The organism is Paenalicyclobacillus ferrooxydans, assembly GCF_001399675.1.
Lineage (GTDB): Bacteria > Bacillota > Bacilli > Alicyclobacillales > Alicyclobacillaceae > Alicyclobacillus_B > Alicyclobacillus_B ferrooxydans.
The window spans coordinates 1-57671 of the sequence record NZ_LJCO01000052.1; the positions used below are offsets into that span (position 1 = coordinate 1).

51 protein-coding genes and 1 riboswitch (1 of these 52 running past the window's edge) are annotated in these 57671 nt (G+C 53.2%); of the genes, 22 read left to right on the forward strand and 29 right to left on the reverse strand.

The features are described from left to right. Positions 1-252: 252 nt before the first annotated feature. The 5 genes from AN477_RS12715 to AN477_RS12735 form a co-directional block, all read right to left on the reverse strand. Positions 253-1992: a glycoside hydrolase family 13 protein gene (locus AN477_RS12715; protein ID WP_054969543.1), complete on the reverse strand. Its 1740-nt coding sequence runs from the start codon at positions 1990-1992 to the stop codon at positions 253-255. Between the two features lie 134 nt (positions 1993-2126). Beyond that, positions 2127-3158 (reverse strand): LacI family DNA-binding transcriptional regulator, encoded by a 1032-nt coding sequence (locus AN477_RS12720; RefSeq protein WP_054969544.1) that lies wholly within the window; start codon positions 3156-3158, stop codon positions 2127-2129. A 39-nt stretch (positions 3159-3197) separates the two neighbouring features. Beyond that, positions 3198-4091, reverse strand: coding sequence for a sugar ABC transporter permease (locus AN477_RS12725; RefSeq protein WP_054969545.1), 894 nt, complete (start codon positions 4089-4091; stop codon positions 3198-3200). 3 nt (positions 4092-4094) lie between these two features. Further along, the gene (locus AN477_RS12730; RefSeq protein ID WP_083486251.1) at positions 4095-5054 is read right to left on the reverse strand and encodes a carbohydrate ABC transporter permease; all 960 of its coding nucleotides are present in this window, start codon (positions 5052-5054) and stop codon (positions 4095-4097) included. 79 nt (positions 5055-5133) lie between these two features. Then, entirely contained in the window at positions 5134-6405 is a 1272-nt protein-coding gene (locus tag AN477_RS12735) for a sugar ABC transporter substrate-binding protein (protein WP_054969546.1), read from the reverse strand. A 630-nt stretch (positions 6406-7035) separates the two neighbouring features. Between AN477_RS12735 and iadA the strand changes: the two genes are divergently transcribed. Next, entirely contained in the window at positions 7036-8376 is a 1341-nt protein-coding gene (gene iadA, locus AN477_RS12740) for a beta-aspartyl-peptidase (protein ID WP_054969547.1), read from the forward strand. Positions 8377-8426: 50 nt separating this feature from the next. Here iadA and AN477_RS12745 read toward each other — a convergent pair whose 3' ends face one another. Then, entirely contained in the window at positions 8427-9392 is a 966-nt protein-coding gene (locus tag AN477_RS12745) for a 2-hydroxyacid dehydrogenase (RefSeq protein WP_054969548.1), read from the reverse strand. A 175-nt stretch (positions 9393-9567) separates the two neighbouring features. Here AN477_RS12745 and rnz point away from each other — a divergent pair, with 175 nt between their 5' ends. Next, positions 9568-10500: a ribonuclease Z gene (gene rnz, locus AN477_RS12750; protein ID WP_054969549.1), complete on the forward strand. Its 933-nt coding sequence runs from the start codon at positions 9568-9570 to the stop codon at positions 10498-10500. 55 nt (positions 10501-10555) lie between these two features. Here the strand turns inward: rnz and AN477_RS12755 are convergent, their stop codons facing one another. Both AN477_RS12755 and AN477_RS12760 read right to left on the reverse strand, forming a co-directional pair. Further along, the gene (locus tag AN477_RS12755) at positions 10556-12613 is read right to left on the reverse strand and encodes a prolyl oligopeptidase family serine peptidase (protein WP_054969550.1); all 2058 of its coding nucleotides are present in this window, start codon (positions 12611-12613) and stop codon (positions 10556-10558) included. Positions 12614-12645: 32 nt separating this feature from the next. Next, positions 12646-13272, reverse strand: coding sequence for a TetR/AcrR family transcriptional regulator (locus AN477_RS12760; RefSeq protein WP_054969551.1), 627 nt, complete (start codon positions 13270-13272; stop codon positions 12646-12648). A 191-nt stretch (positions 13273-13463) separates the two neighbouring features. Between AN477_RS12760 and sigK the strand changes: the two genes are divergently transcribed. Next, on the forward strand, positions 13464-14192 hold the full coding sequence (gene sigK / locus AN477_RS12765; protein ID WP_054969552.1) for an RNA polymerase sporulation sigma factor SigK: 729 nt from the start codon (positions 13464-13466) through the stop codon (positions 14190-14192). A gap of 154 nt (positions 14193-14346) precedes the next feature. On the opposite strand, the gene AN477_RS12770 is transcribed toward sigK, so the two are convergent. The 4 genes from AN477_RS12770 to AN477_RS12785 form a co-directional block, all read right to left on the reverse strand. Then, complete coding sequence (locus AN477_RS12770; protein ID WP_054969553.1) at positions 14347-15126, reverse strand: sulfite exporter TauE/SafE family protein; 780 nt, start codon at positions 15124-15126, stop codon at positions 14347-14349. Positions 15127-15200: 74 nt separating this feature from the next. Further along, positions 15201-15506 (reverse strand): rhodanese-like domain-containing protein, encoded by a 306-nt coding sequence (locus tag AN477_RS12775; protein WP_054969554.1) that lies wholly within the window; start codon positions 15504-15506, stop codon positions 15201-15203. 216 nt (positions 15507-15722) lie between these two features. Then, positions 15723-17231, reverse strand: a complete 1509-nt coding sequence (locus AN477_RS12780; protein WP_054969555.1) for a hypothetical protein — start codon at positions 17229-17231, stop codon at positions 15723-15725. Next, the gene (locus AN477_RS12785) at positions 17185-17760 is read right to left on the reverse strand and encodes an RNA polymerase sigma factor (RefSeq protein WP_054969556.1); all 576 of its coding nucleotides are present in this window, start codon (positions 17758-17760) and stop codon (positions 17185-17187) included. The genes AN477_RS12780 and AN477_RS12785 overlap by 47 nt, the downstream gene beginning before the upstream one ends. Positions 17761-17959: 199 nt before the next feature. Here AN477_RS12785 and AN477_RS12790 point away from each other — a divergent pair, with 199 nt between their 5' ends. Beyond that, on the forward strand, positions 17960-20590 hold the full coding sequence (locus AN477_RS12790) for a YfhO family protein (protein WP_054969557.1): 2631 nt from the start codon (positions 17960-17962) through the stop codon (positions 20588-20590). Positions 20591-20654: 64 nt separating this feature from the next. On the opposite strand, the gene AN477_RS12795 is transcribed toward AN477_RS12790, so the two are convergent. The 3 genes from AN477_RS12795 to AN477_RS12805 form a co-directional block, all read right to left on the reverse strand. After that, positions 20655-21923, reverse strand: coding sequence for a S1C family serine protease (locus AN477_RS12795; RefSeq protein ID WP_054969558.1), 1269 nt, complete (start codon positions 21921-21923; stop codon positions 20655-20657). A gap of 76 nt (positions 21924-21999) precedes the next feature. Then, entirely contained in the window at positions 22000-23961 is a 1962-nt protein-coding gene (locus tag AN477_RS12800; protein ID WP_054969559.1) for a dynamin family protein, read from the reverse strand. 32 nt (positions 23962-23993) lie between these two features. After that, a complete protein-coding gene (locus AN477_RS12805) occupies positions 23994-25520 on the reverse strand; it encodes a dynamin family protein (protein ID WP_083486255.1) in 1527 nt (508 codons plus the stop codon). Positions 25521-25748: 228 nt separating this feature from the next. Here AN477_RS12805 and AN477_RS12810 point away from each other — a divergent pair, with 228 nt between their 5' ends. From AN477_RS12810 to AN477_RS12825, 4 genes are all read left to right on the forward strand, one after another. Continuing rightward, positions 25749-26837: a M42 family metallopeptidase gene (locus AN477_RS12810; protein ID WP_054969561.1), complete on the forward strand. Its 1089-nt coding sequence runs from the start codon at positions 25749-25751 to the stop codon at positions 26835-26837. Between the two features lie 100 nt (positions 26838-26937). Then, entirely contained in the window at positions 26938-27267 is a 330-nt protein-coding gene (locus tag AN477_RS12815) for a hypothetical protein (RefSeq protein WP_054969562.1), read from the forward strand. 102 nt (positions 27268-27369) lie between these two features. Continuing rightward, positions 27370-28467 carry a tetraprenyl-beta-curcumene synthase family protein gene (locus AN477_RS12820; protein ID WP_054969563.1) on the forward strand — a complete coding sequence of 366 codons (1098 nt, stop codon included), beginning with the start codon at positions 27370-27372 and terminating at the stop codon, positions 28465-28467. 15 nt (positions 28468-28482) lie between these two features. Continuing rightward, positions 28483-28905 (forward strand): DUF2269 family protein, encoded by a 423-nt coding sequence (locus AN477_RS12825; protein WP_054969564.1) that lies wholly within the window; start codon positions 28483-28485, stop codon positions 28903-28905. A 110-nt stretch (positions 28906-29015) separates the two neighbouring features. On the opposite strand, the gene folB is transcribed toward AN477_RS12825, so the two are convergent. Then, the gene (gene folB / locus AN477_RS12830) at positions 29016-29393 is read right to left on the reverse strand and encodes a dihydroneopterin aldolase (protein WP_342668558.1); all 378 of its coding nucleotides are present in this window, start codon (positions 29391-29393) and stop codon (positions 29016-29018) included. 190 nt (positions 29394-29583) lie between these two features. On the opposite strand from folB, the gene AN477_RS12835 reads away from it, so the two are divergent. After that, on the forward strand, positions 29584-30039 hold the full coding sequence (locus tag AN477_RS12835) for an OsmC family protein (protein ID WP_054969565.1): 456 nt from the start codon (positions 29584-29586) through the stop codon (positions 30037-30039). Positions 30040-30234: 195 nt separating this feature from the next. Here AN477_RS12835 and AN477_RS12840 read toward each other — a convergent pair whose 3' ends face one another. From AN477_RS12840 to AN477_RS12855, 4 genes are all read right to left on the reverse strand, one after another. Further along, entirely contained in the window at positions 30235-31548 is a 1314-nt protein-coding gene (locus AN477_RS12840; RefSeq protein ID WP_054969566.1) for an MFS transporter, read from the reverse strand. Between the two features lie 77 nt (positions 31549-31625). Further along, positions 31626-32486: a YihY/virulence factor BrkB family protein gene (locus AN477_RS12845; protein WP_169787888.1), complete on the reverse strand. Its 861-nt coding sequence runs from the start codon at positions 32484-32486 to the stop codon at positions 31626-31628. A 29-nt stretch (positions 32487-32515) separates the two neighbouring features. Beyond that, on the reverse strand, positions 32516-33535 hold the full coding sequence (locus AN477_RS12850) for an RluA family pseudouridine synthase (protein ID WP_054969568.1): 1020 nt from the start codon (positions 33533-33535) through the stop codon (positions 32516-32518). Positions 33536-33664: 129 nt separating this feature from the next. Beyond that, the gene (locus tag AN477_RS12855) at positions 33665-33907 is read right to left on the reverse strand and encodes a NifU family protein (protein WP_054969569.1); all 243 of its coding nucleotides are present in this window, start codon (positions 33905-33907) and stop codon (positions 33665-33667) included. A gap of 190 nt (positions 33908-34097) precedes the next feature. Here AN477_RS12855 and AN477_RS12860 point away from each other — a divergent pair, with 190 nt between their 5' ends. Together AN477_RS12860 and AN477_RS12865 are read left to right on the forward strand one after the other, a co-directional pair. Next, a complete protein-coding gene (locus tag AN477_RS12860) occupies positions 34098-34754 on the forward strand; it encodes a hypothetical protein (protein WP_157061949.1) in 657 nt (218 codons plus the stop codon). 61 nt (positions 34755-34815) lie between these two features. Beyond that, entirely contained in the window at positions 34816-35013 is a 198-nt protein-coding gene (locus AN477_RS12865) for a DUF378 domain-containing protein (protein ID WP_054969571.1), read from the forward strand. 194 nt (positions 35014-35207) lie between these two features. On the opposite strand, the gene AN477_RS12870 is transcribed toward AN477_RS12865, so the two are convergent. The 3 genes from AN477_RS12870 to AN477_RS12880 form a co-directional block, all read right to left on the reverse strand. Continuing rightward, a complete protein-coding gene (locus AN477_RS12870; protein WP_083486264.1) occupies positions 35208-35846 on the reverse strand; it encodes a GNAT family N-acetyltransferase in 639 nt (212 codons plus the stop codon). Between the two features lie 230 nt (positions 35847-36076). Further along, a complete protein-coding gene (locus AN477_RS12875) occupies positions 36077-36556 on the reverse strand; it encodes a hypothetical protein (protein WP_054969573.1) in 480 nt (159 codons plus the stop codon). A gap of 87 nt (positions 36557-36643) precedes the next feature. After that, positions 36644-38989: an ATP-dependent helicase gene (locus AN477_RS12880; protein ID WP_245631816.1), complete on the reverse strand. Its 2346-nt coding sequence runs from the start codon at positions 38987-38989 to the stop codon at positions 36644-36646. Between the two features lie 204 nt (positions 38990-39193). Here AN477_RS12880 and folE point away from each other — a divergent pair, with 204 nt between their 5' ends. Next, entirely contained in the window at positions 39194-39811 is a 618-nt protein-coding gene (folE, locus tag AN477_RS12885) for a GTP cyclohydrolase I FolE (protein WP_054969574.1), read from the forward strand. Between the two features lie 258 nt (positions 39812-40069). Here the strand turns inward: folE and AN477_RS12890 are convergent, their stop codons facing one another. After that, the gene (locus AN477_RS12890) at positions 40070-41908 is read right to left on the reverse strand and encodes an AMP-dependent synthetase/ligase (protein WP_054969575.1); all 1839 of its coding nucleotides are present in this window, start codon (positions 41906-41908) and stop codon (positions 40070-40072) included. A 293-nt stretch (positions 41909-42201) separates the two neighbouring features. Between AN477_RS12890 and AN477_RS12895 the strand changes: the two genes are divergently transcribed. Genes AN477_RS12895 through AN477_RS12905 form a run of 3 tightly spaced genes read left to right on the forward strand, consistent with a single transcriptional unit; the run spans position 42202 to position 43948 of the window. Continuing rightward, positions 42202-42735: a DJ-1/PfpI family protein gene (locus tag AN477_RS12895; RefSeq protein ID WP_054969576.1), complete on the forward strand. Its 534-nt coding sequence runs from the start codon at positions 42202-42204 to the stop codon at positions 42733-42735. Between the two features lie 8 nt (positions 42736-42743). Further along, entirely contained in the window at positions 42744-43385 is a 642-nt protein-coding gene (locus tag AN477_RS12900) for a peptidylprolyl isomerase (RefSeq protein ID WP_054969612.1), read from the forward strand. A 50-nt stretch (positions 43386-43435) separates the two neighbouring features. After that, positions 43436-43948: a hypothetical protein gene (locus AN477_RS12905; RefSeq protein ID WP_054969577.1), complete on the forward strand. Its 513-nt coding sequence runs from the start codon at positions 43436-43438 to the stop codon at positions 43946-43948. Between the two features lie 543 nt (positions 43949-44491). Here AN477_RS12905 and AN477_RS12915 read toward each other — a convergent pair. Genes AN477_RS12915 through AN477_RS12925 form a run of 3 tightly spaced genes read right to left on the reverse strand, consistent with a single transcriptional unit; the run spans position 44492 to position 48455 of the window. Continuing rightward, positions 44492-45802, reverse strand: a complete 1311-nt coding sequence (locus AN477_RS12915) for a homoserine dehydrogenase (protein WP_054969579.1) — start codon at positions 45800-45802, stop codon at positions 44492-44494. A 4-nt stretch (positions 45803-45806) separates the two neighbouring features. Beyond that, on the reverse strand, positions 45807-47120 hold the full coding sequence (gene metX, locus AN477_RS12920; RefSeq protein ID WP_083486266.1) for a homoserine O-acetyltransferase MetX: 1314 nt from the start codon (positions 47118-47120) through the stop codon (positions 45807-45809). A gap of 48 nt (positions 47121-47168) precedes the next feature. After that, positions 47169-48455, reverse strand: a complete 1287-nt coding sequence (locus AN477_RS12925) for a homocysteine synthase (protein WP_054969613.1) — start codon at positions 48453-48455, stop codon at positions 47169-47171. A gap of 205 nt (positions 48456-48660) precedes the next feature. Continuing rightward, positions 48661-48813: riboswitch (SAM riboswitch) on the reverse strand. 340 nt (positions 48814-49153) lie between these two features. Between AN477_RS12925 and AN477_RS12930 the strand changes: the two genes are divergently transcribed. From AN477_RS12930 to AN477_RS12955, 7 genes are all read left to right on the forward strand, one after another. Continuing rightward, complete coding sequence (locus AN477_RS12930; protein WP_054969581.1) at positions 49154-49888, forward strand: phosphocholine cytidylyltransferase family protein; 735 nt, start codon at positions 49154-49156, stop codon at positions 49886-49888. 56 nt (positions 49889-49944) lie between these two features. Continuing rightward, the gene (locus AN477_RS12935; RefSeq protein ID WP_245631818.1) at positions 49945-50730 is read left to right on the forward strand and encodes a CDP-alcohol phosphatidyltransferase family protein; all 786 of its coding nucleotides are present in this window, start codon (positions 49945-49947) and stop codon (positions 50728-50730) included. A gap of 13 nt (positions 50731-50743) precedes the next feature. Further along, positions 50744-51931: a glycosyltransferase gene (locus AN477_RS12940; RefSeq protein WP_054969583.1), complete on the forward strand. Its 1188-nt coding sequence runs from the start codon at positions 50744-50746 to the stop codon at positions 51929-51931. Between the two features lie 210 nt (positions 51932-52141). Then, complete coding sequence (locus tag AN477_RS12945) at positions 52142-52615, forward strand: C40 family peptidase (RefSeq protein WP_054969584.1); 474 nt, start codon at positions 52142-52144, stop codon at positions 52613-52615. A gap of 168 nt (positions 52616-52783) precedes the next feature. After that, positions 52784-52924, forward strand: a complete 141-nt coding sequence (locus tag AN477_RS24525) for a hypothetical protein (protein ID WP_157061951.1) — start codon at positions 52784-52786, stop codon at positions 52922-52924. Positions 52925-53206: 282 nt separating this feature from the next. Next, entirely contained in the window at positions 53207-53755 is a 549-nt protein-coding gene (locus AN477_RS12950; protein WP_054969585.1) for a sigma-70 family RNA polymerase sigma factor, read from the forward strand. Continuing rightward, positions 53727-55181, forward strand: coding sequence for a hypothetical protein (locus tag AN477_RS12955; RefSeq protein ID WP_054969586.1), 1455 nt, complete (start codon positions 53727-53729; stop codon positions 55179-55181). The genes AN477_RS12950 and AN477_RS12955 overlap by 29 nt, the downstream gene beginning before the upstream one ends. Before the next feature lie 91 nt (positions 55182-55272). Here the strand turns inward: AN477_RS12955 and AN477_RS12960 are convergent, their stop codons facing one another. After that, positions 55273-56829, reverse strand: coding sequence for an acetate--CoA ligase (locus AN477_RS12960; RefSeq protein ID WP_054969587.1), 1557 nt, complete (start codon positions 56827-56829; stop codon positions 55273-55275). 113 nt (positions 56830-56942) lie between these two features. Next, positions 56943-57671, reverse strand: the 3' portion of a protein-coding gene (locus tag AN477_RS12965) for an acyl-CoA dehydrogenase family protein (RefSeq protein WP_054969588.1). Its footprint extends 468 nt past the window's final position; the window shows 729 of its 1197 coding nt (coding positions 469-1197); its start codon lies beyond the right edge, outside the window — the gene reads right to left on this strand; its stop codon occupies positions 56943-56945.

Sequence of the window (57671 nt, forward strand, 5' to 3'; positions counted from 1 at the left end):
ACCGAGGACTGGTTAGCTTAGTCGAACGATATGACGGAATTCGTTCCACAACGTGAACCGCCGTATACCGAACGGTACGTACGGTGGTGTGGGAAGACGGGGGTTAGTCACCCCCTCTTACCCGATTCCCCCCCCTATGATCGTCGTGTAAATGATACTCGTGTAAATGATACCCATGTCAACAAGGGAACCGACGCACTCGTGGATACCATCCTGGCCAAAACGCACTCCACGACCACGGTCTCTGTCAAACTAGCTTCGCCAGACGACGACCGTCCCAGGAGCCAGCTTGCCTTTAGCGACAGCGTCCTGCTTTGACGAGAACAGCACTTCCCCGACGTCGTCGAGACGCCATCCCGTACGACCGGTATTAAACGCCGCGTGGATAGTCGGTGCGCCTTCCAGCACGCGAACGTATTCAAGCCCCTGCTTGTCGGCACGCAGAACTCGCAGTTCACCTTCGCCGAGCGCAGGCTCGTTCTTTTTCAACGCAGCAAGCACTTTCATCGCTTCCCTCAAGTCGTGGTTCTGTGCTTCCTCATCCCAGACCATGCCGCGGCGGCAGTCAGGGTCTGCCCCACCTTCCATACCAATTTCGTCCCCGTAGTACACCATCGGAATACCCGGGTAGATAAATTGGAATGCCATCGCCTGCAAGACTCGAGCCACATCTCCTTCGGCGAGCGTCAGCACACGCTCCGTATCATGACTGCCGAGGAGGTTGAACATCGCTTTTGTGGCTTGCGTCGGGTACATGAACAAGCACTCCGTGATGCGCTCTGAAAACTCGCTCGCCGAGATTTGGCGCCGAATAAAGAAGGCGTGTACCGCTTCGCGGAAGACGTAGTTCATCACGCTGTCAAACTCGTCACCTCGAAGCCAGGGAAGGCTGTTGTGCCATACTTCCCCGACAATGAGTGCATCTGATTTGGCAGTTTTGACTGTATCCCGGAAGTGTTTCCAGAACACGTGGTCAATTTCGTTTGCTACGTCTAGACGCCAGCCATCAATATCGAATTCCTTAATCCAGTACTCAGCAACCTGAAGGAGATACGCCTCAACTTCCGGGTGCGCAACATGCAGTTTTGGCATATATTTCAGCTTCGTTGCGAATGACTCATAATTCACGTTCTCGGTATCAACCTCTTCGCCATCGATAAAGAACCAATTCCAATAAGCCGAGCCTTTGCCATTTTTCACGGCATCCTGAAAAGGGGCAAAGTAGAACCCGGAGTGGTTAAAAACGGCATCGAGGACAATCCGAATGCCTCGCTGATGAGCAGACTGAACCAGGTTTCGAAGGTCTTCCTTCGTACCAAACTGCGGGTCTATCTCCATATAGTCCTGTGTATCGTATTTGTGGTTTGATCCCGCTTTGAAGATCGGCGTCAAGTAAATGAGGGTTACCCCTTGATCTGCCAGGTAGTCAAGGCGGCTCGTAATGCCCGGCAGGTCACCGCCAAACATGGCAAACGGGGTCGGCTTGCTGTCCCATGGCACGCTGTCTTCCGGTGTCAATTCAGGGTTGCCGTTTGCAAATCGCTCAGGAAAAATCTGATAACACACAGCGTGCTCTGCCCATGCCGGCGTTTCAAAGATATCTCTTTGACAGAGATAAGCCAGCTGAAAAACACCAGCTGTTCGAGCATCTTCTGAGACACCTGTCTCTCCGTACCACAGAGACTTCGCCTCCTGCGTGTCTCCATTACCCTCTGCTGAAGACCGGCGTGCCTTCAACAGCACCTGAAAAGCGTACTTCAGGCGGTGCGTTGGAATAGTCACGTCTGCAGAGAAATATTCCAGATTCGCGGCACTGCCAGCGCGATCCATCGTAAGGTGCTCGGTTGGCATGTCTACGTATCTATCTCCAAAGTGGACGACAACGGCCTCTGCTGTGCCCCGTTCGACGGCAACCACGACTCTGGCAACGGTATCTGACAACGCATAGGCATAAGGTTCATACGGCTGATGGAACATCCAAACTTGCTTCATATGTGTCTTCCTCCCAATGGTTGAACTCGAAAGCGTTTCTATTCCGTCTCTTCGTGTGAGACAAAACAGGGTGCGGCCATGTATCCGCACCCTGCGTATCCATACTTCTTGGATGCTCCTTGTGCCGAAGCATTCTAAACAGACAAGACGTTCGTCGGAAACTTCTTCGCTCCGCACGAGTTCCGGACTACCAATTCGGTCGGTACGAGACGTTCTGTTGGCAAAGATGCGGGTTTTTGAATCCGCTCCACCAACAGCTCACAAGCGGCAACGCCTAAGTCATGCATATTGACCCGTACACTCGTCAGCGCAGGATTGGCCAGTTCAGCCAACCGGATATCATTGAACCCGACGATGGCCATGTCATCCGGCAACTGATAACCCAGTTCTCCGGCTGCACGCATCGCACCAAACGCCAACACATCATCAGAGGCGAGCACCGCTGTCGGACGCGCCGAGGCGGCAAGCAGTCGCATCATACCGAGATATCCGCCGTGTTCAACCAGGTAGCTGAAGACCTCGAGTCGTTCATCAGGTTCCATTCCATGGTCAAGCAGGGCTTGTCTGTATCCCTTCAGTCGGTCGGCCGTTACGACGTAAGCAGTATCCCCCCCGAGAAACCCAATCTTTCGGTGCCCGATGCGGATAAGGTGATTCGTTGCCTCGTAGGCCGCTTTCACATTGTCGTTATTGACGCATGAGATAGGCTGATCCGCTGGGGGACGACCCAGCAAGACCGCCGGGAACCGCTGATCGATGACGGTCTGAATCGCAGGGTCCTTGGTACGGCTTCGAAGCAGCAGAATCCCGTCAACGCGCCGTCCGCGAATCATGCGATCCAAAACCTTCATCTCATCACTCGCTGAAGTGGACAGCACGATGTCATATCCCTGACTGCGTGCGACTTCGGCCACCCCGCTCATCATCTCGCTAAAGAACGGGTTTTGGAAAAACTCCGTTCCTGGCGGAATCAAAACACCGATGGCCCCGGCCACATTGGTTACCAGACTGCGTGCGAAGGCGTTCGGATGGTAGTCTAACTGATTCAGCACCTGGCGCACGCGTTCTTTTGTCTCTTGCGAAATACGTGGTGAGTCCGCCAGTACGCGTGATACCGTCGACGGAGACACACCAGCCTGCGCCGCCACGTCCTTGATAGTCGCCATGTTCCCCCTCCTCAACAGCCTTCGTATTGCAGAACCACATCAGCCTTTCACAGAACCCGCTACCAACCCGGAGGCAATGTACCTCTGCAGCAGTCCAAAGATGACCGTCAGCGGAATTGCGGACAACAGAGCCGCTGCGGCGAACTCGCCCCAGTTTTTTGCAAACTGTCCGCTGATCATACCGTACATACCAACACCAAGTGTATAGTTTTGCGGGGATTGCAAAATCGTTCCAGCGAGAATGTACTCGCTGAAGGCACCCATCAACGTGAACAGGAAGATGACCACAAGCATCGGAACGGCGAGCGGCAAGAGAATCTGTACGAATCGTTGCCATGAGTTTGCACCGTCGATGATTGCGGCTTCGTCCAGGTCTTTCGGGATAGAGTCAAAGTACCCTTTCAGAAGCCAGACGTTATACGCACTTCCGCCGAGCATAACCAAGATGTACGCCCACAGGTTGTCAATCATGTTCAGCTTTGCAAGTGCAGCGTAGATGGCTGCAATCGCCAGGAAATTCGGGAACATCTGCAGGATGAGCAAGCTCATCAACCCGTACTTGCGGCCCCAGAACCGCAGTCGAGAGAATGCGAAAGCCGCGGTCGCTGTCAAGAGAACTTGGCCGATACCGACCGTGAGTCCGACAATCAGACTGTTTCGAACCCATGTCATAAACCCGCTTGACTGAAACAGCGTAGCGTAGTTTGACAGCGACGGGTGCGCCGGGAAGAAGGACACCGAGAAGTAAGAGTTGGACGGGTTGAATGACGCCTCAATGACGAACCAAATCGGGATCAAGGTTAACACGATAATGATCCAGATGGCGAGGCGGGAAATCCATAAGACTGCCCGTTCTCCTGGAGCCATCACCTTTTTGGTCTCGACGTTTAAGAGCTCCTGTAACTTTGCATCCGCAACAGATTGGCTGCTCATGACTTAGTCCACCTCCTCGAATGCCTTCGTGTACTTCATTTGCAGGAAGCTGAGGACAGCTACAATCACGAACAGAATAATTGAGATGGCCGAGGCCAAGTCATAGCGGTTGAACTGCAAGGTCATTTTGTATGCAGCAGACGCAAGGATGTCCGTATGACCCACAAACTGGTTCGTAGAGCGTGCCGGTCCGCCGCCCGTCAACAGGTACACAGCGTTAAAGTTATTGAAGTTAAAAGCAAATGACGGGATCAAGAGCGGAAGTGTAATCTTCCAGATGGCCGGCACTGTCACGTACCGAAACTGCTTCCACCAGCTCGCACCGTCTATGGCGCTCGCCTCGTACAACTCGCCTGGAACTGCTTGAAGTGCGCCAAGTGACACGGTCATCATGTACGGGAAGCCGGCCCACAAGCTGACAATAAAGATGGCAACCTTCGACCACACAGGACTCGTTAACCACGGCACCCTCGGCAAACCAATTGTATGGAGCAAACCGTTAATCTGACCGTAAGAGTCGTTGAGCAACCCTTGCCAGGCCAGCATGGTGATGAGTGCAGGGATAGCCCAGGGGACGATGAGGATGGCGCGGTACACCGCTGCTTCCTTCATATGCTTGTTGTTCAGGAGGATGGCCAGGAACAGTCCCACAAAGTAGTTCAAAAGCGTCGTAATCACCGCAAATTCGACGGTCCACAACAACGTCGGAAAAAACACCGTTGACATCGGGTTGGATGGATTCAATAACTCAGCAAAGTTCTTGAACCCGACAAAGTTATAGTTCTGAAAGTGCATTTGATTAAAGTTCGTAAACCCGATGTAAATCGTGTACAAAATCGGCAACAGACTCAAAATGGAAATTGTAATGAGCGCAGGAGACAGATATCCGTACGCAACCCACTGGACTTTCCGTTTCTTGCGTGGTTGCGGAACTCCTGGTGCGACTGTCGACGCCACGGTCATGCACCTCCAATGCGGTAAAAATAAAGGGGCTGGTGCCACCTTTAAGCCCAGCCCCATCGAATCTCACATCCAAAGCGGATTAGGATCCTTGGACCTGAATGCCCTTCTGGATGTTCTTCACAAAGTCTGCAGCACCCTGTGCAGGTGTGGTTTTGCCGTTAATGATGTTGCCAATGACGCTCATTGCACCCCAGACGGCTTGCATTTGCGGGATGTTCGGCATTGGAACAGCGACCTTGGATTGGTCAGCGAACGCTTTGAAGTTCGGTGCGTTCTGAATCGTCGAGGACTGTTGTAAGCTCGTCAAAGCCGGAACAGCCTGCGAGTCGTTAAAGTAGTCCAACTGTGCTTTCGAGCCGGTCAAAGCTTGAAGCAAGCTGAAGTCGGCCGGAAGGGTCTTGCTCTTTGCACTTGCAAAACCTGTCTTCACACCGAGGAAAGGCGTAGCTGCTTGACCGTTCGGCAGTGTTGGCCATGGGGTGATACCAAAATCGATACCGGCTTTCTGGATGTCTGGAATGTCCCAGGTACCGCTGACGTACATGCCGAGCTTGCCAGCCACAAACTTGGCCTTCGCAATTGCACCGTTCGTGCTCGGAGTCATCCAGTGGTATTTGGAATCCATCTGGTACATGAGTGTGTATGCTTGAATGGCGCCGCTGTTGCCAAGACCGATATCGTTCGGATTCAGCGTACCATTGTTGTTCTTGAATACGTAGCCGCCGTAACCGCCGATGATAGCGTAGTCATCGTACAAGTTCGCTTGATCGTACATAAACCCTGCCTTGTTGGCGTCAGCAACAAACTGAGTCCAGTTGGTCGGCGGAGTCGGAACCAATTTCTTGTTATAGAAGATAGCTGTCGTTTCTGCGTCCATCGGGTAGGAGTAAATTTTACCGCCTACGGTGACTGCATCCACGATAGACTGACTGTAATCGGATGGGTTGATGTCTTGACTCGGAACTGGAGCAATCAAGCCTTCTTGAACAAAGAGGCCATTGTTATCGTGTGGCATCCCAACGACTACATCTGGTCCTTTGCCGGTACGCGCTGCAGTTGCATAGAATTGGAAGCCGTTCGGGTTCGTGCTCTGGTCAACTACGTTGACGGTGTCCCCATGCTGTTGTGCCCACTGGTTCGCCAACTTCTTAATGTCTGCGAGCTGCGGACCCCCATCCCAAGACCATACAGTGATTGTCTGGCCCTTCGGAAGTGTCGTTTGGGAAGATGCACTGTTTGTAGAGCCGCCGTTTGACGTACCATTGCTGGAAGATGTACCGCAGCCTGCTACGAGTCCGCCGAGCATACCGACCGTCAAAACGCTTGACGCAGCCAATTGCCACTTCTTCATACATTTTGCCCCCTTAGGCTTTGAGTGTCGGGCTGTGCTGAATTCGTTTTCAGCAAGACCCACGTCGTTTACCAAAATCCTTGACCGAGTCTGTTTGGAATCTCTTAAGGCTCGTCAACTTTGTGCAAACGTTTGTATGGATGCATTATAAGCCCATGCCTGCAACAAGATCAATTACTTTTCATGAATCCGCTCTCAAAGTTGTCATAACCGTTTCCTTGCGCGTCCCTAATCTGTGTGGCGAGGCACTTTCGATGTTTATATTTTTGCTTTAATGGCAGTAATGTAAGCGTTACCTTGAGTTGGACCAAATGACGGTCATCCGCTGAAGATCGGCAGGCTTTGCTGATTTCGGAAGAGTTGCTGCAAAACGTCTACTATCTAGTAATTCGTTTGCACACTTTCTACGATTTTTGTGCAAGAACCGCATGAATTATGCAACAGACTGACAGGAATCAGATATGCAATTCAAGAGTTGGCACGTCCATAGCAATCTCGACATGAAACCAGATACCGCGTTCCTGAATCCTTTCGCCAATTCTTGGGAAGACTGACTAGAGCGAAAGACCCGTTCGGCGGCGCGGCTCCCCTGCTGACTGATGGGAGTTTTGTTATGGAGGGTTTACTTTCATGGATACTTATCTCACGCTGATTCGACAAGCCACAGTGTACGCACCAAAACCGCTGGGTAAAAAAGATGTATTGATTGCCGGACGGCAAATCATCGCAGTCGGTGACGACTTGTCGCTTCACGGTAACCTGCCCCCGATTGAGACGATTGATGCAAACGGCTTGCTGTTATTCCCCGGCCTCATCGACCAGCACGTCCATATGGCGGGCGGCGGCGGAGAGGGCGGGTTTCACTACCGAACTCCAGTTATCTCCCTTTCCCACATCACCACAGCAGGCGTGACATCCCTTGTCGGTGTGCTCGGCACAGACGGCGTGACCAGGACGACGCGCGAACTGCTCGCAACGGCAAATGCACTCGACTTCGAGGGTGTAACAACCTACATTTACTCCGGTGCTTATCAAGTCCCCACGCGCACCTTGACCGGTATGCCCCGCAGTGACATCGTGCTGATTGACAAGGTGATTGGCATTGGTGAAATCGCCATCTCAGACAGTCGTTCGAGCCATCCGAGTGAACAGGACATCGCGGAACTCGCCAGCGAGGCGCGCGTCGGCGGACTGCTTGGCGGTAAAGCAGGCGTCCTGCACCTGCACGTCGGTGACGACGATACCAAACTGCAGATCTTGTTCGATGTGTTAAAGAAGACCGAACTTCCCCGCTCGGTATTCGTCCCGACGCATCTCAACCGAAACCCGGACCTGCTCGTGGACGCCGTTCGCTGGGGTCTCGATGGCGGGTTTGTCGATGTCACGTCGGGAATCCGTCCGGACGATCACGATCATGTCTCGGTCAAACCGTCCAAGGCGATTCGCAAGCTCTTGGATGACGGCGTGCACAAGTCCCTGATTACGATGAGTTCGGATAGCAATGGGAGTTCCCCCATCTTCGATGACAACGGGACACTGATTGCGATGGGCATCGGATCGATTGCAACGCTATGGGAGGAAACCCGGGACTTGATTGTCGAAGAGGAAGTGCCGGTTGACGTCGCGGTATCTATCCCGACCAAAAACGTCGCACGGGTTTTAAAACTCGGACACAAAGGGACGATTCAGGCAGGCGCGGATGCGGACTTCTTCCTGACGGATAGTGAGTACCGCATCCAGCATGTGTTCGCCAAAGGTCAGTGGATGGTGGAGGACGGGAAACCGATTGTATTCGGAACGTTTGAAAACGCGGGCGGTGTGCCTGGAGCTCCGGACAGCAAAGACCACAGCGGAGACAAGAACGCCAAACGGGGTCGCCCCATGATCTCGCCAAGCGAGGACGACCCAGACGATTTTCCAGACCGCGACGAGCGTCAGAAGAAGAGCCGCCGCAAAGACTACTGCTGTTAGGATTTAGCGTGCCCGCGAACCCAGATCAGCGGTCCACGTTGTTTCGCATCTCAGACAATCCTGTGTATTGGCGGACGGCCCGTGATGACCGCGACACAGTTCTCGATGGCCAGCTCAGCCATCCGCCTGCGCGTTGCAACGCTCGCCGATCCGATATGCGGCAACAGGACTGCGTTGTCCAGGGAAAGCAATGGATGATCCATACGGATTGGCTCTTGTTGATACACATCTAGTCCGGCAGCATGAATGGTATGATTTGACAATGCCTCAACCAGCGCAGACTCGTCGACAACCGTTCCGCGGGCCGCGTTGATAAAGATGGCACTCGGCTTCATCAAGGCAAACTCCCGTACACCGAAAAGGGCAGCCGTGTCAGCGGAGCCTGGGACTAACACCACTACAAAATCTGCTGCCCGCAGCAGTTCGTCGAAAGGCAGCCATGTGCTGTGCATGGTTGCCTCTTGGTCTCTGTTTGGGCGGCGGTTGTGGTACAGCACACGCATCCCAAAGCCCAGCGCACGTTTCGCCACAGCTTGGCCGATTCGACCCATGCCGACGATGCCGAGCGTTTTGCCGAATACATCGGTCCCTGCGAAGAGCATGGGACTCCATGTTTTCCACTGTCCCGTTCGCAAGTACTGCTCGGCCTGTGGAATGCGTCTCGCTGTGGCCAACAACAGTCCAAAAACCAGGTCCGCCGTCGTTTCCGTTAAGACGTCTGGCGTGTTCGTGACCATCACGTTGTGTCGTATCGCTGCCTCTCTGTCAATGTTGTCATACCCTACCGCCATGTTCGCCACGACCTGCAGCGAAGGTCCCGCAGCAGCGAACACTTCTTCGTCGATCCGGTCCGTCAACATCGACACAATCCCTGCAACCCCATTCACCTGCTGAAGCAGAGCAGTCCGGTCTACCGGCATATCTTCATGTGGAAACACGGTTATATCCGCAATGTTCGAAAGCGGCTCGAGCAGGTCATCTGGCAGACGACGCGTGACATATACCTTTGGTCTCATGGCTTCGCCCCCGCTGTGGAAGAATGATAGACTACACTCAGTACACACAGTTCCACGGTGCCAGATTACAGTTCTGGTATCAAGGTTCTCGTTTCAAGCTTCTGGTTTCAAGCTTCTCGTTTGAACAGGAAGCGCCATGATGTAGCACAGGTGACAAAGGAGCAGTGAAGGCGACATGGAGTTGCATTTCCTCGGGACTGGGGCCGGTTTGCCCTCAAAAATCAGAAACGTGACCAGCCTCGTGCTCGATTTACTACCTGAACGGGGAACGTACTGGATGTTTGACTGCGGCGAGGGCACCCAGCACCAGGTTCTGCACAGTCGTGTCAAGCTCAGCAAACTGGACAAGATGTTCGTGACGCATCTGCATGGCGATCACATTTTTGGCATTCCCGGCGTCTTGTCGAGCCGGTCTTTCCACGGAGGAACGCAGGCACTGACCATTTACGGGCCACCCGGTGTCAAAGACTACGTGATGGCGTCACTCAACCTGTCGCAAACCCATCTGACGTACCCAATTGAGATTCAGGAGATTTCAGAAGCGGGCGGAGTCATCTTTCAAGATGACGAGGTGACGGTGAGTGCGCAGTGGCTTTTGCATGGTATCCCTTCCCTCGGTTACCGGATTGTCGAGGCGGACAGACCTGGAGAGTTTTACCCGCAGAAAGCGATGGAACTTGGCCTGCCGCCTGGTCCATTGTACGCCGCACTTCAGGCGGGGCAGACAGTGGAGTCAGCAACGGGTCGCCAGATTACCCCTGAAGACGTGCTTGGACCCCCGCGTCCTGGAAGAACAGTGACCATTCTTGGCGATACCCGCCCCTGTGATGCTATCTTCGATCTCGCTCGAGATGCTGACGTGCTCGTTCACGAAGCGACCTTCAGCAGCGCCCAGAGTACCTTGGCACATGCGTATCACCACTCCACCACGGTAGAAGCTGCGAAAGCCGCGAAGCGCAGCAATGTTGGTCAACTGATTTTGACACACGTCAGCGCACGCTACAGGCCGGAAGATGTTGACGGGTTAACGGCAGAGGCTATGCAAATCTTCCCGGATGTACATGTGGCGAGTGACTTTTTGACGGTCCCAATCAAGCCTAAAGCCTAAAGAGAAAAACGTCGCGCAGAATATGCTGCGCGACGTTTCATGTGTACATCAGGTCTCACTCTGAGACCTTACCCGAACCAATTGTATCAGCCAGGAAAGCGTAAATATCGGTTTGCTCGTCAATCAACTTGGAGATTGGTTTGCCTGCGCCGTGCCCGGCCTCTGTCTCCACTCGCAGCAAGATCGGATTCACCCCTGGGGATGCCGCTTGCAGCGTCGCCGTAAACTTGTACGGATGGGACGGCACAACGCGATCGTCAGAATCGGCTGTCGTAATCAAGATGGGCGGATAAACGCGACCCTGAACCACATTGTGCAAAGGTGAGTATTCGTACATGAACTCAAACTGTTCCTTATTCTCTTCCGCGTTTCCATATTCGCCAACCCAGTAGCGGCCGACGGTAAACCGGTGGTACCGGAGCATGTCGATGACAGGGACCTGGCACACCACCGCACCATACAAGTCTGGCCGTTGCAACATACATGCGGCGACAAGCAAACCGCCATTGCTTCCCCCGATGATAGCCGTTCGTTCTGGCCGCGTGTAGCCCTCGCGAATCAGGTACTCTGCAGCACTCTGGAAGTCATCAAAAACATTCTGCTTATTCTCAAGCATGCCGGCACGGTGCCACGCTTCCCCGTATTCACTGCCGCCGCGAAGGTTGGCAAGGGCATAAACGCCGCCTTGCTCCACAAACTGGAGTGCGGCCGGGGAAAAGGCAGGGGTTCGGCTGATATTAAATCCGCCATAACCCGTAATGAGCACCGGGTTATCACTGTTCAAAGCGAGATCGCGACGATGGGTCAGGAACATCGGCACTTTGGTTCCATCTTTGGACTCGTAAAAGACCTGTTTGGTGACATAGGGACTAACGTCGAAAGCAGCGCTGGCATCCCAGACCGAAGACACCGCTCCTGTTGCGATATTCAGATGAAAGACGCTAACGGGATACAGGAACGAAGTCAGCCCGAAGTATGCATCCTCGTCTCTTTGCGAGCAAAACAGACCGGTAATGCTTCCAACGGTCGGCAACTCGACCTCATAATCGTCCCCGGAAGACAGCTGACGCACCTTCATCACATGGTGAGCATCCTGAAGATACAAGAGAAGCAGCGCGTCTTTCGCGAAATCTGCATACGTGAGCGGCAAGTCTTGCTCTGCAACTACCTCCGTCCAGTGTTCCGGCTCGGGAGAACGTAAGTCAAACGAAACTATCCGCCCTTTCGGTGCATCGAGATCGGTCTGAATGTAGACTCGGCTGCCTTCGTTACCGAGGAGTGAATACTTTGCGTCCCCTTTATCGAGTACGCGCTGCCACTCTCCGCTTCCCTCGAGTTCTCGAACGTACAGGCGCGTTTCCCTGTCCGTACCTTTGGTCACGTGCAAGAACAGATACTTGCCGTCATGGCTGACGTGCGGATAGAAGCCGAGTTCTGGTGCGTCTGGTCGAGCGTAGACGAGTTCGTCAGCACTCTGATCCGTCCCGAGGACATGGAAGTAAACAGCAGCATTTTGTGACTGATCGGCAACGCCGGATTCGTCTCGCTCTGGAAACCTCGTATAGAAAAATCCGGACCCGTCAGGATGCCATGCAGGCGTTGTAAACTTGCACCACTGAATGAAGTCGGTTTCATTCTCTCCGCTTTCAACATCCACCACGCGAATAATCTGCCAGTCACTGCCGCCCTTAGCTGTTGCGTATGCGACTTTCGTTCCGTCCCTGCGCACACTATACTGCGTCAAGGCAACGGTTCCATTGTCACTCATCTGATTCGGGTCAACGAGCAATCGCGGCGTATCCCCTGCCTGGTCTGCATCAACCACGTACAGGGCAGGCTGGTTCTTTTGACCATCGTTTTGCAAAAAGAACAGACGTCCAGCCGCCTTCACAGGCGTGAAGTACTGCGGAAGTCTCCAGAGAGTCTCTAGTCTCTTTCGAATACTGTGACGTACGGTCAGCGCATCCAGGACCTCTCGCGTCTGGACATTCTGATTCCTTACAAACTCCTTCGTCTCGTCGGACATTGGGTCTTCGAGCCAACGAAACGGATCGGCAACCAGAACACCGTGAAAATTCTCTACTGGCACCGCTCTGCTTGTCTTGTCGGTCAAACCACGTCACCCTTTCCTCCTGGTCTTTTGCTTCAGTGAGTTCCGATCCCGTGCCATAACACGCTGACTAATTCCTCTGCGGCCTGTCCGGGGGACTCAAATAACTTCGTTCCATCCTTCTCTTTTGCCTTCCCGACCATCAGTAACGCGAGATACGTATGCGCCGCCACATCAGCCCGCACGCGCAGAATTTCTCCGCGCTCTTCGGCTGCCTTGAATTCATCCGAAATCGTTTGCACGATCCGATGCTCCGCTTCCTTCATTGCCTCGAGTTGGCTCGCCGTAAGCACAACTTCCGCTTCACCCATCAAGGAATCGAAGTCATGCACAGCGTGTGGAACGGAAAGGCGCAACTCTGCCACGCGTGTCAACTTCTCCCGAAGCGTGGTGTGCTCGGCGAGCACCTCGACCGTATGCTGTCGTATTCGGTTCATCAAGTCGATGAATGCTTGAGTAAACAAAGATGCTTTGTTGTCATAATGGTAGTAGACCGTTGCTTTGGTAACGCCGCACAACTCGGCTACCTGTTCAACGGATACTCCCTCATAACCGTGTTCCATGAATAAACGGGTCGCCGTCCTCATGATGGTCTCTGCTACGGGCGCTTCGTTCGCGTCCAGTCTCGGTCTTCCTGGTGGTCGACGACGGGCCTTTTCCATATGTAGATCTCCTCTCACCTCATTGCAAAATCCTTTTTCTAGTGTACCACACGAGAGCTTTACAACTATCGACTGTATGCATTTGGTAAAACCCATCAGCGCATCGAAACTTTGGCACCTGCCGACACACCACCGTCGTGACAGACATAGCATAGAAGCATCCTGTCATCAACAAGTCGGAGGTGCAGGCTTTGATATCCCTGGCAGTTGCCGTCACATCACTGGTTAAAGACATCGTCTTGGTTACCGGCTATGTCAATCAATCCTTCCCACAACCCCTCACCAAAGAGGAAGAGAAGATATACTTTGAACGCTGGCATAGTGGCGACCGAGAGGCGTATCAAGTACTGATTAAACACAACCTGCGCCTGGTCGCGCACGTCGCCAAGAAGTTCGACTCCTCCGGAATTGACCACGATGACCTCATCTCGATTGGTACCGTGGGTCTGATTAAAGCTGTGGAAACATTCCAGCCGACCAAGGGAACCAAATTTGCAACCTATGCAGCCCGTTGCATACAGAACGAGATCCTGATGCAACTGCGTGCACAGAAAAAAACACGCAAGGACGTTTCACTCAATAGTCCGATTGGGACGGACAAAGAAGGAAACGAGATCACCATCGGTGACGTCCTTGGATCGGATGCAGACGAGACGGAAGAAGAAGTTACAAAACGCATGGAAATTCGGAGTATGCTGAAATTAATGGACGTGCTTGACGCTCGTGAGCGTCGCGTCATTGAACTTAGATTTGGCCTCGCCGATGGTGAAGAGTGGACGCAAAACGAGGTTGCCGATCAACTCGGGATTTCCCGGTCGTATGTGTCCCGCCTGGAGAAGCGGGCACTGCTGAAGATGTTTCACCAGTCTTACGCGGGACGCCGCAGGCGAAAGCCGTATGTTCACAATCCGAATGCATGAGATTCCCTCAAGAATCAAAACACCGGCCCTCAATATGAGGACCGGTGTTATTTATGATCACGGGGAAGGGTTAAAAAGGCTTGCTCACCATCCATAGGTTTTCCGATACCAGGTCATCGAGCGACGAATCACCGATGAAGGCTTAGCAGGCAGGTTAGCCTGCAATACCGACCCAGATCTTAACCGTTGTTACGACAATCAGCATCGCCAGCGTATACCGGAGTGCCTTGGCGTGGATCTGACGACCGAGCCAGACGCCAAACGGCGCCACAACAATGCTCGCGAGTACGACAATTAAAGCACAAAGAAACGGAATGTGACCGGCCATGACTTTGCCGACACTCGCTCCAATCGACGAGATGAACGTAATCGCGAGTGAAGAAGCGATGGTTACCCGCGTTGGAATTTTGAGTACCTGAAGCATGATTGGGACGAGGATAAATGCCCCGCCTGCCCCGACTACGCCGGCGGCCATCCCGACAACAATCGCTGCAACGACTGCGATCACCTTGTTAAAGGTAATCTCTTCGATAAGCTGGTCGTCCAGGCCTCGTCTTGGGATAAACATCATGATGGCTGCGATGGTTGCCAGCAACGCGTAAATCACATTGATCCAATCACCCGGCAGGTATTTTGCCCCGTAGGCCCCAAGGAAACTGCCAATGAGAATGGAGATACCCATATATAACACAAGACCGTAGTGAATCGATTTACTTTTACGAAGTGCAATGACACCAGACAATGTCGCAAACAGCACTTGTAAAGCGACAATCCCTGCCACTTGGTGAGGTGTGTACTTGCCCACTCCAAACCAAACCGGCAAGTACAGGAGTAACGGGTAGTTGACGATTGCCCCGCCAATACCAAGCATCCCTGAGAGGAGGGCTCCCACAGCTCCAATCAGGCACAGCGTAACGATAAGGCCGATTGTCATGGATGGCCCCCCTTATGTCGAGGATGGATGGTTCGTATCCCAAAGCGGATACACGTACCTTCACAATTCAAAGCTTACTCGACGTCTCCGTCCCACATGGACATGCCGCCCATCAGGTTGTGAATCTTGTTGAAGCCTTGACCTTGAAGAAATTCACAAGCCATGGAACTGCGGCCGCCGCTGTGGCAGACAATGACACTGTCTTGGTTCTTATCGATTTCTTGGAAACGTTGTGGGAGCTCATTGAGCGGAATCAGTTTTGCTCCTGGGATATGTCCAGACATATATTCCCCTGGTTGACGAACATCAATAATCTGCAGGGGTTTATTTGCTCGAATCCATTCTTTTACATCTACCGACATCCACTGTGGTACTCGCATGATTTAGCCTCCTCTTGTTGACCGTGAGCCGTGACGTCACCAGTCGCTGAACAATACCCGCAAGGATACTGCCATGGGTATTTTATATACCACCAGGGGTATATATGTCAATAGATTATTGGTGATGCACATGCTCACTCATTTGAGTGCGAGGTGCAGATTCATGTCCTTACCGGCGCACGTAAGCTGCAGATTCTTGACCAGAGGCCAATTAGATTAATATCCTTGCCCGGTGGCCCACGCCAGGTATGACATGGCGTTCGTCGTGGTTGGCAGACGTTCAGGCGCGATTGTGCTTGGTGCACTCAGGTTGTTCCATCCCATCGATTTTCGCCAAGACAAGGAGTCGAGTTTCACTGTCACGTCCGTTGGACTTGTGCTCGATATGGGCACATACATGCCAACAGCTGGCGCATAGCCCTGTTTCCACACCACGACTGCCGTTATCTGGGGCGACAGGTTGGAAATGTTCCAAGGCCCAATAAAACGCCAGTCGGCAATGCCTGAGGTCGCAATCACGGGCGCCACTCCGTTGGCGTTTGTATGTCCACTGCCACTGATGTGGCTCCCTGCTACAACAGCGACCTGTGCCCCCTCAACGGGTCGGCCATTTTGATTGAGTACAGTGACTGCAACGTGACCAGGGCCCTGAGCCGTGTTGCTTGTGCCCACCATTGATGTCACCTTTTGAACCTGCCCCGCAGCAGTGTCGACCGACTGCACAGTGACGGCCTGTTTGACCCAGTTGACAAATGCCGCAACAGTTGACGTCTGATAGCCCTGCCCGTTTCGTGAGAAGCCGTACCCGGCGAGTATGGGTGGCGGGTCCCCAGCGGCTGGCTGCAGAGTCAACGACTGCGAAAATTGACTGCTCCCGCCAGCGAATACGCGAACGTCATAAGACACAACAGGTCGATAACCTTGTTTCCACACGACGACGGTCATGGTCCCCTGCTCGGCGATGGCAGCCGTGGAAAACAGTGGGTACAAGACTGGATCGACAGGAACCGACAACTGTAACGGACGAACTTGCCCATTCTCACCAGTCAGCCCGGTGGCTAACAATTGTCCCCCCGCCATCACCGATACATGTGCATTGGCAATTGGTTGTCCGGAAGGTGTCTTCACTTGAAACAGAGCCAGTCCGTTCAGTCGATCCGGTACCGTTGTCGTTGCAAGCGCGGCCTGACCCGGACTCTCTATATTCGCCGGCGCTTGTGCGGGGCTTGCCAGGTTTTCAAGAACACCGTTTGTGCGATGATGAGACACCCCTCCGCCAGGGCCCTTGCGCGTTTGATGTCCGGTAACGTCGCCCGTCATACCCATCGCAACACTGTTATGAGCAGGCGTCGGGGAAGGCAACGACAACTTTCCGTGCAGGGTAAACCACCCGATGCCCAGCGCCAAAACCACAGTGGCTGCGGAGCTGACACCGTATCGAATGCGACGCTGAAAGAGGTGCTTCGAACGCAGTGTTCGCGAAGCCGCAGGGCTCTCTGCATCTTTGTGCAAGGCATCCAGCAGTTGAGCATGAAAATCAGGGGGCATGGCAGGGACTTCTGCATCCATCGCATGAATCATCGATTGCTGCAGTCGACGGGTATCATCTAGCAGCCGTCGGCAGTCCATACACTCCTCAAGATGCCTGTCGTACTTCAGCTTTTGATGCCATTCCATCTCATCTTCTATGTATGCCCATGCCTGTTGTGATTGCAGGTGTTTCACCTTGACCCCTCCTTTCCATCAGCTCCTGCATTTTTTGCCTGGCTCGCGAGATCCGGGTTCGAACCGCACCAGGCCGCATTCCGACCACCTCGGCAATCTCCTCATAAGAAAACTCGTTCAAATGCCTCAAGATCATTAACTCTCTATCGACTTCACCCAATTGATCGAGCAAGTGCCGGACCTCAAGGGCGGTTTCTTTGTCAAGGAAAACGTCTTCTGGCCCACCGTCTGTGCCTGGCCATTGTTCCACAGTCAAATCTCCGAGCGTCGTCTCCGGTCGGACCCTTTTTCGCCGCAGCACGTCATAACAGTGGTTTCTAGCAATTCTCGCCAGATAAGCACGGAAACTGCCGCCTCGAAACGAAGCCAGTGACTGGTAGGCTTTGATGAAGACCTCCTGTGTAATGTCATCGACATCATTCGGATTATGTGTAATGTGATAGACTAGATTGCGGACAGCGATCTCGTGCTCCCGAAGGCAGCCATGTTCGCAAAACCGCTCATTGCAGGCACCGGCCGTACAACGCATGCCGAACGCTCCTTTGGCCTGTGAGTCATTGGGCTGGAGACTGGCACCGCGTTCTACCGTCGGAGTGTCCACCAGCTCAGCCAGGATGGTGCGATGGCTGAGTCATTATTCCAGACGCAATCGCACCAAAAATGTTACACATTATCAATCTATCGATCATTAAAGGCTGTGATTGTTTGCCTTTTTTTAGGGGACTTGCATGAAAGCATACCACAACGTGTTTGAGCAGACCACCGATGAGGAAATTTATCCCACACACAAAAATTCCGTATTGGAGCGACTGCGTCACCATCTGCCGGCGCTGTTTGGACTAGTCGTTCTTGTTTGTTTGGCTTATCCATTGTGGTTTTCAAGCGGGGCCATGACATTCGACGATTTAACGCGGCTGAATGTTCCGCAACGAATGTTTGTCGGGAACATGCTGCGCCATGGACAGCTGCCGTTGTGGAACCCGTACAACTTTGGCGGGCAACCATTTTTAGGGGCTGGTCAATCCGGGCCTTTGTACCTTCCAAATCTCGTGTTCGCACTCCTTCCTATCGAAACGGCACTCAAGGTGTCTTACGCATTCCACACTCTTTTGGCTGCTGTCTCCGTGTACCTTATCGGCTACCACCTGACTAAACGCCGTGTGGCTGCCGTGAGCAGCGGTGTTGTGTTTGCAACGAGTGGATTTATGATTGGGCACCAAATACACACCCAGATGTTCGATGCAATGAGCCTTGTCCCTCTTGCCCTCTACTTCCTCATTCGACTGCTTACACGCCCAAGCTGGCAAACTACGGTGGCCCTGGGTGTTGTCGTTGCATTTGAGATCTATGCAGGCCATCCGCAGGTTTCTTTTTATCTGCTTCTGACGATTCTCATCTGCGCATTAACGATCATTTTCTTGACTCCGTTTCTCGGATTTTTCCAGCGGATCTCAATGCTCCTCGGCGCGGGTGCACTCTCGCTGCTGTTGTCTGCACCGCAGTGGCTGCCAACACTTGAGCTCATCCCTTATTCGGACCGTTCTCAGGTCTCGAAGGTATTCCTGCTCAAAGGCTCCATGCCGCTGAACGGACTATTGCAGTTCCTTTCACCGTTTACTACCGGAGGCGGCTATACAGGTACACCGCTCACGGGACAGGGTTTTGCAGCTGCCTATGGCAGCGCGCTGTTTTGGGAGTACACATGTTATGTCGGTTTAGCCGCGCTGTTGCTCGCTCTGACGGCGGTCGTCAGCGGATTTTTACGACATCCTCTGGTACCGGCACTTTTACTCGTGGGGACCGTTGGCATATTGTTGTCACTCGGGGCAAACGGGCTGCTTCAGGATGTCCTCTTGTACTTCCCAGGGTTTGATCTGTTTCGGATCCCGGCCCGTTACACGGTGCTGACACAATTGTCGATTGCCATTCTCACCGCTGTCGGAATGGCCGTTGTGATGGAAGCGATTCAGTACCGAAAAAAGGCCCCTCTCATTACCTTATCTGTCTTCTCCCTGCTTGCCATCGGCACGTTGGTGGTCGAACATGCACATGGCTCTCTGCGATCCGCTCCTGAACTCGCCTGGGTCGTGCCCATTTGCATTGCCGCGATAACCATGATCTTGCCTTGGCTGTTGTGGATTGGCCGCCCAGCTCGAAGCGCTGTTACGGGGCTCATTCTCAGTCTTATCGTGTGCAGTGACGTGGTGGTTCAAGCAGCAGGCTGGTCTGGCTTCGTCAATGACGGGACACTCAGCTACAACGCCCCAAATCAAACGGCGAATTACATCAAAACCCAACTGACAACGAGGTATCCTCTGCAAAAAGTCTTTGCCCTGCCAGATACGTCACTCGCGTTTGATGAGTCACTGGCCTTTTCCATTCCAACCTTAAACGGATACGACTCCCTCGAATCCGTGTGGTACGCAGACTATGTCAATTTAACGTGGAGTGCTGGTGATGTCGTCAGCGAGCCGCGGTCCATGATGGATGCCCTCGGCATACGCTTCCTCGTTAGCACCAATCATGCGATTCCCTACTGGGCAACGGAACCAAAGGGTGTTTCAAGCGTGGAACAAGGTGCTAACGTCCCAAAGGCTGCCAACGCACTCGAGATTCGCGTGGGGGCCACGAACGATGCATCGGTCCCCGATTATGCACCGCTGCTCAGCGTCACCTTGCTTTCCGGGGACCAACACCTGACAGAGCTGTTAACCGGGCTGCCGCATCAATCTTTTATGATCCCTTTGCCATCTGACTGGCCTCGCCAAGGTCAAACCCAGGTCATCGTCAAAAATGAGACATGGAATACTCAAGTTCAGGTCCTGGAAACGACCTGGATGACGTCAGGTAAAAGTCCATCTTCTACCCTGATTTCCGATGTTTGGCTTAGCCCGGAGCCATGGAAACCCGTTGCTTCAAACGGACTCGAGACCGTTTGGGAGAACCAGGCGCCCGCCGCAGGCGCATACGTCACGATGAATCCGGACGACCCGCTGACCGACATCATCGGGACCGTCAAGTCCATCTCCTTCAACGCCAACCGCCAGGTCTGGCAGGTCAACGCGTCTCACAGTGGCGGTGAGCTTGTCCTTGGCCAGACATTTGACCCGGGCTGGACAGCGACAGTGAACGGACAACCTGTGCGCCCAGAACAAGTCGGGGGTATGTACGGATATCTTTTGACTGGGATCCCACTGTCTGCCGGCAAGCAAACGGTTGTCCTCACCTATCATCCACTCGGCTTTCGCGCCGGGGTCGTCCTGTTCTTGACAGGTCTCGTGATGATCGGCGCGATGGTTGCGTACGTCATCGTGAAGTCATTCAGGGCCAGAAACAAACGGCAGTCCCGTCGCCTCTGACGGAACTGCCGTTCTGCTCCTGCCCCATTGATGATCGTGTTTCGTAAATCTGACCGGTGTCCTGTTACGGCGCGTTGTTCGTCGAGCCTGGCAGCGTCTTCGGCCATGGAGCCAACGTCACATTCACGGTCATCTGCTGGCCATTTCGCAGAATGGTCAGCTTGACCACGCTTCCAATCGGATCCTGTGAGATATCCGCTGTCAGCGAAGCAACGTCACTCACAGGCGATCCATCGACCGCGATAATGATATCCCCATCGTACTTCGGATTCGTGCTTGTCCCGCTGTCCCCTCGGATGCCTGCCTTAGCAGCCGGGCTGCCGGGCACCGTCGACATCACCAACACACCTTGCGACACAGGCAGTTTTGCCTGCTGTGCAAGTGCCGGCGACAAGTCCAGCGCTTCAATGCCGAGCCACGGATGGGTCACGGTCTGCCCTTGAAGCAATGTCGGCAGCAACCGAATCAATCGGTCAATCGGGATGGCAAATCCGATGCCGACTGAACCCTGCACTGGGCTTTCAATTGCTGTGTCAATCCCAACGACTTGCCCTCGATCATTCAGGAGAGGGCCGCCGGAGTTGCCCGGATTCAAGGACGCATCCGTCTGAACCAAGCCGCTCATCACCCGTCCACTCTGGGTTGGCATAGAGCGGTTGAGTCCGCTGACAATCCCCGCAGACACGCTGCCCGTCAGTTGAAATGGGTTGCCGATGGCAATCACCATGTCCCCAGGGACAAGCGTCTTTGCCGTGCCGAGCGGCAGAGGCTGCACTCCTGAAGGCGGTGTGATGTGCACGATCGCGAGATCATCCATCGTGTCAGCCCCAACCACTTGTCCCTTGTAGTCTTTTCCTGCGAGCGTGACAGTGACGGTTTTCTGGCCGTTCACAACGTGCGCGTTCGTAGCAATGTCGCCTTGGTTATTGATGAAGAACCCCGTGCCGATATCCTCTGACGGACCGCTGGTTTTGGAGTCGGTGACCGCTGTGATGGTCACAATGCTCGGAATCGACTGTTTATAAATCTGCGCAATAATACCGCTGTCAAGTGTAGGTGAAAGGTCTGTCGATGTTCCACCTGTCGACCCGCCAGACTGCGGAGGGAGCGACTGCGCTGGAGAACTTGGTGCTCCTTGCGCCTCTGACCCTGCGGTTCCGGGTAGATTGCCGCTGAACCCGACGGTTGCCGAGTTCGAGTGTGCAATCACGGCGCCGGTGCCAATGCCTAGACCATATACCAAGACGGCAACGCCAGCCCAGACAATCAGTCGATTGCCCTTTGGCCCTCGCGGCTGATCCCAGCCTCCGTCCCCTCTCCACCGGTTCGCCATAGATATCCCTCCCTGGTCACGTGAGAATCGTATTTTCTACAAGTTTGACCGTCCACAATGGAGTACAAACCAGCTCTCAGGAATGAGCAAGCTGCTGTCCAACCCACTGATATGTCTCTTCATATTGTATCAGACTCTCTGCCGTACCGAGAGATTCATCTGTCAATTCAAGCAGTTGCGATGCGGTCGTGTCGAAAAGGTTTGCAACGAGTACGCGGTAGTCGGACAAAAAAGTGCTCTGAAGCTCTGCCGCAAACTTTTTGGTGACGTCTTCGACAGCCTCCATCACGACGGGAGACGCCGCCTCAATCATTTCCTTTTGTCCGCCTTCCTCAAAGAATTGGCGCGGATTGGAAAAAAATTTGAAGAACGGCCTGACAATTTCGCCCTCAAGATTGGCTCGATCCGGCAGTCCAACGTGATCGTCCCAAGGCATCTCTCTGACCTCGAGTGCCCCCGGCACGAGTCCATCAATCGTATCCTGCAACTCCGTTCGCTGCCGCTCGAGCGTGCTTGACACCTGGGCCTGCATGCGCAGGGAGAGCGTTCGAATCTCCGCTTCAATCTGGCGGTTTACGGCCTCCATTAAATCTGCAGCTGCCTGTTGGAGAGATTGTCTTGCATTACCTCGGGCCTTGAACAGACTGGGATGAAAGGATTCACGAAACAGGGCGGAAAGGTTCATGCGGATCCGCTGCCCGATGTGAAAGACGAGCTCGGTCCACTCCGAGACGAGTACCTGTTCTTGCTCCGCAGACCCGTTCTGTGCCGCAGCAGCAAGTCTGCGAAGTTCATCCGCCAGCTTCTGCTGCTGGTGTTCACGTTCGCGCCGCATTGAGTCGTCTTGCGCCTGCAGCTCGCGCAGATGTGAAACGCGACCGGCGAGTGCCTGGTGAAGACTTCGAAACTGTGCGTCTACAGTGCCAAGCGCCAGTTCGTATGCCTTGTCATTCAAGTAGGCGGACAGCTCTTGCTGCAGCTTCAGGATCCCTGATTCTCTAAGGATATCCGCCGCGTCTGGCAAGGGCTCATCCGCTTCCATCCGCAGCCGCTGACGAATCAGCGCTTCAAGCTCCGGAGACGGGTCGCCGTCGAGGAGACGCCTGGCTGCCATTGCTGTCTGACTCGACACAGTGTAGATTCGCGGGTCAGGTATGCCGATCCGTTTGGTTTCCTCTGTGACGCGATTTTGGACAGCAATCAGTTCTTCTTCACTGGCAGCAAGGTCAACTGCATTGATGACGACAAACAGCTTGTTCACGCCCGCAATGTTCTGCACTTGTGCAAGCTGGGACAAAAAGTTCTGATCCGCTCTCGCAAATGCATGCGTGTAATAGAGAACAAATACAACAGCGTCCGCGTGGCGCATGTAATCAAATGCGACATCTGTGTGACGACGGTGGATGGAGTCCACCCCTGGCGTATCGACGAGAACCATGCCTTCATCGAGGATATCCATCCCGACGTAGACATTGACTCTGTGCAGATAGCAGGCAATCGACTCATCCGCAGTCAAGGCTTCGAGCTCAGTCAATGGATACTCAAGGTCCTGTCCGAGTTTCGAAGACATCTGTTCGTAACCGGCTGCGGCAGCGCGCAGAAATGATACATGACGACGGGCACCCGCGGGAAAATCGGCTGACTTTAACTGTCCAGCCTTCTTTACAGCATCTCCAAGGTCTTTTGCCTGCACGTGCAGATAACGGAGTGCTCTGTAAACATCCTCCCACATCTCTGCTTCCGATTTGGTTCTTACTTTTGCATACGACTTATCCGCCTCAGTCGGTCGGATCTCGGTAATGGTCGCCGTAGTCGGGTGCGGAGACACAGTGAGGACATTCTGTCCAAGAAACGCATTAATGAGCGAGGACTTACCGGCAGAAAAAGCACCGAAAACGGCAACGACTCGCCTCGGATCCGATAAACGTTCCGCCAAGTCACGCAGCGGTTTGAGAGACGGCGGGTCTTTTAAGACCGACAGCCGTTTGACTGCTTCATTTACCTTTGTGCTGAGTTGTAAGACTTGTTGCTGCTCCACTCGGATTTCCCTCTCTTTAGCAGGCTCCTGAATCAAGCTTGTGCGCCCTGATTGAGTTGGCTCATATAGGTTTCAAGGAGTTCTTCCTCTTGTTGATGCAGATTCTGCCAATTGACCAGCGCATCGCGATGTGTTTTCACGTCAGAAATCTGTTGTAGACGCTCTTGTTCATCACTGTGAAACTTCGCGAGCATCTGCTCGAGCCAAGGTGCAATCAGTTCGTTCAGTTTTACACGAACCAAGGTCTTCACCCGCGACACAACATCCTTCACGTACTGGTACGGGTATTGTGCTGATTCCAAAGCACCCTGATGAACCGCTGTATAGAAGAGTTCAGTCGGAATCTCCATATCCAATGCATCCAGGTCAGTGACAAAACTCTCGTCGGCGAAATCACTCCCGTAGACGAACGACCGAATTTCCCGCTGCAAGGGCCAGACGAGACTCTGACGCAAGTGGTCCTGAAGTTGTTTATGAAAGCCCTGAAGACGCCGTTGCTGCTCTTCTTCCGTCTTCTTCTTGGCGTTCATCCACCCGACTTTAAACCCTTTGCGCAGGCTCTCGACGAAATGGCGCCCGAGTTCAGTGGTGTCATACGGGGCGATTTGACCGAGATCGATAGACCGGTGAAAACCTTGTGCAGCAGCCTCGTATGCATCGCGAATGGCGTGCTCGCGCTGGTTTGCCTCCGCTTCAAGCGCGTCAATCTTGGCATTTAAATCATCCAGCCATTCCACAGCTTCCTGACGGTCTAAGGGAACCTCTCCAAACTCGTCCTGAAGCTGTTGTTCCGCCTGCCAAATCTCATCTGCATATCGTTCAGCCACCGCATCTCTGACAATGGCGTTTGTATTGTTCAGGATACCTTGTGCAATGACGTTGTGCGCATCTCTCGACAGGTCTGTCAAATAGCCCCGGAATGCATCCAGTTGGCTGAGCGGCGTCTCCCGGACAGCGGTGTAGAAAAGTTTGTCATAAGAGATGCCGTAATCCTCGAGCGCAGTCTCAACACGCCGCGAAAACGAGTTAAAACTGAGTTCAAACTCAAGATGTTTATCGATCTGATGAACCACCACAATCAATCGTACCCCGCGCTGGCAGAGGACACGTGCAAACTCCAGGTTTTCCTCGGACTCCACGTGTTGATAATCGACGACCAGGCAGACCACATCTGCAAGGTGCAGTGCCGCTTCGGTGGCCTCTTGGTGTGCCTCGTCCGTCGAGTCGATGCCAGGGGTATCCATCAGAAGAATGCGTCCGGTACCAGTATCCCATAACACTTCCTGAATCGCGGCGGTGGTCGGTATGGCACCGGTTGCCGCAACTCTGTCTCCAACGAGAGCATTAATCAGACTTGACTTACCAGCTGAGAAGAGACCGCACAAGGCAATTCGAACGGTGTCTTGGCTGCTCTCCAGGCGCTCTCGCAAATCTTGTATTCTCCCTGCGGCTTCATGCTCTCCATCCGAATCAAGAGACACTGCCAATCTTGCCAGGCCGTCTGAATAGATAGAGTCTATTTTCACTGTTTCTTGTATCCCGCTCTCTCGTGATGTCATGGAGCCCGACCTTTCTCTGTCAAGTTCAAACGGACCAGTTCAAGTAGACCAGCCGCTTTGCCACAACGCCTCTACGTTAACACAAGCATGCCGACGCGTCACTTCAAATATGCTTGTCAAACGATAGATGGCACCGGATCGGCAAGGGAATCACTGTACATGTTAGAATGGGACATGACGTTGGCAAATGCTCCAGCCATGACCATCGGTTGAAGGGAGAACGATTGCATGACGAAAGAAGGAACTGAGTTGAGTTCAAATACACAAAAACCAACCTATCTCAAAGAACTTCAAACCTTGTTGGTACGGTTACTAGATACTCCGAGCCCGACCGGCGACACTCGGGAAATTATTCAGCTGCTTGAACGGGAATGCGAGTCCTGCGGCTTAACGACGAGACGCAACCGTAAAGGCGGTCTGCTGATTGACTTGCCCGGACGGGACACCACCAAACGTCGCTTTATCACTGCACATGTCGATACCCTCGGTGCAATGGTCAAAGAGATCCTGCCCAGTGGACGGCTTCGTCTGCATAAGATCGGCGGTTATGCCTGGAACACGGTTGAAGGTGAATACTGTGGTGTCAAGACCCAGGATGGTGCAGTCATCACGGGTACAGTCATCCTCCACAACACGTCGGTACACGTCAACGGAGAGGTTGAAAAGACCGCTCGCAACAATGACAACATTGAAGTTGTCCTTGATGCGAAAGTGAGTACTGCAGAGGAAGCCCAAGCACTCGGCGTGTCGGTCGGGGACTTTGTGTACTGGGACCCACGTATTCAAGTGACCGAAAGCGGCTTTATCAAGAGCCGCCACCTCGATGACAAGGCTAGCGTGGCGATTGTCCTGCAGTTACTGCGCGAACTCACCGCAAGTAAGACAACGCTTCCGTATAACGTTACAGTCCTTATCAGCAACAATGAAGAGATTGGATACGGCGGCAATTCCAACGTGCCCGATGACACAGTGGAATACCTCGCAGTCGACATGGGGGCGATTGGCGACGGACAAACCACGGATGAGTACTGCGTGTCCATCTGCGCCAAGGATGGTTCAGGTCCGTACCATCTTGGACTCCGTCAGCATCTGGTGGAACTTGCAAAAGCCAACAACCTGTACTACAAGGTCGATATCTACCCGAACTACAGTTCTGATGCGTCTGCCGCCATCCGCGCTGGCAGCGATATCGTGCACGGCCTAATTGGGCCGGGGGTCGCGAACTCTCATGCATACGAGCGCTCGCATCTCGAAGCACTCGAGAACACGTATCAACTGCTGTACGCTTACTTATTATCTGAGACCCTTCAGGCATAAGCAGCAAACAACTTCCGCCTACGCCTATGACACTTGTCTCACCATCCGACCGCTCCCTGTCATAAACTACAGCAGAGAGATACGGTTGGAGGTGACTCAAGTGCAATTGGATACGGTTTTAAAAGTTGGGTCGTTGGCCTTCAGCGTGGCCCAGGACGACCACGTTCGGGAACTGTTTTCCATGGTGCACAAGGGAGCGCGACGGCGTGGATTGATTGGTGTGATGCCTCCCCCGCAGTCACAAGCTGGGGCACCGAAGCCGGCGAGCGCACCTGCGAAAAAGCCAGAAGCCCCCATTCCCTTCGCGCCAGAGCCAAAACCCGCAGCTCCAGTTGCTTCCGGGGCTGACTTAAGCAAACTGCTGAACGGCCAAAATGCAAAGAAACTCCTTGGCGTTGCAGGTCAGATTGGCCAAATGTTAATGAAATAAGGAAAAGCAAACTCGGCACGCGGAGAACCCGCATGCCGGTCTACATATTCTCCTATACTAAGCGTATGATATTCGTTCTGACAGGATTGTCTGACTGGAGTCATGTCATTATTCGATCCATGTAACGACCAGGAGGTGCAACTACTGACCGACAGCCCTAAGACACCCGCACAGTTCTTGGTCAGATTGTTTCGCGATGTGCTCCCGATTGCTCGACAAGAGATTGAACGCTGGACAAGCCTGGCGAACGAAATACCGGATGAGACACTGCGCACCCAGGCTCTCGCGAGTCTGCAATCCAAACGGTTTCATGCCGATGGAGGCTGCGTGTACGCAGCAGTGAACCCACTGTTCACAGACTCGTTGGTTCGGCTGATTGTAGCCCTGCAGACCATCAGTGATTACCTCGATAACCTCTGTGACCGCTGCGAGTCATTAGACGGGGCCGATTTTGATTGTCTTCACAATGCGATGCGGGAAGCCGTCCGTCCTGAAGCAGCGCATTCGCAGTACTACGCTCTGCGCGGAAATCCGAGCGACGGCGCGTATCTTGATACACTCGTCAGCACCTGTCAGGAAGAAGTCCGACAACTCCGGGGCTACGCCAGTGTGAGGCCATACGTTGAGTGGTTGGTTGAGCGGTACTGTGAGCTGCAGGTACACAAGCACATTGAACCGAGTGAACGGACAGCCACCCTCATGGCATGGTCGACTCCATACGAGAAAACCTATCCGGACATTCACTGGTGGGAGTTTGCGGCTGCTTCAGGGTCAACACTCGGGATGTTTGCGATGTTCCTTGCAGCCACTGAAGACGTAGATGAGTTAACGGCAGAAAAGATGTTTCAAGCCTATTTTCCGTGGATTGGCGGTCTGCATATCCTTCTCGATTACCTCATCGATCTGGATGAAGATGACGTTGCAGGTGACTACAATTTCGTGCAATGTTATCCTCAGAAGGATTACGCGCGCGCGCGAATTAAGTGGTTCGTGGAACAGAGTCTCGGCCATGTGGAGTCCCTGATTCCGCGCCCGCGTATTCACCGTGAGGTTGTACGCGGACTGCTCGGAATGTACTTGTCAGATGGAAAGGTCAAGCGACAACCGGATGTAAGACCTACCCGACGCCTCGTACTTGACTCCGGACCAACCACTTGGATGTACTTCGGCGCCTGCGTGCTGTACCGCAAGATTCGTTAAGAGAGGGAGCCAACCGTGCCGACCATACTCGTGCCTTTGATTGTCGTGCATGTGACAGCAGTGCTGTCCAAGTTTTCCTTGTTCTTTGCCATTCCAAGACTAAAGAGCGTGGAAGCGGTCAAGTCGTTCCTTGCCAAATACCGACCCTTTGAACGAACCGCTGACTGGATTCTCTGGATTACAGGGGCATTCCTTATCTATTTCAGCAGTTGGCAGCTATTGCGGCAAACATGGATGATTGTGTCATTGGCTCTCTACCTGCTGGTGTTCATCAGCATTCGGTTTGCCCTGACCGGGTATCTCCGAAAAATTGCCGACAGTAAGAAGCTATACGCGCACGACGAACTGAAACGACTGCGTACGAACAATTGGTGCGTGAGTATCATTGCTGTTGTTTTACTTGGGATTATCGCCTATCTGATGATGGTCAAGCCGTAAGGCGTCGGCGGGGCGCCCGCCCCGCACGACTGCGCAACAGAGCCACGGGCCCTGAAAGACATGGGGCACGGCGACACATGACCACCGGCCCCCGACGGTTGAGGTCCTGTCTAGTCCTCAACGTTTGTTCTCGACCGGTCAAACCGCGTACTGACACGCTGGAAGATACCAGGTACGGGGGCACTCGGCTTGGAAACCTCGACTACGATACGATTGAGCTGTGAGAACTGCTTGAACAGGGCATCACAGATTCGCCCAGCGACAGTCTCTATCAGATTTGCAGGGGTACCCTCAACGATTGTGCGCACAACTTCATACGCTGCACCGTAGTCAACGGTGTCGAGTACTGAATCGGAAGCCGCTGCAGGTGCAAGGTCAAGATACAATTCAAGATCGACCGTAAAGCGCGACCCAAGCTTCTTCTCCTCTGCGAACACACCGTGGTATCCGTAAAATACCATGCCTTCAATTCGAATTTGGTCCAACATGAAAACCCTCCAACATCCAAAATTGCGGCAAATTTGCACTCAATCTGTCATGGATAGCTTACACGGACAGGCCCATTTTAAATTCCTTCAGACTGCATCGTACCGAAAGGCGCGCAAAAGGTCTAGCGCCAAACAGAAAGTATATGTAGAATAAAATTAATGTTTCGACTTCTTTGAGGAGGTAGGTTATATGCCCGATCATACATCAGTCTATCTACGCGCCGTCGGCACCTATCAAAACAGCGAACACGGCAGCTATTCCTTGCAGACGGAATCATTACATATAGACCATCTTGCAACCATGCTTGATGATTCAACCCAATCCACATCTCCGGAAGAACTGCTGCTGTCGGCGGCAGCCGGTTGTTACCTCATCACCCTCAAGACGCTTTTGGTAAACCGTGAAGTTGCATTCACATCCATCGAACTCAACTCTGAAGGCCACGTCATCAACGACGGTGGATTACGTTTTGATTCCATCGTCCACCGACCGGCCATTCTGCTTGAACACCCCGCAGATGAGGCAGAACTTCGGGTTCTCGCCGCACACGCAGAACACACCTGTATGGTTTCCTGTGCTATTCGCGGAAATGTAGCCGTTTCTGTAGAACCCACAATCCTCGTCCAAACAGCCCACAGTTCGTAAGCAAAGGACATACGAGTCGCCGTTCATTTCGTGCATCAGCCACTGCTGCGTCCAGTAGCGGCGTCCTCGGTGTGTCCCCGTAACACTGCTTCGCATCAGACAGTGTTCATTCAGACACGTTTATGCAGACAGCCTTCATGAGAAGGGGTGTCGACGCAATGGAGTCGACAAGGCGAAGTCGCCAGACTCGGCGGTCTAAATCTGCACGGATGAACTCGTCGACCAAGGTGTCCGCCTTTTGATCATGGCACTTGTCACCCAGAAGACGCCGCCTGCAACCAACCGCAGACCGGTTGAAATGAGCATCCCTGCAGTCATCCCCCAGTGCCCGAGGAACCATATCCCAATCTCCGGAGCCATAAAACCAATGACCGACAAAGCCACATTGTAGTACGCAATGTAGGTTGTTCGCTCTGCCTCAGGGCAAACCTCGAGCAGATATGTGAATAACAAGAGTGTTGTCCCTGCGTTGGGGATCCCAGTGACAAAGTTGATGAGAAACAAGTACCACATGTTTGGGGAGAGGATAGTCAAGGCAGGTGTAAGCGCCATCCCGACGGCAGCGAAGGCCATCATCCGTCCATTCCCGAACCGATCCGCCATGCGTCCCCACCAGCGATACGTTAAAATCTGTACCAACTGATTGGCAACAGTGAACAGGCCCAGCCAAAGTGCAGGAGCATGAGCCTCGGAAATTTGGTAGATGTTGAAGAGTGGCCACGCCAACTGCCAGCCAAAGTTGAAAAACAAAAGCCCTCCGCCGACGATTAAGAACTGCTTGTCGGCCAAAACGCGGCGCAGCGTGTCTGTTCGGAACCGTCGAATTCCCTTCACCAACAGCGGTACCGCCCGTTTTGGCGGAGCAATGCGCTCATGGTGCATCATGAGGAACCAGACCTCAGCGACGGAAAACGCGGCTGTCGTTAAAAACGCGATCTGATACGGCCATTTCAGATGTTTATCAAACTGTTGCAATAATAGTCCGGATAATAGTGTCGCGAACAAACCAACAATGGTCGTAATCCGATTTCGTTCACTGAAAAACGGGGAGCGTCGCTCTGGAGGAATCAGGTCGCTGATGAACGCCTGCCAGGAGAGATCGCCGAAAGACTGGGGCACGCGAATCAAAGCGACAAACCAGACAACCCAGAGTGCCGGGTGTGAAACTGCCAACCAAGGCAGGATCGCAATCAAGATAAAGATGCTGCGCGATATCGACGTCGATACGGAGCAAAAAATACGCTTGCTTCGCGCTCGCCCAATCGTGATGGCTGCAAACAACATTGCAAACAGATTGACGAGTGACGGAAGAGAATTTAACAGACCCATTTCACTGTCGGTAGCATGCAACGCGTCGAGCAGATACATAGCCACGTAGCCGTTTACAATACTTAGGCTGACAGTGGCAAAACTGCCGTTCCAAATACTGAGCGACTCGTTGCTGCTCTTGATTGAGTTCCAATTCCATTTCTGGACAAGTGATCGCGGGTTAAATGATTGATTAGGCATGACACCATATTGACAAGAGAAGCGATGGACTTCAAGACCCGAAATGAGCCATTTTGTACCATACCGCTAAAGTGATGCTATGTTTCATTCGCTTGGCTCTCCACCACACTCTCAAGCGTCGCAGACACCTCTGCGCCGAACAGTACCAAAATACTCCCAACGTACATCCACAACACCAACAACATGACGGTCGTGAGTCCACCGTAGATCATGTGGTAGCGACTAATATGCGTGACGTACCAAACAAAAACCTCCCGTCCGAGGTCCAGCGCCAATGTCGAGACAATCGCACCTGGAAACAAAAACACCCAATCAATCCGCCTTGATGGCAGGTAACGAAAGCAAACGATAAAACCGGTGACCAGTGAGAGCGGGAAAATGACCCGTGACAGCCCGTGCACAAACCCGAACCATCGGAGCAACCCATGCTGCAAGACCGGGCTCGCTGTAATGACGGGTGACAGCCATAACACGAGTGCAGAGCCGAGGGTGAGCACGAGTAAGATGATCAACATCAGAAATGCAATGACACGGCGGGCAACAAACGACCGCTGTTGTTCGGTGCAGAAGATGGTATCGAGCGCTTGCTGTAATGCGATAAAACCACTGCTCGCAGACCATGCCAAGGTCACGCCGCTGACAAGCCCAACATTCCCTCCGCTCGACAACTGACCAATGTTCTGCGAGATAATATCACGGGCATCGTTCATCGCAGGAAAGTACGGACTCAAAAGGTCCATCAGATAGTTTTCTGTGACGGCGTGCGGCAGAGCAACAGACAATGCGTAGATTGCCAACAACAGCAGTGGAAACAAGGAAAAAAAGGCGTAGAATGCAATGACAGCCGCAAGCGAAGCAATATCATGATTTACCGTAGAAGTTGTAAGAAGCCATAGAAAGCGAAACGTCCGCTTGATACCAGCTTCTGCTCTCTCCACCATCCCACCTCGCTTCCACATGACCGGGTTCAACCGTCTGCTTTGAGATATGTATCCGCACAACCGAGTTCTTTCAGCATCGCCGACATCGGCTTTGGCAACGGTGCCTCAACCACAATTTGTTCTTTCGTATATGGGTGAACAAACTCCATCCGACGAGCGTGTAATGCTTGGCCAAGACCTGCCCAAGACCACCCCTGCCCTTTGGAGGCACCTCCGTAAAGCGCGTCTCCTACAATCGGGCAACCGGCGGCAGACACATGCACACGAATCTGATGCGTGCGGCCTGTAGCCAACGTACAGGTGATGACAGACAGCACATTATGTATGGTAGACCCTTGTGCGAGTTCCCTAAACTCCTGGTGCCAATGTCGCTCAAAGTTCGTCACGGCTGGCTTTCCCGTTCGGGAAACGATGTATGCACCGGATCGATGCCGGTCTCGCCCAATCGGCAAATTCCAAGTTCCGCGCTTTGGCAGACTCTTCCCGAATACAACCGCCAGGTACTCTCTGCGGATTTGTCGTACCGTCATCATGGCATCGAGCGCCCTGGCTGCAAAAGGATGCTTGGCAAACAGAATGCACCCCGTTGTGTCCCTGTCGAGTCGATGTACATGTGTGACGTCATGATCTTCGTCATAGGTGCCAAGATACTGACGCACTCGGTCAATGAGGGTATCTTTCACCTCAGTGCCATCGGAATGGACAAGCAACCCGGCCGGCTTGTCCACGACCAAGACATGATCATCTTCGTAAAGGACGTCGATACGGCTGTCCCCTATCCCTGCAGGTGTTGAAGCATTGTAGTGGGTTGCTGTTGTGTTCATCAACCAAATTTTTGTCCGTGCGGAGAGCACAGTTTCACGAGATACAGCTTGACCGCCGACACGAACCAGCCCTTCATCAAACAAACGCGTCACGAACCCGTGCGGCAGCAAGAGCTCTTGCTCCAACCACTCGGAAATGGACAAGCTCGTTTGATGGTGGCCAGGCGTGACGACCAGGTTGTGATTCACAACACGTGCGTCCGTGACCGTCTCCTCCTTCAAATCCCCTACTGTTCATCCTAATCGAATCGATCGAAAAACATTCTTCATGACCCTAAAAGAGAACAAAACGCGGTGCATCCCCTGCACCGCGTAGCGTATTCCTTTATCTTGCATCATATCGTCGCGTTATTAATAGGCTTCGACAGCTTGCACCTCAGGAACTGCCATTCGGACCGCGCGCTCCACACCCATCTTCAGGGTCATGACACTTGCCGGACAACCAACACAGCTGCCAGTGAGGGCGACAAACGCCGTCTTGGAAAAATCATCATAAGAAACAAATTCCACGTCGCCGCCATCCTGTTGAATGGCCTCGCGAATTTGCTCAAGCGCTTCTTGAATTCGAGACTCTATGTTTTGCTCGGTCGTCATAACGTCATCCCTCCACCTTCAAGAATACGACACATCTATGAACCCTGCAAGAGACATCCGCCGCAACAACCCATGCCAAAGCAAAAGTGAGACGAAACAGCCGCTAAAAAACGGGCGAATGCCATGCCCATCTGCGTGTAACACCCATACGATACAGTAACAACCTGAGGCCGGAGAGGATGCATCACAAGTGGCCCGATTAGAACGATGGAAATATATACCGATGTTGGTTCGTGCATATCAGGAAGCAAAAACGCGCGCTCAGTCTCATGAGCCCACGGCGCATAGTTCATCCGATCTAGAAACACAAAGTAGTGGTTTCGCATCGTCTGACCAAATGATGCTGCGCGAGGCTCGTCAAATGCCGTCAGCCCGCCGGATGACAAAGAGGAGTTCGTCTGCCTCTGGAGCATCTTCAGGACGTGCAGCTGGTGGTTTAGGCAGGGTCCGTGCACGTCGCACAACGGTTCAAAATCGGACGGCAGTGCATGGGAACACGGTCAAAAAAGGTGTGCATCGATTGGCAAATCAAGCTAAAAAGAGAGCCAACGTACGGTCGGCAGCACGACCATTACGTCCACAGTCACGTGTTTTACCGAAGCAACATGCCTCTATTCAAGAGGTATTACAGGAACTGCGATCGACGAAACAACAATTAAGCCAGCTCCAAGCAATCCAAATGCAACTGAATGACGTTCAAACTCAGCTCAGTCAACAACTCGAGGTTTTGAAGGGGTCGATACGTGAGACCAAAGAATCACAAATACAAAGGTCTGCTGGAGAGAGTGATACGCGCACGACTGAAAAGACAAATCTTGACAATCGAAGCATACCGTCTGAGATGTAAAAAAGTCTCTGGATGCCCCTGCGCATAGGAGTAAATACTGTGCGTGAAAGGAGGGTGCATTATGAGTAAAACGGCGTTGACGATTGTCATCATCGGTGCCATTAACTGGCTGCTCGTAGGCTTGTTCAGATTTGATCTTGTGGCTTCATTATTTGGTGGACAAGCTTCCCTCGTGAGCCGCATCGTCTATGTCATCGTAGGCTTAGCAGGGCTGTACTGCATCTCGCTGCTATTCACGGAAAACAGGGTCACCGACTAGTTATCTGTTTCTGGGAGCGGGCGGCCGTAAAAGGGCCGTCCGTATCCGCTTTTGGTGAGGTCGTCAAAACACACCCACCCAGAAAGTCGCTCGGAACCGAAGCCCAAACAAAAACAGCCCCCTCCACGTTGGAGGAGGCGAGGCAAGGAAAAACCCCACAGTTGCCAGGGGATGTATCAGCTCGTGCCGAGCATCTACCAGGCTTGCAAATCATCTGTCGGGAACCTTCCGACAGCGACCGATGTTCCATTTGTCCCAGCTATCACCTTCTGGAAACAAATGGAGTTTGGCGGGAGCTGGTACACTTCGGTAAAGCCTAACTTCTTTGTAAATGCAAGACTTCGTTTGTTGTTCTGCTGTACAAACACTTCAAGTGTGTGAACCCGCTGTTTCTTGGCGTCCTCTTCCAAGTGTTGCATGACGTGCGTTCCTATGCCGTCGGACTGGTGGCTCGGGTCAATGACAAGCGCGCTCACATGCATTTTCCCATCTGGCGCCACCAAATAGGAGTAATAGCCAATGGGTTTTCCTCCACGTTCAACGATCACGGTTGGGGCACCCGATTGCAGATAGCCCAGGAACTGTTCCCGGGGAAACGGCTCGCCAAACGACTCACTGTGAACCTGCCCGAGCTCACCCTCTGTGAGATTGAGAATGTATGGGTCGTCGGCAGGAATTCTTGGCCGAAAGGACAGAGAAGCCGTCTTTACTGTTTTTGTTCCCTGGTTTTTCGGCTGTGCTTTTGACCGTGAAGACGTGCGAGCTTTCGATACAGGACCAGGTTTTCTTGTGCTGCGCCGCTTGCGGACGACTTTGCCGGACTTGGCAGGCATATGAAGTGAACCTCCTTCGTAATGCATTGCGTCACCCACAACATATGCGTCTATCCGGGCGAATGTCATTGTTCGGTTGATTGAATCAAGCCCAGCCTTTGGGCGCGAAACTTGCTCCAACTTGGAGGCAATCAAGCGGGCTTCGGCATCAACCATGCCGAACCCAGGCATAAAAAGACCCGGCGTGTACGCTGCCGTACGCTGCCAGGCCAAGTGGAACTGAAAACTGCCTACTTTGAGTTTTTCGCTTTGTCGTTGCGAGAAAACCTGCCGAAAAATCCTTTTGACTTGGCCGGTGCATTTTTGCCGGCTGCCTTGCTTTTCGAACTTGCAATCGGAGCGTTCACGAAGCCGATATAATTTCCCGCGATATCCATCTTATACTTATGATTCACCTGAATCTTGTCGAACTCGGTCTTGGTCGTATGGAAGTTAACCGTTTGCATTCGACTCATCTGAACGCCTTTGACTTTTTGCGATACAGTCACCCGGCCTACGACATGGTAGTTCTTAAACTTTGCAAAACGCATCCATTTGTTTTGCGCACTCTCACGGGTCACTTTCTTGTTTAACACAAAGACTTCATGCCGTTCCTTTGCAGCGTTGTACTGCGCATCAAATTGCTTCTGGCGTTTTCTCGTGTAGAGATACAGCCATGTGTAAAGGCCCGCCAGGACCACAATGACAATAATCGAAATCCACCAACGCAACTGCATCTGCCCCCTGATACGTATTCACGGACATCCCCATGTAGCCAACATTGTAGCATCTTTTGATATCTGCCTGCATCATCCGATTTAATCAGCCGACACCGGTCGCGCGTGGCGCTTCGGAATTGTCTTCATTCCAACGGAGGGATGAAACATGACGACCAACTGTGGCTCGAGCTTTTCCGGCTCCGGTTGTGACGTCTCCTCCGTTGTGGACACTACCGGATCCGGAGATGTAATTTCCTCGCTCGCCGATGTATCTGACTTTTTGCCTGACTTTGAGGCAGCCTTGGTTTTTTTGGACTTGCTTGGTTCGTCCGTGGTTCCGGACTTCGCTTTGTCGGCCTTTGTCTTTACGGCAACAAGTTTCGTTTCAAGGACAATGCCTTCTCCGTATTGAGGGTGACGAATCCTGTCTCCCGGACCCCAGTTGTAGATTTCGTCGTTCGTGAGCGACAACCGCTCAATATGCGTCTCCGGCAGTTCAGACAGAAAGCGTGATGGCTCCCGCATCATCACCTGCCCATACAGGGTTCGCTCTGTACAGTGTGTTAAGTGCAGGGTGTCTTTCGCCCTGGTGATGCCGACATAGCAGAGGTTGCGTTCCTCCTCGAGGCCTTCTTCGTCATCAATGGACCGCGAGTGTGGAAACACACCGTCCTCCATCCCGACCAAAAACACGACGGGAAACTCAAGTCCCTTGCTAGCATGGAGGGTCATCAGTCGGACAGCTTGCTCCGGCTTGCCTTTTTCCTTGTCGACCTCACTTAACAGCGACACCTCAGCCAGAAACTCGAGCAATGTACCGTGTCTCCGGCGGTCAAAAGACTGCGTCACACTGAACAGTTCATCGATATTCTCAAGTCTTTGCTGGTCATCCTTTTTGTGACTCTCAGCGTACATGGCTCGATACCCTGTCGCATGCAGCAGCTCACCAAGGATCTCAGTCACCGTCATTCCTTCCATCCACATCATCACTTCGTGCATGACATCGTGAAAGGTCTTGGCTGAAGCAGCCGTCTTTTCTGTGAGACCCGCCTCGACGCCGTGCCCTAGCGCGTCAAGCAGCCCCATTTCATTCGAGTGTGCAAACTCAAGCAGTTTGTCAACGGTTTGCCCACCGAGGCCGCGTTTTGGTGTGTTGATGATCCGGAGAAGTGCAATTTCGTCCTGAGGGTTTGCCAAAACCCGTAAATAGGAGAAAACGTCCTTGATCTCCCGCCTGTCATAGAAGGTCAACCCGCCTACAATCGTGTACGGAATGGCGCGCTGCATGAATGCCTCTTCTAATGCACGGGATTGTGCGTTGGCACGATAGAGGACAGCGCAGTCGCCAAACCCGCCTCCGTTATTGACGTGCGTCTCAATTTGTTCTGCAACGTATTTTGCCTCATCGCTGGAATCTGTCACCGTACACACGATGATCTTATTCCCCTGCCCTCGTACTGACCGCAGGTTCTTATCTTTTCGGCGGACGTTGTTGCGTATCACCGCGTTCGCGGTCTCGAGGATCATCTGCGTCGAACGATAGTTCGTTTCGAGCGTAATCACCTGACAATCCCGGTAGTCTTTCTCGAAATTCAAGATGTTGCTGATGTCTGCTCCGCGCCAAGCGTAGATGGCCTGGTCAGAGTCCCCGACGACACAGATATTTTGATGTTTACCAGCCAACAACTGAACGAGACGATACTGGGCATGGTTTGTATCCTGGTACTCATCAACGTGTATGTAGCGGAACTTATCCTGGTATTTCTGAAGGACATCGGCGTGCTGCTCGAACAGTTGCACGGTGTTCCCAATGAGATCGTCGAAATCCATCGAGTTTGCCGCAAACAGCCGCTTCTGATAGACCTCAAACACATCGAGCGCAACCTCGTCCTGAAGCGATTCTTTTGTGAGTTTGCCTTTTTTCGATCCGTTCTTCTTGATGGTTGCCAACCCGCCCTCATTCTTCCAACGCGAGATGGTTGCGTGAATCTGGTACACGTCAAACTTTTTCAAGTCGTAGTTTAAGTCGAGCATCGCCTGCTGAACAGCTGTGCGTTGGTCATCGCCATCGAGGATAGTAAAGCTCGGCTTGTAGCCAATCCTCTCCGCCTCACGCCTCAAGATTTTTACGCAGATGCTGTGAAAGGTACCCATCCACAGATCGTCTGCAGCTCTGCCAATCAGTTGCTTGATGCGCTCCTTCATTTCTCTGGCGGCTTTATTCGTAAATGTAATCGCAAGGATCTCATGAACGGGCACAGAACGCACCTGAATCAAGAATGCGATCCGTCGCGTCAAGACACTCGTCTTTCCACTCCCCGCCCCGGCAACGACCAACAACGGGCCTTCCGTCGTCAGGACCGCATTCTTCTGCTCCGGATTGAGTCCTTTTAGCAGTGGATTTTTTGTGGCTGAAGCGTCGTACGGCGCCTGTTGCATATTCATAGATGACACTCCCGAAACATGCTCGTGACCAAGAGGGTTAGCAGACAGTGGTGTTTGAAGGAAAGTATGGCTGATGATTCTTTCCTTGTCTTGCGGAGTTCTTTCTAGGACTACTATAATGAGACAATGGTTCCCACGCAATGCCTGAATCATGGCATATGTCCCATATCAGGTCGATTGCCGTTCGAGGAGAGGAGGCCAGTCATGATTAACGAACAATCTCTTACTTCATCCAATACAGATCCCGGACAGGCATCCCAACCGAACCAGGAGCGGGTGAATGTCGCGTACCATGTCCGAAAAATTCTTGAGTTGCTCGGAGAAAACCCGGACCGTGAAGGTTTGCTTGACACACCGGATCGCGTCGCAAAAATGTTTGAAGAAATGCTTAGCGGTTTGAATGTCGATCCGGTCAGTGTCCTCAACACCACCTTTGAAGAGACGTCAGACGGGCCTGTGATTGTATCTGACATCACCTTTTACAGTTTGTGTGAGCATCACATGGTGCCGTTTTTCGGGAAAGCGCACGTCGGCTACCTCCCGGGGAAGCGCATTGTCGGCCTCAGTAAACTGGCGCGGCTTGTCGAGACAGTCAGTCAGCGATTGCAGGTGCAGGAACGGATGACGAGCCAGATTGTTAACGCCGTCACCACCGCACTCGAACCTGAGGGCGTCATCGCTCTTGTCGAAGCAGAACACACCTGTATGTGTGCACGAGGTGTGAAAAAGCCCGGATCGCGAACGACGACCATCGCCGCCTCCGGCAGATATAAGGACGATGTTGCACTTCGCCAAGAGTTTCTGCGGATGATTGGCAAGTAACTGACTGAGAACAGTGAAGTCCGCGTGAAATGGGGTGCGTAGAGAAGTGCGGGAAAATGGCGTATGGCATGCCATCTTGTAGGCCAGCAATGTAGAACACTGTAGAGCAATGTAGAACACTGTAGAACTTAGCGCACTGAAACGAAGGAACGCGTCGGAGACCCGACGCGTTCTTTTACTTTCCTCGGTGTTATCGTCTTTCGTGTGAACCGACGGGTCTGAAGCCGTCGGCGTCTTTCCGGCACGCAATCCGGCATTTTAGCCCACTTGCCCTCTAACGGGAAGGTACATCGCCTCAATCTCACTTTCGTACCGATCCAGGACAGCTCTGGCTTTGATTTTCAGCGTTGGTGTCAGGAACCCATTCTCGACCGTGAACGGATCGGATAAGATCAACAGCTTTTTTGGCCGCTCAAATTCTGCATAGCCTTCGGTTTGACGCCGGACCTCGTTCATTAAAAGTTCATTCAGTTCCGGATCACTCCTCCATTGCCCCTTTGCAGGCAACTCCTTGCCGTGACTCTTGTACCAACTGGAGATTTCCTGTTCGTTCGGCACCACAATCAGAGATACGAACTTGTAGGCCTGGCCCACCATCAAGGCTTGATCAATGAATCGACTTTTCAGGATGTCTCCTTCAATCGGTGCAGGGGTGACCTTTTTGCCCGTCGACAGGACAATCAGGTTCTTCTTGCGATCCGTTATCCTGAGATATCCGTCCGAAGTGACTTCACCGATGTCTCCCGTATGTAGCCAGCCATCGTCTGTAAACAGATCCTTTGTGGCGGATTCATTGTTGAAGTAGCCGGATGAGATACTCGGGCCTCTGACCTGTACTTCGCCTTCCTCGTCGGTGCGAACGTCAACATTGGGCAGAATTTTCCCTGCGGTGCCCAGGTGCACTGCGCCTGGCGGGTTTACACACACAACCGGAGATGTCTCCGTCATGCCGTAACCCTCGCAAACCGAAATTCCGGCAGCTGTGAAGAACTCACCCACGTACTTCGGAAGCGGTGCTCCGCCAGAGATGACAGCACGTAAACGACCGCCAAGAGCTCCCTGAATCTGGCTGAAGACCAGCTTGTCATACATGCCGAGCTTGAACGATGGCGCAGCCTCCTTGGATACCCGAACCTTCATCCCAAGTTCTACAGCGTTTTCAAACAGGCGACGTCGCCAAGCTGGACCACTATCGACCTTCTTATATGCAATCTCCTGCACCTTCTCGAGCAGTCGCGGCACGGTCGTAAAAAGGGTCGGTGGCATGCGCAAAAAGTCCTCTGTGATTTGGGAAAATCCTCTGGCATATGCGATAGTTCCGCCTGCGCTCAGAATCACGAACTGCCCGGCGGTCCGTTCAAAGATATGCGACAAAGGAAGATAGGACAATGCCCGATCCGTGGAACGGATTTCGAACACCTGTCGAATCCCACGGACATTGGCAAGCAGATTGCCGTGAGTCAGCATGACACCTTTCGGTAAACCGGTGGTGCCGGAGGTGTACACGATGGTCGCCAAGTGCTCTTCTTCAATATTCGACCATCCTTCACACCACGCGGCGTTCTGCTTTCGGGTCAGTGCTGCGGTCCATGTGGGAAATCGATAGAAGTCGTATAATTCCTTGGCGGCTGAAATGGTGTCCTGGTTTAGATCAGTGTCGGATGTGTCGAGCAAAACGACAAACCGCAACAGTGGGATTTCTTCTCGCGGTATCTGCAACAACTTTTGCAACTGGGCGATATTCTGAAGAAACAAACCCTTCATTCCTGAATCTCGGACGATATGTTCAATCTGTTGAGGAGGGATGCTGGGGTAAATCGGCACCGTACATGCGCCGCGGCTAAGAATGCCAAAATCACATAAGGGCCACCAGGCTCGCCCCTCTGCTAACAGACCGATTCGGTCTCCGCTCTCTACGCCAAGGTCCTTTAGGTGCAGTGAGATGGACTGAATGTCCAACCACATGCGCTGATACGTCCACGTATCATATTCGCCGGACTGATTCGGATTCATGAGTGCAACTTTGTCTCCAAACTGCTCAACCGTCGTCTCCAGCATCGCAACTAGATTGCGTGCGTCTACTGCACTTTCCACCATTCGTATCCACCTCCGGCCCGGTTTACCGGGTAATTCGAATGTTCCCAAGTTTGCGCGTTCACTGTCTCGCGGCATTTGTCGTCATCTCGTCGATTGGCTGTAGTCTCTCCATACTATGCTTATGTGACTCAGAGAAACTAGCCAGCAGGTCGTAAGCGGTTACATCTATAATACATAAATGTTTGCAAAATGACAATGTGTCAGTACTTGTGCAGGGATTGGATCCACAGCCGAGGTTTGGTACATTGGGACTAGTTAACTCGATACATGGTGTAAGTGAGGCGGGTCAGGGTATGAAGGCGGCGTTTCTCGCTCTCCCGAACTGTGAAATCTGGCAAGTGGCAACACTCCAACGCCTGCTCACAGAACGTGGATGGTCAATGAGAACATTGACCATCGGTGGACAAACTGTTTGTACGGACGGCGGTGTACGGCTGGTTCCTGATGGAGACGTGTACAACACCTTCCCTGGGGACTTCGGACTGCTCGTTGTCGCAGGTGGGACCATCACGGAGCAAGACACGCGCGATCCTAGCTTAATGCGCTTCCTTAGACAGTATGACGTATCTGGCGGAGCCATCGCTTGCATCGGATCGGGCGCTGCAATCGTTGGTGCAGCTGGGCTTTTGGGCGGGCTGCACACTGCGGTGGATTCCGACGTGGTACAGGCATTTCCTGACGCATTCAACCACGCGATATTGACAGATGAGCTCGTTGCCCTCGATGGCAGCGTTACGACCGCCCACAGGGACGCCTATGAGCTGTTTGGAGAGGTGACACTGGAACTTACGGAGACTTACCATCTAGCAAGGAGGAAACAACCTTGAGAAGCATCATGAAAAGCAGTCAACTGGCTCTGGCAGCTGTAGGCCTAGGCGCAGTCGTTACACTTGCAGGGTGCGGTGCATCGAACCAGCCGGGAAACACAACCGGATCGCAGCCAGCACAGTTGCAATGGAGTTCCCCACCGGCGATGCAGATTAATACGAGCAAGCAATACGACGCGGTGGTACATACAAACTATGGTAACTTCACGATTCAATTGTTCGCAAATGCCGCTCCACATACGGTAAACAACTTTGTATTCCTAGCGAAGCACAACTACTATGACAACAATCAGTTCTTCCGGATTATCCAGTCCTTCATGATTCAGACGGGCGACCCGACGAATACAGGCACCGGAGGGCCCGGCTACACCTTTAACGACGAGCTGCCTCCGAAGTACCCTTATGCACCCGGAATCGTTGCAATGGCGAATGCAGGGCCAAACACGAATGGCAGTCAGTTCTTTATTTGCACTGGACCTGACAGCAAAGGGTTGCAACCGAATTACACCGAATTTGGCAAAGTCATCAGCGGAATGAGCGTCGTACAGAAAATCGCGGCGATCCCTGTTGTCACGAACCCCAACTCGGGCGAGCAAAGCATGCCAACCAAGAAGGCGTATATTGAGTCCATTGATATTCAGGTGAAGTAGCGGAGTCACAAGTCGCACCCTCGGGGGTCACCCCATTGGGGGTCACCCCATTGGGACTGAGTAGAGCAAAGGGAACGCACATCGGAGGAATTAGTGTGAGAAGATATGGATGGGTCTTCACCATATTGATTGTGGCAGCGTTTTTCATTATGAAACACCGCTCGATTCCCTATGCCCCGACACCGGACACCGTGATCACTACATCCCAAGGGATACGCGTTGCGGCTTATATGAAGATGCCGACAGGCAGTGGTGAAGCGTGGGTCCTTGCGAGGAAGGCCAGCGGAGAGTACGTGGTCAACGTCTACAATCGACAGACTCTGGTACATGTGTTTACAGCCGGCCAAACGGTGAAGCAGGACTCAAGTGGTACTACCTACAGTACCACGGACCTGATTCGACTCGGGCTGATGGAATACCAGGCCACAGACATTCACGTGAACAAGGATGGCCGCACGGGCTACATCGACTTCAAGGAAGTCTCAGGCATCACGGGCAACAATGTTGTCGGGAATGCAGCCGGCGGCTCAGCGGGCAACGCCGTCGGTAATAACGCCGGGTAAGCCTGAACGCCACGTAACACTGACCACGGAGGCGGCAACGCGGGAATTGAACGCGGCGAACGAACGTACACGTGCCGGTTTTGCCGACCGTCTGCTGTTGAGGGCGAGGTTGCCTGTTTTGGCGGCCGGCTGCTGTAGAGGGCGAGGTTGCCTGTTTTGGCGGCCGGCTGCTGTTGGGGGCGAGGTTGCCGATAGCGACCAGGTTGCTGTTGGGGGCGAGGTTGCCGATAGCGAACTCAATTTCCCTTATCTAGGCTTTTGCCCTCTAATAGTGAAAAACAACGGACGAATCGTCCGTTGTTTCCTCATTATCCCTCTGACAGCCGCATGAATAGCACGATAGCGAACATTTTTTCCTCTGTGCTTCGAGCCAACGAGTGAAACTGCCCGATAAGGGAAGAAACTTCCCCTATAACTTCAGACACGGCCACTCAGGCGCCCACCGGGCGGCATGCCCACGCCCGCCACAGCCGCACTCCCGCACGCGAGCCCAGGCGCCCCCGTGCCCCCATGCTGACACCCGCACGCCCGCTCCTGCTCCCACTACTTCGCCAAAGCGAGGCCCACGTCGTCCGCTTTGGCAACGTTTGCTGGCCGCAGGATGCCTTCGCCCGACACGGGATATACGGCAAAGTCACCGTCTAGACTGCTGCTGACGACGCGCAGGCATTCCAGAGCTCCGAGGTCACACCCGCGAACGTACCATGCTTCTGCGTTGGTACCCTTCACGCCGAGGTACTTCACTTGGGCGGCACCCAAATCGGATCGCCAGGCGAGAGCTGGTTCATTTCCTGCAGGCCCAAACCCAAACCGTCGCCGGACCAAGAAACTTCCGTGCCGGAGTGACTGTGCGACAATCTGTCGCGACTGGCGCAGCCGAAACTCACTGCCTTTGACCACTTTCACAACATCCTCGACCACGGCACTTGCCGTCGGCAGCGCTCCGGCTCCGGGGCCAGACAGTCCGATCCGTCCGACGATATCCCCCTCCACCTCGAGGAAGTTGTCGGCGCCGGAGATGTGATAGAGCGGATCGTTCGCCGGGACCAGCTGCGGACCAACCGCCGCCGACAAGCTCCCGGTCTCTGCATCAACACGTGCTTCAACAATATGACGGATCCGACACCCGAGATCGTGCGCATACTCGATATCTTCGGCGGAAACCTCAGTGACGCCTGTCAAATCAACGTGTGACGCGATCTCCACATCGAACGCCAGCCTCGACAGAATCCGCAGTTTGTAAAGCGCATCGTAGCCGGCGACATCCATCGTCGGATCGGCCTCGGCGTAGCCCAATCGCTGCGCCTGAGCCAGGGCTTCGATGAAACCTTCACCGGCCTCTGTCATCTTCGTCAGGATATAGTTGTTTGTGCCGTTCACAATCCCACGGATTCGTCCGATCCGATTCGCGACAAAATAGGTATGCAGCGCGTGAATGGCGGGTACCCCGCCAAGTACGCTGCCCTCGCAAAGTAACGCCCGATTCAGCCGCTTCGCAAGCGCCTGCAGTGTTTCGCCGTGGATAGCCATCAGCTCTTTGTTCGCAGTCACCACGTCTTTGCCTGACTGCAGTGCGAGCGTAATCGCGCTTTTGGCTGGTTCAATACCGCCGATGACTTCCACCACAATATCTACATTCGGGTCCGTCACCACCTGGCGCCAGTCGTCGCATACAAGTTCCGGATTCACTCTAGGCCCACGTTCACGATTCAGGTCCTGCACCGCAATCCGGGTGACTTCAAATGAAGCACCGACACGTTCAACCAGCGCATTGCTGTTCACCGTGAGTGCTTCCACCACACCCCCGCCAACGACTCCACATCCAAGCAATCCAATCCGCACTCGTTTTTCCACGAGCTCACTCCTTCCCCAAATGGGCCGATACCAACGCGTTCAACATGTCATATTCAATCAGGAAAGCATCGTGGCCATGCGGCGAATCGAGCTCCAGATAGGTTAAGGGCGCCCCGAGCTCCTCTGCTCGGGCGACCGTTTGAGCGAGATCGGACGACTGATACAGGTAATCACTGTTGATGCCGACGACTGTGGTCTTGCTTTGAATCATTGCCAAGGCTGCATCAAGGCCGCCGCGAGCCCGGCCGATATCGTGACCATCCATTGCCTTTGTCAAGTATAGATAGCTGTTCGCATCAAACCGTTTGACAAACTTCTCCCCGTTGTAGGCCAGGTACGACTCGACCTCATAGACAGGCCGAGTAAACTCTTGCCTGCCCGTGCCGCCCGTGCCGTCCGTACCGCCAATTCCACCCTCACCGCCAATTGCGTCGGACAAACCAGTCGACGTTTGGCGTCGCTCAAACTTCACGTCGTAGAGCCCGCCAGCTCGATAGGTCAGCATGCCAATCGTACGAGCAAGCGCTAAACCGTCTGTCGGCGCCTGACCGCCATAGTAATCGCCCTGTTGCCAAGCCGGATCGCTCGTAATCGCCTTGCGCATCGCAGCGTTATATCCAATCGCCAGCGGTGGAAAAGCCGCGTGCGCGGCCATCACAATCCCATTTTTCACGCGATCGCAATCTTCAATCAACCATTCCCACACCTGCATCCCGCCGAGCGACCCGCCGATGACCAGCTCTACGCCTTCCACTCCAAGGCTGTCGATGAGGTTAATCTGAGCACGGACCATGTCCCGGATGCTCACAAGTGGAAAACGCAGCCCGTAGTGGATCCCGTCCGGAGCAATCGACGAAGGCCCCGTCGTGCCGCTGCACCCACCGAGGACATTGCTGCAGATGACAAAGTACTTTTCCGGATCAAGTGCCTTGCCCGGGCCAATCAACCCTTGCCACCAGCCATCTGAAGGGTCGGCTCCAAGCGTTGACGGGCCAGCATGCGCATCCCCCGTCAGCGCGTGGCAGACGACAACAGCGTTGTCTCTTGCAGCATTCAATTCGCCCCACGTCTCATACACCACATCGAGGTTGAAAATCACTTGCCCCGTTTCACACTGAAAGCGGGGCATCCGGGCGACGCGACAATGATGGCGCAGTTGATTTGCACTCTCCGCATCATTTGGTTCGTGGTTGCCCGGTTCAGCGTACGTCCGGTGGTCTTGTTGTTTGTCACGACAAAACGGTTCGTACGTGACATAGCCCTGCACCCTGACCGGTTGCAGAGTACCTGATACATCAGGTTCGAGTTCCTGTGCCATCTGCACGTTCAGCCCCCCCTTGAATGACGTGGTTAACGGTACTCCCGCTCACTTCACAGCTTGTTTCAACGCCTGGTCGAGGTCGTCAATGAGATCGGAGACCGTCTCAAGGCCAATCGACAGCCGAATGAGGTTCGGCAATACGCCGCTTGCACGTTGTTCGTCTTCGGTCAGCTGCTGGTGCGTCGTACTTGCCGGATGAATGACGAGGCTTCGTGCGTCGCCGACGTTCGCCAGGTGCAAGAACAGCTTTAGGCTGTCAATAAACTGTGCACCCGCTGCAACACCGCCGGCAATACCGAAGGTCATGATGGCTCCCTGGCCTTTCGGGAGATACTTTTGCGCTCTGTCGTAGTACGGGCTTGTCTCAATTCCCGGATACTGCACCCACTCGACAGCCGGGTGGTCCTGCAGGAACCGTGCAACAGCCAGTGCGTTTTGACTGTGACGCTCCATGCGCAGTGCAAGGGTGTCAAGGCCTTGCAAGAACAAGAAGGAGTTAAAGGGTGAGACAGCCGGACCGAGATCCCGCAGAAGTTGCACCCGAGCCTTTGTCACGTAGGCAGCAGCTCCAACATCGCGGACGTAGGAAACACCGTGGTAGCTTTCATCAGGTTCAACCAAGTTCGGGAACCTGCCGTTATCCCAGTTGAACTTGCCAGAATCGATGATGACACCGCCGATGGATGTGCCATGTCCGCCAATAAACTTGGTTGCCGAGTGAATCACGATGTCTGCGCCAAACTCAATCGGCCGGCACAGGTACGGCGAAGCAAATGTGTTATCAATTACGAGCGGAACTCCGTGTTTATGCGCAATTCCTGCAAGAACTTCGATATCCACAACGTCGATGCGCGGATTGCCGATAGTTTCAATGTAGACGGCCTTGGTGTTTTCCTTGATAGAGGCTTCGACGGCCGCAAAATCGTGCGGATCCACGAAAGATATGTCAATTCCCATGCGGCGCAGCGTGACGTTGAACAGGTTGTACGTGCCGCCGTAGAGGTTTGTGGAGCTGACAACGTGATCGCCAGCCTCAGCGATGTTGAGTAGTGCGAGCGTAATGGCTGACTGACCGGAGGCGACTGCGAGGGCTGCGACACCACCTTCGAGAGCGGCGATCCGTTGCTCGAACACGTCCTGCGTCGGGTTCATAATGCGGGTGTAAATGTTGCCCGATTCTTTCAAAGCAAAGAGGTTTGCAGCGTGCTCTGTGCTGTCAAACGCATATGAAGAAGTCTGATAGATGGGGACGGCGACTGCATGCGTTGAAGGATCGTGACGAAATCCTGCGTGCAGTGCGATGGTTTCAAAGCCTTGTTTTTTCTCAGTGATGGTTTCAAAGCCTTGTTTCTCGGTCAATGTAATCTCTCCTCGTCTACGACTCTTGGTCGTGTTCGTGTTCGGTTGTCGTGTTGCTGGTCGTGTTTTAACGACATGTACGACTGCTTAACGACCCCTGGTCGTGTTTCAACCAAACAAAAAACCGCTCCGAGAGGAGCGGTTCCGATGCCACAAAATGGTGGTCGACCCAAGACTCCCCTCATCTCTCAAGTTCGATTGTTCAAGCGTCGTGCAAAAAGCATGCGCTGAATGTTGTCGAACCTGCAGGAATTGGCACCTCTCCAGACGAATGTTGTCTGGTGGTTGCCGGGTTTCATCGGGCCAGTCCCTCCACCACTCTAGATAAGAGTATTACGCCTATGCGGTTTTTTGTTGGCGTTAATATATCAGAGGAAATTGGCCCATGTCAACATTTACATTCTGTCCGTAACGTCCTTAGGACATAGATTCTTCGGTTTTGAGGCACGCTGTGTGCTTGACGACCTTTTACTGCATTGGTTAAATGATATGGATATGCTCTCAGTTCATAATCAGTAAATAATTTCCAGTCAGAAAGAGAAATCCGGGCCAGAAGAACAATTTAAGAAAGAGAATTAATTTCAGAAAGAGAATTATTTTAGGAAGACATTTAAGAAGACCGTTAAGAAGGCAATATTGTTCATCACTTACCCTCTAAGGAGCTGGTTTTGTTGCAGCCCAACACAGCAGTCATTCTTGCTGCGGGACAGTCGATTCGACTTCGTCCGCTTACTAATGATTCACCAAAGTGCTTACTTCAAATGGGGCCAAAGACGATCCTCGACTGGCAGCTTCAAGCACTTCAATCTGCCGAGATTGTAGACATCGTCATGGTGGTTGGATACAGGAAAGAGATGATTCAAGCTCACATCGCCGAGAACTACCCAGAGCTGAATGTGACCTATGTTGTGAACGAAGACTTTACAACCACCAACACTTTATTTTCCCTTGAACTGGCTTTGCGCAGTTTTGAGGGCGATTTCTACTACTTGAACGCAGATGTTGTCTTCGACAAGGAGATTCTGCATCGACTCGTCCCGAACGAAGGCGGCGGCTACCTGGCCATCGACCGCAAGCAATGCCGGGAAGAGGAAGTCAAAGTCATTGTCGACGGAGACCAAATCCTTGAAATCGGCAAACACCTTGATCCTGCTATCTGTTACGGGGAGTTCATCGGCGTGGCCAAGTTCACCGGATCATTCGCAGAACGGTTTCGCAACACGGTCTACGAGGAAGCCATCGAAGAAAATAAGATGAAGTTTTTTGAGCATGCCCTTGATGTGATGTCTGACAAGACCGGCATGACAGCAGTCGATATCACAGGTCTGCCATGTGTCGAAGTTGATTTCCCGGAAGACTACGAATACGCGACTCAGACGGTCTTAGCGACGTTCAGTTACCAATGAGGTTCGGTCATCAATGAGGTTCAGTTAAAAATTACGAATAAGGATTACGAAGAGGAATGAGCCTGATGTCGACGGATGTCGTTAAAACGCAATCTGAGTTTCAAAAAATCAATAGTTGTGCTAAACGTCCGACAGATATTTGGACTAACTACTTGTACTACACGTTTTCCCTGCGGTTGGTCTATCTCATTCGGAAAACAAGGATTACACCGAATATCTTGACCCTTACAGCCCTCGTCCTCGTTCTCATTGGATCCGGACTTTTTGCCGTAGGTGTTCGATCAGATGTCATCTGGGGACTTGTTCTCATTCAAATCTCATACGTATTTGACTGCGCAGATGGGCAACTCGCCCGCTACAAAAAACAGTATTCGCCGATCGGTGGTTGGCTCGATCAAACAGCGGATCGCATCAAGGAATTTGTCGTCTACTTCAGTCTCGCCTACGGTTACACACGTTTCCACCCACGGAATACTCATATTTGGATGTGGGCGATGGTGGCCTTGTTCGGCCTGTTCCTGCTCGAGTACTTTGGGCAGATTGACATGTTCCGCGGCGATCAGTTCAAACGCGTCGTTCCTGAACACGGCTCTGCCAACATGGCACCGGAAGGATCAGACATCCCTGACACAGGCGACACCTTCTCTCGGGTCAGACGGCTGCGCTCCTTTATTCCGTTTCGCAGCTTCATTATTGGCGAGCAGTACTTTGCCATGCTTGTTTTCATCGCATTTGATGCGGTGTATCCGTTTCTCGTGTTTGTCTCGATTGTCTCCGTTGTGATGGCGTTCTACCGCCCTGTGATTGATTACATCAAATACCGGCGCCGATTGGCCGCCTGACGGGAGCGTTGGTATGAGCAAGCCTGCAACAATAGTACTTACCTCAGCGGTCGCATGGACAGGCACGCGCGCGCGACCACAACACCTTGCCGCCGGCCTCGCAAAACTCGGCTGGGATGTCCTTTTTGTGGATGGACCGGTAACGTGGATCGGACCGTTAAAAAACCCGGATTTAAGACCGCGGCTCATCCCCGCTGTGCCCGTTCGCGAGCTAGACGTGGACGGGCCTGGCCGTCTGCGGGTTCTTTCGCCGATGGCAAGTCTCCCCTTTGGAAACATGTTTCGGACCATCAACCGGATCAACCAGCGGCTGCTCGCGGAACAAATTCAACGCATTGCGGCAGGACCCTACGTTTTGTTGCCGATGTTGCCCGGTTCCATTGATTTAACTTCACACCTCTTACCGATTGCGACACTTTACGATTGTGTCGATCTTCACGCAGACTTTGGCGGCCTCCTCAATCGGGACCTGGTCCTTGAAATGGAACGTCAACTCGTTTCGCAAAGCCGTGTCACGTTCGCCACTGCAGACGCCTTAAAAGAGCGATTGGAACAGTGGCACACGGACGTACGCCTGGTTCCAAACGCCGCACAAATCGAACATTTTGCCCTCACCCCCACGCTCATGGAGCATGAGAAGTTGGCATCCATTCCCCAACCTCGGGTAGGATACGTTGGTGGCATTGGTGCTTGGGTTGATCAAGGACTGATTGCAGATATGGCGGCTGCCCGGCCTGATGTGCATTTTGTCATGATTGGCCCGGTTGAAACAGATGTTTCACGCCTCGAGAAGATCCCGAATGTGCACTTTCTCGGGTTGCAGCCCTATGCTGAGCTTCCGTCGTTTTTGGCAGGCTTCGACATCGCATTGCACGCATTTGTACAAAATGATCTCACGGAGAGTGTCAACCCCGTTAAGATCTACGAATACCTGGCTGCAGGTAAGGAAGTCATTGCGACAACGAGCCGCGAACTTCGCCGGTTGTCAGACCTATTGTGGGTCATTTCCAACCCTGCCGAAGCAATCTCCGCGATGAACGCAATCCTTGACGGAGCCCACCGTACAGTGGAGGCTGCACGCGGTGAATTTGTATCGCAACATTCTTGGGCTGCCAGAGTAGATGCTATTAACCAGGCTTTGAGATCCGCTGTGCCTCCCGCGTACCTGCCATCGGAATTTTCCTTCTCCGCCAATGCGTGAGTGAGAAGTTGTGAGATTGGTCTTCTTTGAACTTTTGTGTCACCTAGCCCGTCTGTATAATAGAGATACATCATAGACCTCAGGAACACATCGAACACCGAAGTGTTACACACGTTTTGTTGAAGCCTTTCGTTATTAGTACCTTACGCTGACAAGAAGACTGTGGACGAAGACACCCATACAAATCTTTGAGTGAAAGGAAGCAGACCATTGTTACAACCTGGAGATCTGGTTTTTATCCGAGGAACGGAGGGTCTGGCGGGACCGATTAAAAAGTTTACGCGGAGTCCTTACACGCATATCGCTGGACTGGCGATTGACGGTGAACTGATTGAGTCACAGGCACTGCGTCGGACAGGTTATCAGAGCCTGGAAACGTATCGAGGCGTGGCTGATGTCTACACCTGCAAAGTACTATCACCGGAACAACGTCACCAGATTGTCGATTTCGTGAAGCGAGAAGTAGGCGGAAAATACGACTATTTTCTGTTCGGCTGGTTAGCTTTTCGCTCTCTGTTAGGCAACGCCATGCCTTCTTACTTTGGCAGCAAGCGGCATATCTGTACGACCCTATGGGCAGATGCTTACAAACAGGTTGGCATCGAACTATGCCCTCATACACCCTATCCAACTCCAGGGGAACTATCTGCCTCGAAACTCCTACAGCACGTGGGTTCCTTCTAATCGTTCGTGTCGATAGCGTCGTGTCGATAATGAAGGCTATAGATAATGAAGGCCATAGATGATAATGCAGGCCCGGGTTTGTTTCACCGCCTGGGCCTGCTATGATATCCGGGTTCGTTTCACGCACGTTTCACGTTTAATGAAGAAGGCAGAAAGGGGGAACGTTTCGTGGAAGACAACGGCACACACGAGGACAGCGTCTTTGATATTGGTGCGTTTGAGAATGAACTGGAAGATGAAGATGATGATGACTTCGCCGCTCATCGGATTCGGAAGGTCAACTCCCACCGGGTCTGGATAAGACGGTGAAGTCATTCTCAAAACCATATCCCCATGCACATGACTAACAGAGTGCCTCATTTCTCCCTCGAATGAACCGGCCCTTAGCATCCTATCTTCGGTTGCTGTCCACCTTTTATCACCTGCATCTGTCGTTCCTGACCCGTAAGAACCCCCTCCTTAAACCAAAAAAACTGTACAAACCATAGTACGAACGTACCTCGAAGTACATCAGTGAAAATAAAATGTATCGACTTTCCTCCCTGCGTCGTCTAAGTGGTGAGTGCGGTGGTGTGAAGGGTGGCTTGGTAGATGATTGCAGAAGACCAACGAAAGATCATTGCCGAGTGGATGACGCTCTACGGTAGCGCTGTCTGGGCCTACGTGTATGCAATTACGCAAGACCACACCCTAACAGACGACCTTTCTCAGGAGGTCTTTATACAGGCATACCTTAAGCTTCCGACCTTTCGAGGACAATCAGCGGCAAAGACGTGGCTGTTTGCCATCGCTAGAAACAAAGCGCGCGATTACTTTAAATCGGCATTGCGAAGACGTGTTTTTCCGACTGCCAGCATGGTTGAACAAAAAGTTGGCACCAGTCCCTCTGCAGAGGACGAGGTGCTGAAGTATTTCGAGTCACATCAACTGGCGCAGGCGGTGTTTGAACTGAAGCCAATCTACCGGGAGGTTATTCTGCTTCATGTGAAAGAAAGTCTGACATTCCGGGAGATCTCGGAGATTACCGGAAGCTCAGAGTCTGCAGTCAAGGTTCGCTTTCAGAGAGCGCTTCAGATGCTGCGTAAAAAGGTTGAGAAGGAGGGGACGTTCCATGGGATCCGGCGGCAAGACTCGTTCTGATGAACTGTTTCAACAGCAGATTGGGAGTGAACTGAACGAAGTACCAAGCGGGTGGTCAGCGATGCACGAACAGGCTGTCTGGAGTGCGCTTGATGAGCCAGGCGACGATACACTGGGGACATTACCCTCCTCTGTTTCGCAACCGGGGCAAAGAGCGTTTACTTTGAACTCACTGCGCGCAAAGTCTAATCGCCGCTTTGAAAGGGGGGTATCCGACCACACTGAACCTCGCACTGGGTATCCACGAGCACGACACCATACATTTCGCAGGGGTTTCACGTCAGCTGTATCGGCGTTTGCCGCTGTATGTATTTTTGGCATTGGTCTGTGGTGGGCACACAACAACAGAGCGCTCGTCAACGGAAATGCCGAGAGTCAGACCAGGACCCTCTCGGTGGCCAACCAGTTTCAATTGACCTTTCACGAAGCACCATACCAGAGGTACAGAGACCATGTGCCGAATCTCGGTACCCTGTTTCGCGTCACCGTGACCAACTGGCCCCTTGGCATGCTGCCGAATCGAGGTCAAGTATGGCTGTTTCCGACGGTGGTAAACCAGTCACCAAAGCAGGTCGATTACTCGCTCCAGAGCGGCGCAATGCCGTCTTGGGACCCGACTATTGCCAAGGTCCTCATATCCCACCGCCTGCCGCCAGCCTCAGCGAATCTCGATGAAACCTTCATCCGAGATCCTGTCACATCGTCTCACCCGTTTCAGTGGTCGTTTACCCTCCCTAGGGCAAACCTAAATCCACAAAATGTGCGGGTCGTTGCAGTTGCGATAGTCGACGGGCGAAACGACAAGCCGGAAGTGTTGTGGTCAAAGGTCTTTACGCCGTCCGATCCACTGGCTGAATCACTTCAGACGTCTCTGCAAAACCAGTATCCCGGGAAAACCGTGACGAACCTGCAGGTTCAGTCGGAACAGGCTGATGGCAACGGGCTTGTCAGGTACCTGCTGTACAAATATCAGGTCACCAACGGCTCCAACGCATCGGGCAGCTCTGCGAGCTCCATGAGCTCCATGGGCTCTAACGGTTCGAGCAACCCCGGGGGCTCCGGAGGGCCCGCGAATGGACCAGGCACCTACGAGGGCGTCGCAATGGCAGAGTGGAATGGAAAGGCTTGGCACGTTGACAGCACGGAGACGCGCAAGCTCGTATCGCAGTCGGCCTCAGCGCCTGCAAACGTGTTTGAGATGGGCGGCACACTGCCATCGGGTAAGGATTACACGCTCATCGCGGGAACAGTCCGGGATCCGAAGGTGGATACCGTTTGGATCACTTTAAAGGACGGAAAAACCGAACTTGCATTTGTTGATAATGGTTGCTTTACCGCGGTGGGCAGCGGTAAGTCGAACTTTGCGAACAAGATTGAAGGAGATGATACCAAAGACCACGCATTGTTCACGATGACGCTGAAATAGCTGAAGCGGCCAGTGACAAATAACGTCACTGGCCGCTCTATAGTTGAGTTCACGCTTACCACTCATATCTACGCTTCTCGCTGACGCGTAGTCAAGCCTTACTGGCTTCCATGTCGCGAAGCTCAATCCGACGGATCTTGCCGGAGGTCGTCTTCGGCAAACTCTCGACAAACTGAATGGCACGCGGATACTTGTACGGTGCTGTCACCTGTTTCACATGTTCCTGCAGTTCGGCAACCAGACCAGGGTCATTCGCATCCTCTGGGTTCCGAAGGATGACGTAGGCCTTGACAATCGCACCTCGCTCCGGATCCGGACTCGCAATCACGGCACACTCGGCTACCTTCGGGTGCTTGACGAGGGCATCTTCGACCTCAAACGGCCCAATCGTGTAGCCGGCCGAGATGATGATATCATCGGATCGGCCTTCGAACCAGATGTATCCGTCATCATCCTTGCGGCCCTTGTCACCGGTAACGTACCACTCGCCGCGGAAGGCGCGGGCTGTGCGGTCAGGGTCGCTCAAATAGCCTTTAAACAAAGCTGGGAACGACTTATGAACGGCGATATGCCCAATCTCGTTCGGTCCAAGGACATTGCCGTCGTCATCGACGATGTCGACGCGCATGCCGGGGAACGGTTTCCCCATCGATCCAGGTCTGACTTCCATATCCTGCAACGTCCCAGCGAGCAGGCTGTTTTCAGTCTGACCATAGCCGTCGCGCACCGTGATCCCAAACACCCGTGAGAATGTGTCGATGACCTCGCGGTTGAGTGGCTCACCGGCGGAGACAGCTGATCGCAGAGAGAGATGATAGTTTTCGATCCCGTTGACCTTCGCCATCAACCGGTACTCAGTCGGTGTCGCGCAGAGCAGACCAACTTTGTACTTCTCCATCAGCCCGAGGTAGGCAGCGGGGTCAAACCGTCCCTGGTAGACAAACGCGGTTGCGCCATTACCGAGGATGGAAACAAATGGACTCCACACCCATTTGGCCCAACCCGGGCCCGCCGTAGCCCAAGCGAGCTCGCCAGGTTTCGCGTCAAACCAGTACGTCCCGGCGACAGCCAGGTGCTCCCGAGGCCAGTCGTACGTGTGCATGACACCTTTAGGGCCGCCCGTGGTGCCGCTGGTATAGGAAAGGAAGCACAGGTCAGTGTCCTCCGTTTCGACGATAAACTCGGCGGAAGTACCGAGATCGTACAGCCCGTCAAGGTCTGTCCAACCGTCGACAGCACCGCCGACAGAGAAGAAGTGTTTCATCGACGGACAGTCAACTCGAACTTCGTCTACTGCCGCGGTCAGGTTGCTTGCCGCAATAACGACGCTGACGTCCGCGTGCTGCACCCGGTAGCGGATATCCCCCGCCCGAAGCATCTCCGAGCCTGGCAACACCGTTGCTCCAAGTTTCAGCAACGACAGGTAGACCACATAGGAATCTACGCCTCTTGGCAATAGCACCAAGGCCCGCGCACCTTTTTTAATCCCCATTCGCGACAATGCACTTGCCAGTCGATTTGTCTGCTTCTGGAGCGTTACGTATTCGATCCGTTCTTCCGAGCCGTCCGCATGCACGCACAAAATTGCAAGCCGTTCTGGATACTGTTCGGCGATCCGATCGACTTCACGCGCAAAGTTATACCCCATACCAGCCCTCCTCCCAAGATTTCATACCACTGCTGCTAGACATGCCCCGTCAATTCGCCAGCGTATTCTGAAGTCCTACTGCAATCATTCTATACCAGTTGATTTTGAACAATCTACCGTTTTGCATCTCTTGCCTGCAGACGTTCAGAAACCGCTGTTTCAGAGAGGGAACGGTAAGTGATGTCGTCCATCGGCGGATTGTGAAGCCCGGCGCGAACATCCCGGTAGAGGCGTTCGAGAACGAGATCGCGAGAAAGACTGCGAGCCCCGACCACGCGCATCGCAAGGTCTACCACTTCGACTGCACTGTTGGTCGCCAGCGTCTTCACTGCTCCAAGCTGCGGGCGCAGTTTTAAGCGCTCTGCAGGGGTTGCCTCGTCCCAGCGACGGGCGAGGTCATACATCATCGTCCGCGCGGACAACAGCTTCAGTTCCATTTGGCCAAGCTTGTTCTGGATATGATCAACCTTTGAGATGGGATGCGGCAAACTGTTGGGTTGATACGTACCCGCGTACTCGGCTGCAAAGTCGCGCGCGTTTAATGCGACACCAAGGTAACAGGCCGGAATGTGCAGCATCCAACCGCCGCCGTCTTCGTTGCGCTTTGACTTTTGACCTGGTTCCAGGCGTGAAACAAGGTGGTGCTCAGGCACAAACACATCTTCCAAGATAATGTCATGGCTGCCTGTTGCGCGCATACCAAGCACATTCCACGTCTCTTCGATGCGGATGTCCGCTCCGCTTACTAGAAACTCGCCAATCTGGTTGGAATCAGCGATGCCCGCCGTCACGAGGACCCAGTCGAGTTCTGGGGACAAGGTACTGAATGTCTTCCGGCCCGT

Bases quoted from the DNA above. Each gene is read 5' to 3' on its own strand.
- AN477_RS12715 (WP_054969543.1), bottom strand. From the start codon at position 1,992: ATGAAGCAAGTTTGGATGTTCCATCAGCCGTATGAACCTTATGCCTAT.
- AN477_RS12720 (WP_054969544.1), bottom strand. From the start codon at position 3,158: ATGGCGACTATCAAGGACGTGGCGGCGCAGGCTGGTGTGTCTCCGTCG.
- AN477_RS12725 (WP_054969545.1), bottom strand. From the start codon at position 4,091: ATGAGCAGCCAATCTGTTGCGGATGCAAAGTTACAGGAGCTCTTAAAC.
- AN477_RS12730 (WP_083486251.1), bottom strand. From the start codon at position 5,054: ATGACCGTGGCGTCGACAGTCGCACCAGGAGTTCCGCAACCACGCAAG.
- AN477_RS12735 (WP_054969546.1), bottom strand. From the start codon at position 6,405: ATGAAGAAGTGGCAATTGGCTGCGTCAAGCGTTTTGACGGTCGGTATG.
- iadA (WP_054969547.1), top strand. From the start codon at position 7,036: ATGGATACTTATCTCACGCTGATTCGACAAGCCACAGTGTACGCACCA.
- AN477_RS12745 (WP_054969548.1), bottom strand. From the start codon at position 9,392: ATGAGACCAAAGGTATATGTCACGCGTCGTCTGCCAGATGACCTGCTC.
- rnz (WP_054969549.1), top strand. From the start codon at position 9,568: ATGGAGTTGCATTTCCTCGGGACTGGGGCCGGTTTGCCCTCAAAAATC.
- AN477_RS12760 (WP_054969551.1), bottom strand. From the start codon at position 13,272: ATGGAAAAGGCCCGTCGTCGACCACCAGGAAGACCGAGACTGGACGCG.
- AN477_RS12770 (WP_054969553.1), bottom strand. From the start codon at position 15,126: ATGACAATCGGCCTTATCGTTACGCTGTGCCTGATTGGAGCTGTGGGA.
- AN477_RS12775 (WP_054969554.1), bottom strand. From the start codon at position 15,506: ATGCGAGTACCACAGTGGATGTCGGTAGATGTAAAAGAATGGATTCGA.
- AN477_RS12785 (WP_054969556.1), bottom strand. From the start codon at position 17,760: ATGCGTTGTACGGCCGGTGCCTGCAATGAGCGGTTTTGCGAACATGGC.
- AN477_RS12790 (WP_054969557.1), top strand. From the start codon at position 17,960: ATGAAAGCATACCACAACGTGTTTGAGCAGACCACCGATGAGGAAATT.
- AN477_RS12795 (WP_054969558.1), bottom strand. From the start codon at position 21,923: ATGGCGAACCGGTGGAGAGGGGACGGAGGCTGGGATCAGCCGCGAGGG.
- AN477_RS12805 (WP_083486255.1), bottom strand. From the start codon at position 25,520: ATGACATCACGAGAGAGCGGGATACAAGAAACAGTGAAAATAGACTCT.
- AN477_RS12810 (WP_054969561.1), top strand. From the start codon at position 25,749: ATGACGAAAGAAGGAACTGAGTTGAGTTCAAATACACAAAAACCAACC.
- AN477_RS12820 (WP_054969563.1), top strand. From the start codon at position 27,370: ATGTCATTATTCGATCCATGTAACGACCAGGAGGTGCAACTACTGACC.
- folB (WP_342668558.1), bottom strand. From the start codon at position 29,393: ATGTTGGACCAAATTCGAATTGAAGGCATGGTATTTTACGGATACCAC.
- AN477_RS12835 (WP_054969565.1), top strand. From the start codon at position 29,584: ATGCCCGATCATACATCAGTCTATCTACGCGCCGTCGGCACCTATCAA.
- AN477_RS12840 (WP_054969566.1), bottom strand. From the start codon at position 31,548: ATGCCTAATCAATCATTTAACCCGCGATCACTTGTCCAGAAATGGAAT.
- AN477_RS12855 (WP_054969569.1), bottom strand. From the start codon at position 33,907: ATGACGACCGAGCAAAACATAGAGTCTCGAATTCAAGAAGCGCTTGAG.
- AN477_RS12865 (WP_054969571.1), top strand. From the start codon at position 34,816: ATGAGTAAAACGGCGTTGACGATTGTCATCATCGGTGCCATTAACTGG.
- AN477_RS12870 (WP_083486264.1), bottom strand. From the start codon at position 35,846: ATGCCTGCCAAGTCCGGCAAAGTCGTCCGCAAGCGGCGCAGCACAAGA.
- AN477_RS12880 (WP_245631816.1), bottom strand. From the start codon at position 38,989: ATGAATATGCAACAGGCGCCGTACGACGCTTCAGCCACAAAAAATCCA.
- folE (WP_054969574.1), top strand. From the start codon at position 39,194: ATGATTAACGAACAATCTCTTACTTCATCCAATACAGATCCCGGACAG.
- AN477_RS12890 (WP_054969575.1), bottom strand. From the start codon at position 41,908: ATGGTGGAAAGTGCAGTAGACGCACGCAATCTAGTTGCGATGCTGGAG.
- AN477_RS12895 (WP_054969576.1), top strand. From the start codon at position 42,202: ATGAAGGCGGCGTTTCTCGCTCTCCCGAACTGTGAAATCTGGCAAGTG.
- AN477_RS12900 (WP_054969612.1), top strand. From the start codon at position 42,744: ATGAAAAGCAGTCAACTGGCTCTGGCAGCTGTAGGCCTAGGCGCAGTC.
- metX (WP_083486266.1), bottom strand. From the start codon at position 47,120: ATGGCACAGGAACTCGAACCTGATGTATCAGGTACTCTGCAACCGGTC.
- AN477_RS12935 (WP_245631818.1), top strand. From the start codon at position 49,945: ATGAGCCTGATGTCGACGGATGTCGTTAAAACGCAATCTGAGTTTCAA.
- AN477_RS12940 (WP_054969583.1), top strand. From the start codon at position 50,744: ATGAGCAAGCCTGCAACAATAGTACTTACCTCAGCGGTCGCATGGACA.
- AN477_RS12950 (WP_054969585.1), top strand. From the start codon at position 53,207: ATGATTGCAGAAGACCAACGAAAGATCATTGCCGAGTGGATGACGCTC.
- AN477_RS12955 (WP_054969586.1), top strand. From the start codon at position 53,727: ATGGGATCCGGCGGCAAGACTCGTTCTGATGAACTGTTTCAACAGCAG.
- AN477_RS12960 (WP_054969587.1), bottom strand. From the start codon at position 56,829: ATGGGGTATAACTTTGCGCGTGAAGTCGATCGGATCGCCGAACAGTAT.